This window comes from Rheinheimera faecalis (assembly GCF_021290965.1).
Lineage (GTDB): Bacteria > Pseudomonadota > Gammaproteobacteria > Enterobacterales > Alteromonadaceae > Pararheinheimera > Pararheinheimera faecalis.
The window spans coordinates 459,867-517,537 of the sequence record NZ_JAJOYT010000002.1; the positions used below are offsets into that span (position 1 = coordinate 459,867).

Sequence of the window (57,671 nt, forward strand, 5' to 3'; positions counted from 1 at the left end):
AGCTGCCAAAACCCTCAGCTGCCGTGATCCAAAGTGTAGAAGCCGCGGTCGCCTGGTTTAAAGCCAAACAAATCCACAATACCGAAATGCAACGCAGTGACAGCGGTGTACGTTTTGTTGAAAAATCCGGAGCTAAACCTTTATGGGCCAGGTTTTATGATTTAGAAAAGCAGCAGCCGCTTTTTGTGGACCGAGATGGCCGTGTCGTCAGCAGTATGGCGGCGTTATCAATAGAGCGACAAAAGGGCTATGGCTGGTATCAATCTAATGCTGAAGCTGTACTCAAAGCTTATCCCGGCTGGAGGGCAGGGCTTGGTGTGCAGAACTAAGAAAAACAGCGGCTTTGCTATAGATAGGCAAAACCGCAGATCCTATACCCAAAGTAATAAGTACCAAGGGTATATTACCAAACTGAATATTTATCGCCCGCTCTGGTAAATAACGACACAACATAAGCTGCAGTAAATAAAACAAAGCTGGCGAAAAAGGCATTAGGCTGAAAAGGTGTCAGCAATAAAAAGCCAACACCCAATGCGACAGTGCCTTGTTCAATACGGATATTAAGTTTTCGTTCTGGTATTTTCAGCAAACCCGAGCCAAAAAAGTAACCTCTGAGCCAATACGGCACTTTTTCCCAGTCTTCTGTGGTTTTATCAATCACGGTGATCTCCTGTTCAAGTTGGGCAACATTCACTTCGAACACTGAAGCAAGAGACTTTAATGATTCCAGACTGGCTTTACCTCCAGCCTCAAGGCGTTGCACTGTGCGTACACTTAGCCCGGCCATTTCCGCCAGTTGTTCTTGTGACCAGCGTTTTTGATGGCGTAGTTTTTTCAGGATCATCGTTATCTCTTCTCTTCAATGAATGCCTATAGTGATACCACCATACCAGTGTCGGCCACGAATTGACCCCGACACTATAGCGACAGCAGATTAAAATCGAATGATTGAGTCATAATGAGCTCGCCTGTCTGATCATCGAATCCAAGACAAAACGATGCAATGCAAAGAAATACCCCAGCCAAAAGAAGGCCGGGGTAGGAGGCATTAAACTTTAAAACGTTTGACCATATCCATCAGTCTGGAAGCCATACCTGCCAATTCCTGACTGGCGGCGTTGGTTTGATTTGCGCCAGCCGAGGTCTGTACCGCTAAATCCTTGATAGCAACCAGGCTTCTGTCCACATCACGTGCCACATGAGCTTGCTCTTCTGAGGCTGTTGCTATCAGTAAATTACGCTCATTGATATGACTAACCGAGTGACAGATCTGCTCAAAGGCCTGACCCGCTTTGTTGGCCATTTCTACTGTATTGTCTGCAAGTCCTGTACTGGATTCTATCGACTGAACAGCTTTCGCTGTGCCCTGACGGATATGTGTAATTAACTGTTCAATTTCTTTGGTGGAGTTCTGAGTACGATGAGCCAAAGCCCTCACTTCGTCTGCAACAACAGCAAAACCGCGGCCGGCATCACCAGCTCGGGCTGCTTCTATCGCCGCGTTTAATGCCAGTAAATTAGTTTGTTCTGCCAAAGCCCGGATGACATCCAGCACCTGACCTATGTTGCCAGCCTGTATTGCCAGTTCCTGGACCAGCTCGGCAGAGGTCTTCATTTCCGTTGCCATTTTGCGGGTTTGAGCAATGGTTTGTTTCATCTCTTCAAAGCTGCGACTGGCCAGCTCATTAGATTCTCTTGATGCATCCGACGTGGATAACGCATTTTGCGCTACATCTTCTACTGCCACTGTCATTTCGTTGACTGCTGTCGCTGCTTGCTGCAGTTCAGCATTCTGTAAATCGAGGCCTTCAGTACTTTGTGAGGTGACAATACTCAGTTCTTCAGCTGCTGAGGCTAACTGAGTAGCGGTGTTATTGATTTGACTAATGGTGTCTTTTTGGCTTTGTTGTAAATGCTGCAGACCAGAAAACAGCGCACCAATCTCATTTTTACTCTCGACTTTGATTTGACTGCTTAAATCGCCTTGCGCCATCCGCTGAAAGTGCACTCCTGCCAGTTCCAGCGGTTGGATCAGCATTTTTTTAATTAAATACCAGCTCATGACTAAAGCGGCCAACGAAATAGCCAGAAAGATGGCACAAAGAATAGCGGTTGCGCTGTAGCGATCGGACGCTTCTTGCATAAAACTGCTGTTTTTGGTGCTGGCTTGTTCAACAAACTTTGCTACCATTTCTTGCGCTTTCACATTGGTATCACGAGCTTCCAGGTTTGCTGTCACATAACTTGCGCTGGTGCCTGTTTGCAGTTCTTTTGCTGTTTTTTCGATAGCAGCGAAGTACAAAGTAAAGACGCTTTGCATTTCTTTGACCAGCTCTTTGTTATCGCCTTTAAGTCCGACTTCAGCAAAAGCATTAAATTTATCTACAGCCTCTTTAAGGAATTTTTCACCACGTTGAGCGCTGACCTGAGCCTTATCGTCCTGCCCGCCTTCTTTTTCGATAAAACCACCAGCCAAAGCCAGCCTGCTGCGTAATAACATACCGTAGACATCAGAAATGGGATTCACTTGTAACACAGAGAGCTGGTACAAATCGGCCATACCTTCTTCGCTGGCTTTTGCGCTGTTCCAGGAGTAAAAGCTCAATATGGCCAGGCCGGCACTGAACATCAGAAGAATAGATAAAATTATATTTTTCAAATACATATCTTTGAACATGGTAACTCCTTGTCTCGAGGCTGTGATCAGTCTGTGACTGTTTAAAACTTGTGCGGAAAATAATCTAAAAGGCTTGTGATGAAATAATCCTATGTAATGTTGCATGAACATATGAATCTAACTACTGCTGATACTATAGAACATAATGACCGAAACAGAGATTCAATACAGAGAGATATAACCTGTGTTCGTATTTTGACATCTGCAACTTTATCCGCTAAAAACCTATAAAGCGTCATTTTTTGACAAATACTGAAGACATGAATTTATAAAATCAGCAGCATAGTATTATTTCAGTAGGGCTGTTGGCTGTACTTAAGGCTGTGATTGTTCATCTTGTTGTTTTTAAATGGATTTTATTTTTTATTTGACGGGTGCAGAAATGCTTTGCCCTCTATTCCAACTTTTATTGTATTGCTAACGATATTTTTCTGAAAATGGAGTTCACTTTTTTATAATTGGGGTCGCTTCGTTATTTGTATTCATCGGCAATGGAATTGGGTCAGTTTAAATCGGTATGAAATTTATGCACAGGTTGATGTTGTTAACTATGCTGATCGGATAGTGATACTCAGCAAAAAGTTTCAGTCGCATAAACTGTATATCTATTAGGTTTTGCCTAAGTCCGTTTGGATCATAAGTGCTGAATCTATAAAATAATAATTAAGGGGATGAATTTGAACAAAAGATATTGTGTTGCTCTTGGCTCGCTAATGGTGCTGAGTTCCGGAGCCCAGGCTTTTGAATGGGATGTCTACGGTAAGCTGGATCTGCAGGGGTTGTACGTAGATGAAGGCTTATATCGTTATTCCGATCAGGGGTGGCAAATTGAAGCGCCTTTTACCCGGCTGGGATTTAAGGCCCGACAGGAACTGGTAGATAATCTCGACCTGATCGTGGTTTATGAGTGGCAGGTCAATGGCCTGGACGATGCGAATAAAGGTCATCGCCTTGGTAGCCGCAATACTTATATTGGTTTTGCCGGTAATTGGGGGGAGTTAGTTTTTGGTAAAAACGACACCCGTTTTAAAAAATCCGAAGGCAAAATCGATTTATTTAACGAAACCCTGAACGATATAGCTCAGTTAAGTGCAGGGCAGGACCGACTTGAAAACATTGTGGGTTATCAGAGCCCTGTGATCGAAGGTTTTCAGTTTCAAGCCACCTACCAGACTGGTGCCAGTGATGAAGTCGCCGGTGGGTACGACTGGACTTTGAGTTATGGTGACTCAGGTTTTAAAGCCTACCCTTACTACTTTGCTTACAGTCAGGCGCGTGAGCTAAATAACCTTGATGCCGAACGTATTCTGGCTCATTTTAAGCTGATGGAGCTCTCAGGAGGCCAACTGTCTGCCGGTGTGATGTTGCAACACAGCGAGCATGTCACCCGTAATGTGGATGGTGACGCTGTGATGGCGCAGCTTGCTTATAAGCTTGAGGCTCTGACTTATAAGCTGCAATGGCAACGTGATGACAGTAAACTCCGTCACGCAGAAACCGGAACTTTGTGGAGTATAGGTGCAGACTATGCGCTGAACAGTGAGATGGTGATTTACACTATGTTCTCGACTCTGGACTTCGAGACTGAGCAGGACGAATCTGCAGCTTTAGGCTTTAAATACAACTTCTGATCTCAATCACTGAAGCCAAAAGCAATAGACCCGGCGTGCCGGGTCTATTATTTGTGACTGCAGATTAGAGCAAATCAAAAGTTATCTTTATTACCCGCTTCTTTGGTAATTTTATCCAGATAACCCATGGCAAAAGCCGAAAGCACAAAAGTCATATGGATCAGCAAATACCACATGATTTTGTCATTCGGGATATTTTCAGTATCCATAAACACTTTCAGTAAATGAATCGATGAAATCGCCACAATAGAGGCTGCGACTTTGTTTTTCAGCGAATTAGAATCCAGCTTGCCCAACCAGCCTAATTTGTCACCGTCACCTTCAATATCCAGCCGGGAGACAAAGTTTTCATAGCCGGAAAACATCACCATCACAATTAAACCACCGACTAATGTGATATCAATCAAGGACAGGATCACCAGAATTAAGTCCACTTCTTTCATACTGAAAATGATCGGCAGAATATGAAAGACTTCCTGAAAAAATTTAATGCCAAGTGCCAGCAATGCCAAACTCAGACCAAGGTAAATAGGCGCCATTAGCCAGCGGGTGGCGTACATCGCCTTTTCAATTAGTTGTTCCATTGCTTCTCCTGTCTTTTCAACGACTTCACTTTATGGGGCAAATAGTGCAGAAATTCAAGCCTCTGGCCGTTTTACTTTGCCGTAAAATATCGCACAATGAGCCCCGTTACCCGCAACGGTATCAGCACTGAGCTCTGATGCTGTTAGTTTGTCTGGGCCTTTATGCCAAGGAATTTCCGAATGAAAAAAACTCTGCTTGCGCTGGCTTTGTCCGTCGCCACTTTCGCCCATGCCGATGAAGGTATGTGGCAACCTCATCAGTTACCTGAACTTGAACAACTCCTCAAAGAAAAAGGTTTGGAAATTGATGCCAAAAGTATTGCTCAACTGACGGCGTTCCCTATGAATGCAGTCATCAGCCTGGGCGGATGCACTGCGTCTTTTGTCTCAAATCAGGGCCTGGTGGTGACGAATCATCACTGTGCTTACGGCAGTATTCAGCACAACAGCACAGCGGCTAACAACCTGCTGGCCAAAGGTTTTTTAGCGAAAGAGTTAGATGACGAATTACCTGCTGCTCCTGGTTCTAAAGTTTTTGTCACTCAGGAAGTGACCAATATCACAGCGCAAATTAATCAGGAATTGTCGCCAGCGCTGAAAGGTAAAGAGCGTTTTGAGAAAATTGACGAGCTGCGCAAAGAGCAGGTGGCAGCCTGCGAAACACCTGGTTATCGCTGTGATGTCTATAGCTTTCACGGCGGATTAGAATATTACCTGATCAAACAAATGGAAATCCGTGATGTACGTTTGGTGCATGCGCCAGCTTCAGGTATAGGTAAATTTGGTGGCGATATCGATAACTGGATGTGGCCACGCCATACAGGGGACTATTCGTTTTATCGTGCTTATGTAGGTAAAGACGGTCAGCCTGCTGATTTCAGCGCTGACAATGTACCTTTTACACCACCATCTTATTTAAAAGTGTCAGCTAAGCCACTCAAAGAAAATGACTTTGTAATGGTCATAGGCTATCCGGGCCGCACCAACAGATACAACTCGGCTGCTGAAGTAGAAAATCAGTTCACCCAGGTCTTGCCTTTATCCAAAGCTTATCGTGAAGAAGCTATAGCAGTGATTAAGCAGAATTCCGCCGAAGGCTCAGAAGCGCGTATTAAATACGAAAGTATTCTGGCGTCTTTAGCTAACTATGCAAAAAACTTCGAAGGCATGCTTCACAGCTACAACACTGGTGATATTCAGCAACGTAAAGACCAGTTTGATAAAGGACTAAACCTGTGGATTAAATCCAGCCCGGCACGTCAGGCTAAGTACGCGCCAGCTGTACGTAATCTGCAACAGCTGCTGGTGGAAGAGCAGGAAAACCAGCAACGTGATCTGATTTTAGGTTATTTAAGTTATGGCCAGCTGTTTAACACGGCGAAGCGTTTGTACCGTTTAGCCAATGAGCAGCAAAAACCAGATGCAGAGCGCGAAATGGGTTATCAAGAGCGTGATTTAGAACGTTTTTCTGCCAGTATGAAACGCTTATCCCGCAGCTTTGATGCCAAAGTGGAACAAGAGCTGATGCTGCATTTCCTGCAACATTACGCCAAATTGCCAAAGGATCAGCGTTTAAAATCTTTGGATGGTTATTTTGGGATAGGTTCTGATGAGCTGGATGTTGCAGCGCTTCGCACGAAGTTAGACGCTTTGTATCAGGCTACTAAGTTGTCGGATGAAGTGGAACGTTTAGCCTGGATGGGTAAATCGGTCGAAGATTTTAAAGCCAGTGAAGATCCACTGATCCAATACGCTGTTGCTATGTATGACACTGATATTGCATTGGAAAATGCAGAGAAAGAACATAAAGGCAAGCTGGCAGTGGCTCGTCCTCAGGTCATGGAGGCCATTATTGCCTTTAATAAAGCCAATGGCAAAGCTGTGTACGCCGATGCCAACAGCACCTTACGTGTGACTTATGGTTCTATCAAAGGTTATCAGCCAAAAGATGCGGTGTCTTATCAGCCATTTACCACGGCCGCTGGTATTTTGCAGAAGCAAACGGGTGTCGATCCATTTGATGCACCACCAGCTCAGGTCGAAGCTCTGAAAGAAGGCGATTTTGGCATTTACAAGGATGCGGTCTATAACAATTTGCCGGTCAACTTCTTAAGCACAGTGGATACCACAGGCGGTAACTCAGGTTCACCCACACTAAACGGTAAAGCTGAATTAGTTGGTTTGTTATTTGATGGTGTGATTGAAGGCATCATCGGCAACTGGGACTACGACCCTGCAACCAACCGCTCTATCCATGTCGACAGCCGTTATATGCTGTGGCAAATGGAGAAAGTAGATGGCGCGACTAACCTCCTAAAAGAAATGGAAATAGTAAAATAGCTTTGTAGGGGCGGGGCTTGTCCCCGCCCGTCTCAAATTCCAAACAAATCTTTATCAGGGCTTGTCCCCGCCCGTCTCAAATTCTAAACAAATACTGCTTAGGCTTTATGGTCGTCCTTTTTCAAGGCGTCACAGTAAACTTGATAGCCCCTAATAACTGCCCCGAATCTGTAACCACCCGAATTTTCCATTTACCCACAGCATCTTGTGGAAACTGTTGTTTGCGGGTCCAGGCTCTGTAGCCTTGTTCCCGCCCGCCTGAAATATTTAGCGGAATGCGTTCGACCGATTGGCCATTGTGGATCCATTCATGATAAATCTGTTCTTTCAGGCCCCGTGGTGCCCGCACTGAAGTGTAGGCATAAAGACCTTGCTGCAACTCTGCCAGCGACAACTCTGTAATAGCTGCGCCAGGTAAACGTTGTTCATAATCCATATGTTGGCTCAGCTGAATGTCGTTCAGATTTAACACTGGGGCAGGGATCAGACTGCGGCTAAACCAGATGCTGGTGGTCATGACCACTAACAACAGGGATAACACAGGTAAGCGCCAGCGGCCTGGTTGCGCCAACAAGGGACGGATACTGGGAATACTCAGCAAAGCTGAAATAATAAGTGCCAGACCCAGACTTTGGGTTGTGGTCATAAAAAACAGCAGTGGCAAGACCACCATCAAAACGGCGAATAAAGAAAAGCAGTGATACACCAAAAATAAAGCGCGTCGTTTTGTCAGTAGTCTGTTGTAGGCCGGATCAATCACTGCCACCAAAGCACAACAAACCAACAACACAGTAAACACGGCTTGAGGCTGGTCCCAGTCAGTGGCAGCCAGAAAAAATGGCAAGGCAAAAAACAAACTTTCCTGATGCAGTAACTGGGTGACCAAATGGGTGACGTCTTTTGATAACGAGATGCCAAACTTACGTAATAAACCTTTGCGTAGCCAGTATTCACCCATCAGCCACAGCCAACCAATAACCATCAGAATGGCAAAAAACTGGGCAAATTCTTCACGGCGTTCAACTTGCCATAAACTGAATAAACCAGTGCAAAAACCAAACAAGGCCACCAGGCCGGAATATTTTTTTGTTAACTCAATCAACCAAAAAAAAGCGCTTTGAATTTTCTGCATTCAATCCCCATCATTCATCCCTGTCCGTTTGCGGCGGTTTGAATTCATTCTGCCGCACTATACGCTGTAATGACCTGTGAAAGCTGTTTTGGTTTCAAAATGATGAAGCCTGCAGTTAATTCGTATAATCCACAGTGAAAACTGTCTTTTTCTGCGTCAGCTATTCTTAGTAACCCTGCTTTTGCAGTAAGATACGCCTCATTTCGTGGCCATCAGGGCCTCGACTGCTGAAGTGACAGAAGGGTTAAAGTTAGTGGATCAGAAAGTTCAGGTAAAACTTATCATACGCCGGGTGCCAATGCAGGCTGCTCTGTCATGGCTGACCAAAGCTTGGGAATTATTCCGTCAGGCACCTTCGACACTGATTGCTATGGTGGCTTTTACCACAGTGTTAAGTTTATTGGCCCAGTTGCATCCAGTGCTTGGCGTGATTCTGGTATTGGCGAATCCGTTTTTGACTGCTGGTTTTTATAAAACCATAGTGCTGTTACAACAGCAGCAAGCTGTTAATTTTCAGCTGATTTTTAGTGTGTTTAAAGAAGCACGTTACCGCCGTACTTTTATCAGGCTGGCTGGTGCTAACTTACTAGCGAATATTCCGTTAATGCTGTTGGCTGCGCAGCTGATGGAGCAAACTCAGGCTGGTGTAGTAGATCCTGTCACGATGTTTTTACTGGCTGTTGTATTGAGTCTGGTCTTTATGCTGTTTGCTTATGCGGTTGCTATTGCATATTTCCTTAATGAACAACGGTTACAGGCTATTTTAATGGCTAGCCTAACCGCCTGTTGGCGTAATGTAGGTGCATTAACTTTGTTTGGTATCTTGTCAGTAGCGCTGGGCATGTTGGGCATTGTGACTTTAGGTTTTGCTTTTATCGTGATTATTCCTCTGTTGCAGGTGGCATTCTTTTTATCCTTTAGTGCCTTTTTTGCACTGCAGTTGGATGATTCAGCGCCTGCGGTGCTGGAAGTATAACCATGACAGAGCCTCAGCCTTCGCAAGAACCAAAGCTTCTAACAGAGCAGGAGTTGCGACAATGGCTGTTGGGTTTGCTATCGCGCCGTGAATACAGTGCGCTGGAGCTAAAACAAAAGCTAAAGCAAAAAGGTGCTTCGGCAGAACAAATTACTGCATTGCTGGACTGGGCGCAGCAACGGGATTACCAGAACGAGTTACGTTATGCCCGTATGCAGGTCAATGCAAAGTTGCATAAAGGCTATGGATGGTTTTACATTAGCCAGTTTTGTGCACAGCAGGGCATTAAAAAAGAACTACAACAGCAACTGCTGGAAGAATTAGACATAGATTGGTTTGAGGTCGCGACTTCAGCCTACCGGAAAAAATATGCTGATAAACCTATAACGGATTATCAGGACAAACTTAAACGGATGCGTTACTTACAAAGCCGGGGCTTTGGCAGTGACACTATCCAACTTGTATTTGCAGAGCTTAAAGAAGAGTAAGATATGTATATGACTTCGGCACAACTTCGCCGCGCTTTCCTGGACTTTTTTGCCAGTAAAGGCCACCAAATCGTTAGCAGCAGTTCACTGATCCCAGGCAATGACCCGACTTTACTTTTCACCAACGCAGGTATGGTGCAATTTAAAGATGTGTTTTTAGGCCAGGATAAGCGCAGCTACAACCGCGCTGTGACAGCACAACGTTGTTTACGTGCCGGCGGTAAACACAACGATTTAGAAAACGTAGGTTATACAGCACGTCACCATACCTTCTTTGAAATGTTAGGTAACTTCAGCTTTGGCGATTACTTCAAACAGGATGCTATTAAATACGCCTGGGAATTTTTGACTGAAGTGGTCAAGCTGCCTAAAGAAAAACTCTGGATCACTGTCTACGCTACAGACGACGAAGCTTTTGATATCTGGACCAAAGAGATCGGTGTGCCCGCTGAGCGCGCTATCCGCATTGGTGATAATAAAGGCGCACCTTATGCGTCAGATAACTTCTGGGCTATGGGCGATACAGGTCCTTGTGGCCCTTGTACTGAAATTTTCTACGATCACGGCGATCATATCTGGGGTGGGCCACCGGGTTCACCAGAAGAAGATGGTGACCGTTTTATTGAGATCTGGAACAACGTCTTTATGCAGTTTAACCGTCATGCCGATGGCCGGATGGAACCCCTGCCAAAACCAAGCGTTGATACAGGCATGGGCTTAGAGCGTATTGCAGCTATTTTGCAAAACGTGCACAGCAACTACGAAATTGACACTTTTGCTGCGCTGATTAAAGCCACTGCAGAAATCACAGGCGCGACCGACTTAAACGATAAGTCGTTACGTGTAGTGGCTGACCATATCCGCAGCTGTTCATTTTTAGTGGCTGATGGTGTGATGCCATCCAATGAAGGCCGTGGTTATGTGCTGCGCCGTATTATTCGCCGCGCTATCCGTCATGGCAACAAGCTGGGCGCTAAAGGTGTGTTTTTCAGCAAATTGGTTGGCGCTTTGGCACAACAAATGGGCGAAGCTTACCCAGAGCTTAATGAAAAGCAGGCCGTGATTGAAAAAGTGCTGGCATTAGAAGAAGAGCAGTTTGGTAAAACCCTGGAGCGTGGTCTGGGGATTCTGGAAGAGGCTTTAGCAGATCTTAATGGCAGCACTGTGATCCCAGGCGAAGTGGCCTTTAAGCTGTATGACACTTACGGTTTCCCACTGGATTTAACCAGTGATGTGGCGCGTGAACGTGGTTTAACTGTGGATCAGGCCGGTTTTGAAGCGGCGATGGAAGCGCAGCGTAAACGTGCTCAGCAAGCCTCTAACTTTGGCGCTGATTACAATCAGGCCTTAACTTCTGCACAATGCACTGACTTTACCGGCTACACCCAAATTCAGGGCAAAGCCAAAGTGGTCGAAATTCTGCTGGAAGGTAATGCAGTCAATGCACTGACCGATGGACAGCAGGCCTTGGTGATCCTGGATCAAACCCCATTTTATGCCGAGTCTGGTGGTCAATCCGGTGATGCTGGTGTATTAACGCTGGCCAATGGCGCCGTATTCACTGTGGCAGATACCATTAAAGTGGGTAAAGCTTTTGCCCATAAAGGTAGCTTAAAAGGTGCTTTGGCTATTGGTGATTTAGTGGATGCGGCCATTGATAATGCCCGTCGTGAAGCCATCCGTAAAAACCACTCTGCCACCCACTTATTGCACGCTGCACTGCGCACTGTCTTGGGTGAGCACGTGACTCAAAAAGGCTCTTTAGTAGGTTCAGAGCGTTTACGTTTTGACTTCTCGCATTTTGAAGCGGTAAAAGCGGATGAAATCCGCCGTATCGAACAAATGGTCAACGAGCAAGTGCAACAAAACCACGAGGTACTGACCCGTCTGATGAATGTCGATGAAGCCAAAGCTGCAGGCGCTATGGCGCTCTTTGGTGAAAAATACGATGACGAAGTGCGTGTGCTGAGCATGGGCGACTTCTCGATTGAACTCTGTGGTGGTACTCACGTGTCCCGCACTGGTGATATCGGCTTATTCAAAATTGTGGTCGAAAGCGGTATAGCTGCAGGTATACGTCGTATTGAAGCTGTGACTGGCGAAGGCGCTTTAGCTTTTGTGCATAAGCTGGAACAACAGGCGCAAACTGTGGCTTCGATGCTCAAAGGCGATATCTTCTCTATTGCTGACAAAGTGCAGCAGGCGATGGACAGCCGTAAAGCCTTAGAGAAAGAGCTGGAACAATTAAAAGCCAAACTCGCCAGCGCTGCCGGTGCTTCCTTACTGGAGCAGGTGCAGCTGATTAACGGCGTCAAAGTGCTGATTGCTGAGCTTAAAGGCGCAGATCCAAAAGCCTTCCGCACTATGGTCGATGAGCTGAAAAACAAATTAGGTTCAGGCATTTTGTTATTAGCCACAGCTGCCGAAGGCAAAGTCAGTTTAATTGCTGGCGTGACCTCTGATTTAACTGGCAAAGTTCAGGCTGGGCAGCTGATTGGCTGGGCTGCAGAACAAGTAGGCGGTAAAGGCGGTGGTAAGCCGGACTTAGCTCAGGCTGGTGGCACTGATGTAGCCGCTTTACCTGGCGTGCTGAAAGCTGCTGCCGACTATATTGCGGCTAAGCTGTAAAGCTCAGTGGCTTTATATGTACAAAAATTCGGGGGTACCTCAGTAGGTACCCCCGAACGTATCGAAGCAGTGGCAGAACAGGTCATTCAGACTGTGCATGCTGGTCATAAAGTGGTGGTAGTGGTGTCTGCTATGGCAGGGGAAACCAACAGGCTGCTTGGGCTGGCGCATCAGATTGATAGTCGTCCTTCTACCCGCGAACTGGATATGCTCGCCGCCAGCGGTGAACAGGTCAGTATAGCTCTGCTGGCTATGGCGCTGATTAAACGGGGTCATCCGGCTGTATCACTACTGGCCGATCAGATTGGTATTCTGACCGACAATAAATTCAGTCGTGCCCGTATTTTATCTGTCGGCACTGAACGTTTGTGGCAGGAGCTGGAGCAGGGCCATATTGTGATCGCTGCTGGTTTTCAGGGCCGGGATATTGAAGGCAATATCACCACCTTAGGTCGTGGCGGTTCTGATACTACAGCAGTGGCTTTAGCTGCGGCCTTAAAAGCTGACGAGTGCCAGATATTTACTGATGTCGACGGTATTTACAGCATGGACCCGCGAATTTGTGCGGATGCGTTCCGGCTGCCTCATGTAGATGCATCCAGTATGCTGGAACTGGCCAGTTTAGGCGCGAAAGTATTGCACTCCCGCTCTGTCGAATATGCGGCTATGCATCAGGTGCCGGTTCGGGTGTTATCCAGCTTCAGACCTGATCAGGGAACTTTAGTGTGTTATGAGGACCAGACAATGAGTGTACCAGCGGTGACAGGACTGGCATGCCAGACCGGTGAAGTCTGGTTGGAGCTGAATGAGCTAAGTAGTGAGCTACATATCGCATTACTGAAGGAGTTCGCCCGTTTAGCTATTGAGACCGATATGTTAAAGGTGCAGTATGCGCCGTCAGGTTTAGTACAGATGCAGTTCAGTTTGAACCAAAATGATCTGAATACTGTAGAAGATATTTGTAATGAACTGAAAAAGAAGCAAAATTTCACGCTGCAAAGCAGGAAGTCTTTGGGCAAGTTATCTATAGTAGGGATAGGGCTGAAATCAAATCCTGCCATTACAGCGACAGTATTTGAACAATTGCAGTTATTAGCCGTGCAGGTTGTTGCTGTCAGTTGTGCCGAAATTAAATTATCGATCGTCGTGCCAGAGACTGAATTGAATAAAGTAGCGGTCGCTTTACATACTGCCTTATTGGGTTCAGTTAATTAATTTCAAGGTTTTCATAAATTTGTCAGCTGAGTTATCATACAACTGACAGGTCTGCGCAGTACGATCAAACAAGCGCAACCATTGGAAGCTGGGATCATACAAAAGGAGCAAAGAATGCTTATTTTAACGCGTCGTGTTGGTGAGACACTGATGATTGGTGATGAAGTCACGGTCACAGTTTTAGGCGTCAAAGGAAATCAGGTTCGTATCGGTGTGAATGCACCAAAAGAAGTTTCAGTGCACAGAGAAGAGATTTATATGCGCATTCAGGCTGAAAAAGGCACCCCAGGTGGCTTTAGCGGCGATGACGATCAATAAGTTTTAAGCTTTATCATTTTTAGAAATTGTATATTTTTAACGCTTTGTAGCGAATATTTAGTCGAATTGTTTAAAAGGTCAGCAAACGCGCTTTCCAGCTCCAAAAATTGTTTGACTTATTTTCCTGAGACATTAATATACACGCCGCAACGTAGTGCGGAGAAGTGGCCGAGTGGCTGAAGGCGCACCCCTGCTAAGGGTGTATAGGGGAAACTCTATCGAGGGTTCGAATCCCTCCTTCTCCGCCAGTTGTACTGTTAAGATTGGATGCATAGCTCAGCTGGATAGAGTACTCGGCTACGAACCGAGCGGTCGGAGGTTCGAATCCTCCTGCGTCCACCACTTAACTACAACGACGATGTGAAAAAGAAAGTACCAGATGGATGCATAGCTCAGCTGGATAGAGTACTCGGCTACGAACCGAGCGGTCGGAGGTTCGAATCCTCCTGCGTCCACCACAACTAAACCTGCTAAGTGCAGGTTTTTTTGTGCCTAAAATTCAGTCAAACAGATCAACGATGCGGACGCAGTAGGTGAGAACCTCCTATCTCCTCGCAGAGCTCGTCGTGTTCAATCGGCAAGACGCCAAACTGTTGGCGTCTTGAGATCCCGATTTCACGGTTCGACAAAATCGCCGGGAGCGATTTTCACTCGTACCATCCCTGGTACTCGCCTTCGGCAGCGAAGCTGTGCAAAACGACGTCCTGTCGTTTTGTGGACGCGCTTCGCGCGGTCCCGTAGGGACGTTTGCCAGGACGGCAAACGCAATCCTCCTGCCGCGAAGTTTTCATTTCTGCAATTGCTCCCCAGACCACCAAACCACCAAACCCTAAGCCGCCCGTTCCCCGCCATAACAGTCCCCAAGCGTAGCCTCCAGCGCTCTAACCACCTGGCCTCTATTCAGCACCCCAACCACCACGCCACTCTCAAGCACAGGCAGCTGATGCAAATGCAGGCTGGTAAAGATCACTGCACTATCCACCACGCTGTCAGACGTCAGCACAGTGACCACCTTTTTACTCATCACCTGAGCTATGGTGTTGTGCAGACTGCAGAAGTAGCTGGCGTGTAACATAGCGGTTAAGCAGTCCTGCTCAGACAAATAACCGACCAGGTTATTTTCTTTATCAAACACCGGTGCACCGGTCAGGTTAAACTGTCGCAGTTGCTGCACAGCCTGAACTATCGTATCGTCTTGTTGCAGGCGTGGAAATTCACGCTGGAATATATCTTGTACTTTGCTCATGGTTTTTCTCCTTTGAAGCTATGGAAGCAGCATAAGCCCGATAAATGCTTCGATGAAAACGAATTAATAAGCTCGAGAGTATCGTAATTTACGATTAGAAAACTTTGTAGCAATCAGAGAAGGGGAGTTAAAGGAATGAAACGTATGTTTTATGTGCAGTTAAATCAGTGCAGACAGATTTTTGCTTTACCTTTGAACTCTCTTTTGTATAATGGCGCCTCCAACGCTAGGGGCATAGTTCCAATTGGTAGAACAGCGGTCTCCAAAACCGATGGTTGGGGGTTCGAATCCCTCTGCCCCTGCCACTTCATTCTGATATGAATTCTTTATCGTCTAAGCAGCAACTGCTGCACTTACTCCAGATACAACCACTTGAATTACATCAAGAGTTTTCTGCTATGGCCAAAACGCCTGAAGCTGAAATTGGTGTGCTGGCAGAACCTGTCACAGCTATCAAAGCTGTAGTTGAAGCCGTCGAACCAGCAGTTCCTGTTGATACTGAATCATACACTGAACCTTACCAGGAACCAGACCCGGAACTGACCTTCTGCAAAGACGTCTTTGTGGCGCTTGGCGAGTATCAACCTGATCTGCAGTGGCGGTTAAACCCGGCCAGTACTGAACCTATGTTGCAAAACGGACTCTTAGTAACACCTTCGATTGAATTATTACAGTCAGCCCAGCAGAAAAAGCTGCTCTGGTTGTGCCTCCAGCAAGAGAGCTGATGCATGCCGTTAATACGTAGTGCCACCCCTGCCGATATCCCTGCGATGCTGCAGATAGAACAAAGCGCCAATAGTCATCCATGGTCGGAAGGCACCTTTAATACCTGCTTTAGCGAGCGTTATTTTAATGCAGTGCTAATGGATGATAACGACGCCATCCTGGGTTTTTACATAGGCGAAAAAGTCGCAGTAGAAGCCAGTTTATTTAATATTGGTGTGGCTCCAAAAGCTCAGGGCCAGGGTTATGGCCAGCAACTGATGCAGCACTTTATTGCGCAGGCTCAGGATTTAGAAGCACTGGACTGCTGGCTGGAAGTACGTCAATCCAATGCCAATGCCATTAAGCTGTATGAAAAATGTGGTTTTATTCAAACCGGTTTACGCCCCAGTTATTACCCAACGGCGACAGGCCGTGAAGACGCCATTTTAATGGCTTTGCCCTTAGGCTAAGGTTAAATCGCCTCTCCAGAAAGATAATTTCCAGAGCAAAGTGGCTAAATTCTGTGCCTATGCTCTGCTTGCTGCTATAATCGCGCGAAATTTCCCTTTATACCCAAGTAACCCAAGCCCACTCTGCTTCTTGGCTATGTTGTGGGCTTCGTTTATTGATCAAGTTGGATGGCATGACTACCGAACTGTTTTTAGAAGAAATTAACAAACGCCGCACTTTTGCGATCATCTCTCACCCGGATGCCGGTAAAACCACTATCACTGAAAAAGTGTTGTTGTTTGGACAGTTGATCCAAAAAGCAGGTACGGTCAAAGGTAAAAAGTCTGGACAATACGCCACCTCCGACTGGATGGAAATGGAGAAAGAGCGGGGCATCTCGGTCACGACATCTGTGATGCAGTTCCCTTATGCGGATTGCTTAGTCAACCTGCTTGATACTCCTGGTCACGAAGACTTCTCGGAAGATACCTACCGTACTTTAACGGCGGTGGATTCTTGCTTAATGGTGATCGACGGCGCTAAAGGTGTTGAAGACCGTACCATTAAACTGATGGAAGTCACCCGTTTACGTGACACGCCTATCATCACTTTTATGAACAAAATGGACCGCGATATTCGTGATCCTGTTGATTTATTAGATGAAGTGGAAAGCGTATTAAAAATCGCCTGTGCTCCTATCACCTGGCCAATCGCCTCTGGTAAAGAGTTTAAAGGTGTTTATCATATTTACCGTGACGAAATTATTTTATACAAATCAGGTATGGGCCATACCATCCAGGAACTGGATGTGATTAAAGGCATCAACAACCCTGAACTGGATAAAAGAGTGGGTTATTACGCTGGTCAGTTACGTGAAGAAATGGAACTGGTCAAAGGCGCAAGCCATGAGTTTGATTTAGAGCTGTTCCGTAAAGGTGAATTAACCCCGGTGTTTTTTGGTACTGCCTTAGGTAACTTTGGTGTCGATCATATGCTGGACGGGTTAACCGAATGGGCGCCTGCACCACAACACCGTACTACCACTACTCGTGTTATTGAGCCGTCTGAACCTGCTTTTACTGGTTTTGTCTTTAAAATTCAGGCCAACATGGACCCGAAACACCGTGACCGCGTGGCCTTTTTACGCATCTGTTCAGGTAAATATGAAAAGGGCATGAAAATGCACCATGTGCGTATTGGCAAAGACATGCTGGTACCACAGGCTTTAACCTTTTTAGCGGGCGATCGTGAACATGTGGAAGAAGCTTACCCTGGCGATATCATAGGTTTACATAACCACGGCACTATTCAGATTGGTGATACCTTCACATCAGGTGAGAAATTTAACTTCACTGGTATTCCAAACTTTGCGCCTGAATTATTCCGCCGTATTCGTTTGCGTGACCCACTGAAACAAAAGCAACTGCTCAAAGGTTTAGTGCAGTTGTCAGAAGAGGGCGCTGTACAGGTGTTCCGTCCGCTGGATAACAACGATTTGATCGTTGGCGCTGTGGGTGTGCTGCAGTTTGACGTGGTGGTGCATCGCTTAAAATCTGAATACAGCGTCGATGCGATTTACGAAAGCGTCAACGTGACGACTGCTCGTTGGGTTTATAGCGACGATCACAAAGCCATGACTGAATTAAAGAGCAAAGCCAGTACTAACTTGGCGCTCGACGGTGGCGATAACCTGACGTATCTGGCACCTACTATGGTCAACCTGAACTTGTCGATAGAGCGTTATCCGAAGATCAAATTCCATAAGACCCGTGAACATTAATTCAGGCTCGAGCAAAGGTTTGTTATGAATATCAAAGAATTATTATCCACAAAAACCCAAGCCGCCATGGTGGCTTTGGGTTTGCCTGCCGATACCAATACGGCTGTCACCATCAGCACTAAAGTTGAATTTGGTGATTACCAAATTAACGGTGCTATGGCGGCCGCCAAGTTATTAAAAACCAATCCCCGTGCTTTGGCTGAACAGCTGGTGCAACAACTGGATTTAGCCGATATGGCTGAAAAAGTGGAGATTGCAGGCCCAGGTTTTATTAACGTCACATTACGTAAAGACTGGTTAGCTGCAAAGTTGGTGGGAGCTTCACAAAACCCACGTATAACGCTAAGCGCAAATCAGGCCCCGCAAACTGTTGTCGTGGATTACTCAGCGCCCAACCTGGCTAAAGAGATGCACGTTGGCCATTTGCGCTCCACCATTATTGGCGACGCAGTCGTGCGCTGTCTGGAGTTCTGGGGCGATAAAGTCATTCGTCAGAACCATATGGGCGACTGGGGTACGCAGTTTGGTATGTTGATTGCGCATCTGGAAGACAAGCTTGCAGCTGGTATCGACTTAGAGCAAGTGGCTTTAGCCGATCTGGAAGATTTCTACCGCGAAGCGAAAAAACGTTTTGACGATGAAGCAGGTTTTGCCGATAAGTCGCGTGACTATGTAGTGAAACTACAAAGTGGCGATGCGCACTGCCAGAAGTTATGGCAGCTGTTTATCGACACCTCCATTAAACACAGCGATGAAGTGTATAAAACCTTAAAAGTGACTTTAGGCCATGAGCATATCAAGCCTGAAAGTGCTTATAACTCTATGCTGCAGCCTATAGTAGATAGCTTAAAACAGCAGGGTTTAGCTGTGGAGAGTGAAGGCGCTTTAGTGGTGTTTTTACATGAACTGGCGGATAAAGAAGGTAATCCTTCACCTTTTATTGTGCAAAAAACTGGTGGTGGTTTCCTCTATGCCACTACAGATTTAGCGGCTTGTCAGTACCGTAGCTTTGATTTGGCTGCCGATCGTATCGTGATTTTTACCGATGCCCGTCAGGCGCTGCACTTTAAACAAGTGGAATTAGTGGCCCGTAAAGCTGGCTTGTTAAAAGAACACGTCGCTTATGATCACTGCCCCTTTGGCACCATGATGGGTGAAGACGGTAAGCCGTTTAAAACCCGTACCGGCGGCACTGTTAAACTGGCTGATTTGTTAGAAGAAGCCGTAGTGCGTGCTCAGGCTGTGGTAGAGCAAAAATCCTCTGATTTAAGCGCTGAAGAAATGGCTGAAGTAGCGCGTAAAGTCGGTATAGGTGCAGTGAAGTTTGCTGACTTATCGAAAAACCGCACCAGTGATTACGTCTTTAGCTGGGATGCCATGTTAAGTTTTGAAGGTGCCACAGCACCTTACCTGCAATATGCTTATACCCGTGTCAGCGGAATTTTGCGCCGTGCTGGTATAGATGAGAGCTTTGTTGCTCCGCTGCAACTTCTGGAAGAGCAGGAAAAGCAGTTAGCCGTCAAACTGTTACGCTTAGAAGAAACCTTACAGGCCGTGATGAAAGATGCGGTACCTAACCTGCTGTGTAACTACTTATACGAGTTATCCAGCCAGTTTATGAGTTTCTACGAAGCTTGCCCTATTTTAAAAGAAGGCATTGAACCAGACCTGAAAAACAGCCGTTTAATGCTGAGTATTCTGGTGGCCCGTACCTTAAAACAAGGCTTAGACTTATTAGGTATTGAGGTAATGGAGCGGATGTAATCCGCTCTGCATTTTTAGAACTCATTCGCTGCTAAAGGTAAGACTGATGAAAATTGCTGATATTCGCCGCAGTTACACTATGGACAGACTTGATCTGGATAAGCTGAACGCCGATCCTTTTCTGCAGTTTGAAGGCTGGCTGAAAGATGCAGTAGCTGCTGAATTACCAGACCCAACCGCTATGTGTGTAGCCACGGTGGATGCATCAGGTCAGCCATCACAACGTCTGGTGTTGCTCAAGGATGTCAGTAGCAAAGGTTTTGTGTTTTACACCAACTTAGGCAGCCGCAAGGCCTCTGAGTTGGAACAAAACCCTAAGGTCTGTTTGCATTTTCCATGGCATCCGCTGGAGCGTCAGGTCATTGTTTATGGCACAGCAGAGCGGGTTCCGACCAGTCAGGTGATGAGTTACTTCTTATCCCGTCCTAAAGAAAGTCAGCTGGCGGCATGGGCTTCAGAGCAAAGCCGTCCTGTGTCGACTCGTCAGGTGTTGATGCAGAAGTTTGCTGAAATTAAACATAAATTTGAACAAGGCGAAGTGCCGGTGCCCTCTTTTTGGGGCGGCTTTTTAGTCAAACCCCATCAGATTGAATTCTGGCAAGGGGGCGAGCATCGGCTGCACGACCGCTTTATGTACAAGCAGCAAGCAGATAGCAGCTGGGCTATAGAGCGCTTATGTCCATAATCCCTCCTTTACAGGCCGCCGATACGCGGCCTGTATTATTTGATAGCCACTGCCATCTGGATTTACCAGAGTTATTGCCACAACTTGAGTTGCATCTGGCCAACGCCAAAGCTGTGGGAGTTGAAGGTTTTTTAGTGCCTGCAGTGCAATCTTCAGCCTGGTTGCCTTTGCTGGCATTAAAGCGACATTATGGTTTTTACATCGCTTTGGGTGTACATCCCTGGTGGGCCAGCCAATTACAGTTTGATGCGCTGCAAGGACTTGAGGCTTTAGCCGCTTTACCCGAAGTAAACGCCATAGGCGAAATAGGGCTGGATTTTGCACTGGATGAACAAAGTTTCGCTTTGCAACGACAGTGTTTTGAGCTGCAGTTGCAACTGGCAGCCAAACTGAAAAAGCCTGTGGTTTTGCACCATCGCAAATCACAGAATGAATTACTGCAGGTCATTAAACAGCAGCAGTTTCGCCAAGGTGGCATTTTGCATGCGTTTTCGGGCAGTTTTGCGCAAGGCAAAGCTTTTATTGATATGGGCTTTAAGCTCGGCATTGGCGGTACTATTACCTACGAGCGTGCTGAGAAATCCCGGAAAGCAGTGAAACAGTTTCCGCTCGATGCTTTAGTGCTGGAAACCGATTCCCCTTCGATGCCACTGAATGGTTTTCAGGGCCAAATTAATACTCCAGCCCAGTTGCCTTTGGTACTGAAAGCGCTGGCAGAATTAAGAGGCGAAAATCAGCAGAAAATTGCACAAGTGCTGTTTAATACTACGATTCAGTTGTTCCCAACCTAAAGCAAATTCGCCGCATCCGCTTGTTTGCTGCGACGCCATTTTTGCCACTGATGAGTGATTTTGCTCCAGGTGCCGCGTAGCATAAAAGCCACAACTCCTGCGAGTAACAGCATCCAGAACACCTGCTGCATCAGCTGCTGCCAGGCCTGAGTGACAGGTAATAAGCTGGCATCCAGTTTCATACTGATTTTGATATAGCCAATGACCCGACCTTCCTGAGTAATTTCCTGCACCATGGCAAGCAGCGCTTGTTCATGCTGAGGGGCGTACAACAGCTGAGCTGCTGCTGTGCCTTCTGAGGCGGATAACTTCACGCCATTGGCGTCGTACACCACTACATCCTGTAAATAAGGTGTAGCGGCAATATGGGTGGTCAGCTGCTTTAAGCTTTCCAACTGGTCATTATCAATCAGATAAGCAGCGGTATGGGATAAAGCCACTAGTGTTGAGCGCATCAGTTCAGCACTTTGTTGCTGGAATAAAAGTTCACCTTGCTGGTTACTGTTCCACCACCATTGTGAGAGCACCCAAATACCCAGCAGTGCCAGCAACAGCTGGGCCAGTCTGAAGTATTTTGAGTTTTTGTTGTGCTGATATCCGCTTAATTGCATTAATTTGCCTGATTTTTACACTGACAATGGCTTAAAAATGTCGGTAGAATGCCACGGCAACAGAATGAAGTACAGGTGGCCCTTTGAGCTTTTATTATAAGATTGACCCAAACTCCTTTGCTGACAACAGTTTAATTCAGTGGCTGACTGCGCAAGGTATAGTACAAATGCATGCTTCCGGCTTTTATCAAAGCGAACGTGAAGCTGCTGACTCTGTTTCAGCTCCAGAATTCTGGACCGGATTAGTCACAGGACAAAGCACGGCCAGCCTGCGGATTTTTTCCGGCAGCTTCACGCTATCGCAGCTATTTGTTGTGCTGCAGTTATTGCCTGCAGATACGGCTTATCGGTTAAGTTTGTATCGGCCTCACGCCGATTTAGCCCTGGCTGTGCGTATTGATTTACCTTTCGCCTTAAGCTCAGAGCAAATTCTGGCCTTACGCCACTTGAGTGAGCCTTGGGTAGCTGAATTGGTCTACCTGCCAGCACAGGTGTTTTTGCAGCAACCCGGTGTGCTGGTGATGGATATGGATTCTACTGCCATCCAGATTGAGTGCATTGATGAAATTGCCAAACTGGCTGGTGTTGGTGAGCAAGTAGCTGCTGTGACTGCCCGTGCTATGAATGGCGAATTGGATTTTGCCCAAAGCTTACGCCAGCGTGTCGCCACGCTCAAAGACGCACCGGATAGCATCCTGAAGCAAGTGCTGGATGCCGTGCCATTAATGCCGGGTTTAGAAGCCTTAGTGGCATTCTTACAGCAACATCAATGGCAAGTGGTGATCGCATCCGGTGGTTTTACCTATTTTACCGAAGCCTTAAAGCAGCGTTTACAACTGACGGCCACTTTTGCTAATCAGCTGGAAATCATCGATGGCAAGCTGACAGGCCAGGTGTTGGGTGATGTAGTGGATGCTCAGACCAAAGCTGATGTGGTGCAACAGATTGCCAGTCAATACCAAATTCCGTCCAGTCAGACTGTGGCTATTGGTGATGGCGCCAACGATTTACCTATGCTGGCTGTTGCAGCCCTTGGTGTGGCTTTTCATGCCAAACCTAAGGTACAGGCACAGGCCAAAGCGGCGATACGGCAAGGCTCGTTATTGCAATTGCTGTATTTATTGGAAAGCTGATGCAACACCAGCAAAGCTCAGCCTGGCTCAATGTCGCTGATTATCAGCTGCATTTGCGGCAGTTAACACCGGATCAGCCAGATTGCGCTTATCCAGTGCTGATGCTGCATGGCGCTATTGAAAACAGCCGGATTTTTTACAATGAAAAAGGCCGGGGTTTGGGCTGTTTTCTGGCAGACCGGGGTTTTGATGTCACTTGTGCTGATTTTGCGGGCCGTGGTTTATCCAGTCCTAAAGCAAGCAGAGGTTTTAATCACAGCCAGCAACAACTGATTTGTTTGGATATTCCAGCTTTCATTAATCATTTGTACCAGCAGCATCAGCAGCCTGTTGTAGTGATAGCGCATTCCTGGGCTGGTGTGGTTTTGGCTGCAAGTTTAGCTCGTTTTCCAGAGTTGCTGCCTAAGGTCAAAGCCATCATCACTTTTGGCAGCAAGCGGGTGATTAGCGTAGGCGGCTTTAAAAAACGTCTGCATATTGATTTAGTCTGGAACAGGCTTTCGCCGCTGCTGTGTCTTTTGTATGGTTATTTACCGGCAAAACAGTGGCGTTTTGGTGCGGACAACGAACCTGCTCAGTATTTGCTGGATACCATCGGCTGGATCCGTGGTCAGGCTTTTGTTGATCCGACTGACGGTTTTGATTATGCCGCAGCGTGCACTGATGTGAGCTGGCCAATCAGTTGGCATTTTGCCGCAATCAAAGACCAACTGTTAGGGCATCCGCTGGATGTGCAGGCTTTTCTGGCGGAAACTGGCTTAAATTCAGGGCGTTATACCTTACTCGGTAAAGCGCAGGGGTATCAGCAGGACTATGATCATATTTCTATGCTGACTCATCCAGGCGCTGGTACCGATCATTTCGCAGAACTTGAATTGTGGTTAAAGCAGATTTAGTTTTGCTCTTTTGAAAGAGCTGGTTTTATTCCGGCCACTTTTATTCCGGCAACTTAAGACTTGCCAACAAAGCCAGCCGTTTTTGCTGTTGTGCTGCAATCTGTTCGTTGCTGATGTTATAACGCAATAAAACCTCGTCTGTGATATCCACTACATCACCCACACCCACCACACTCCAAAGTTCTTCTTCCAGCACTTTAGCTTTGTGGATCGCATAGGTACTGACATACCCCAGCTCTTTGGCAATATGCTCGGTATCAGGGCGACCAGTGCGGGATAAAAAGATCTTAAAAGCAAACAGCAAATCGGTGCTGACGACATCATCGACAAAAGCTTTTTTGGCGCTATAAAGTTGAAAGTCAAAATCAAATTTAGTTTCGAAGCTTTGTTCTATGTTGTCCTGTTCAGGTATAAAACGTAAAAACACCTCGTAACTGAAAGGTACTTCCTGACGTTTCATCTTTTTCAGCTGATTAGCAAATTGCAAATTGGTGGCATTGTTTTTCAACAGCGGCAACATAGTGATGGACTCAGGGCCTTCACTAAACTGAGCCAGTAACTTATGCAAAGCGCTGGGTTTAGCGCCCATCGCCACCACATCCAGATTGTAACGAACGCCCTGGCGATGTATGTAAAATGCGAAGGTATCCAAAGCTTTTACATACATATTTCGCAGAGCAGGGCCAAGGCCCGGAAACTTAGGTGTTTCCTCTGCCATCGTCAGCTTACTTCTGTTGTTATTAATCAGCTGCTGGAAGAATATTTTACCTGCATGATCATTGGTCGGGTCTATCACACGCATATTCATAATCAGTTTGTTTTTGCTGACCGCCATCACTTCATAAGCTAAGCCTGAGAGCTGATGTTTGGTGGTGATCTTTTGCAGTTCTGGCAAGCTGATTTTTACCGTATCGCCTTTAGAAAAACTGACAGGTTCAGCGCATTCAAGTTGCAAACCTTTACTGGAAAAATCCCGGCTAAAAGACTGGATATCACCGCCTTTGTCCCTTTCCAGTAGTACTGTGGTTTTGTATAAAAACCGGCTTTCGGAGCGTAAATTGACATACTGCACTGAAGCACTTTCAATAGGAGGGATCTTTTCCAGTTTGGCATGACCAAAGACTTTCAGCTGATTCAATAAAGCGGCATCATAGGTCATGGCTTTATACAGACTGCTGCTTTGGGCTGTACTGATATCGGTCAGTGCCACAATGTAGCGCAAGTTACGGATAAAGTTGGAAATTAAAGGTGTCGGCGGTTGATTCAGCTTTTGCACTTCCTGATCGGCACTATTAGGTAACGACAACGGAATATGGGCATGAGCAGGCACAGTGCGCAGTACTGACATTCGAAAAGCACGGAAGCTGGGTTTGGCTGCGCCAAAACCAAAAAATACCGCTTTTAGTTCAGGGTACTGCATCAGTTCTTCGGTCGTGGCTGAGTAAAAAAACAACCGGCCTTTGGCCGCATGGGTAAAGGTGTAGAGCACAGTACTGTTTTCATTGGCTTCTTTACCCAGACATTGCTTTAAACGTCTTACATGCAGTAACTGCGGCAACACATTCTGCTGACGTTCGTCCTGAAAGTAATGCATCAGATGTCTGTTATTTTCAGTGGTTAACACACAGGCAGGTGAGGCTTTGCCTTCATTAACAGACAGAAACACCGGTAATGAGCTGATGCGCGGCAGGTAAAACTGCTCATAGCCCTTAATAAAGACCGCTTCATAGGTATTATCCAGATTGACCTTGTAGCGTCTTTTATTGCCGTGGATAAAATGATGCAGAAACTCTGAAAAGCCTTTTTCATCAGCCAAAGGTAAACGTTTCAGCCGCACATAGTAGCTTTTATCCGCAACCTCACTGTCAATGACCTGATAAGGGATGCCGTTGTTGATACCTAAGGCAAACTCTTGCTCTAAGCCACGGAAAAATATGGCAACTTTTTGCCCGGCAGTCAGTTCTATCGCCAGTGGTATTTTTATTTTACAGCCAGATACAGACAAGTCACTGGTGGTTGCAGGAAAACGTTCTTCATCCTGCAATACCACTTCGATGTCGATGGAGAAGTTCATCCGTTCTTCACGGCGTACACTGTAGCCGGCAAAGCGGATCAGGTGCGCTGCTTTATAATCATTTGCTGTCGCATCCAGATCAGAGGGAATTGCAGCTAAGTCTCTTGTCTCGGAAACTTCTCCGGATAATACGTCCTGTAATCTTTTATTCGTTTCCTGCTGATGCCGTACTCTGAAGTTGTTATTGGTGTTGGTGACATCTTCAAAAATACCAATAGTGTACTGACCGTATTGTTTCAGCCCTTTTTCGAACGTCTGGATCGCCAGTTCATCCAGGTAATGGGTTTGACCTTTATGATCAAAAGGACGTACATCGCCGTCGACCCTGCCACGTAAATCGATATAATAGCTGCACGGCTGTGCCAACCGCTTTAATTCCATTTTGATCAGGAATTGCTGCGATTTAGCTAAGTCGCCGGTCAATAGCCGAAACTCCTCATCAAACAGCTCTGTGTTAATAAGGGGTTTCAGGCGTTCCAGGACGCTACTATGAGCTTGTAAGTCGTTTGTTGTCATGCTCTCTTAAACACTGACAGGGCTGTGGCGAGCTCTGTATAAATAATTTGGGTTAGAGTAGAACCAGTGCGATGTAAAAGCAATAATCGTGCCTTTTAATAAGAAGAGATAAAAAATGGCTAAAACTAAGAGCGCGTACGTCTGCAATGACTGTGGAGCTGACTTTGTGCGCTGGCAAGGCCAATGCACTGAGTGTGGTACCTGGAATAGTATCAGCGAAGTGCGTTTGCCCAGCGTCACAAAACAGCAACGTTTTGACGGTTATGCCGGCGCCACTGCAGCTAAAGTGATCCGGCTTGACCAGGTTGACTTGCAGGATGTACCACGTTTTAGCTCTGGTTTTGCTGAGTTCGACCGCGTGCTGGGCGGCGGTATAGTGCCTGGCTCCGCCATATTAATTGGTGGCAGCCCGGGTGCTGGTAAAAGCACCTTGCTGCTGCAAATTATGTGTGGACTGGCGGTGACAGATAAAGCTTTGTATGTCACAGGTGAAGAATCGTTGCAGCAAGTGGCGCTTCGGGCGAACAGATTGGGCTTACCGACACAAAACTTAATGATGCTGGCCGAAACTAATGTTGAAACTATTTGCCAACTGGCACAACAGGAAAAGCCACGCATTATGGTCATCGACTCGATTCAGGTGATGCAGATGACGGATATTCAGTCTGCGCCCGGCAGTGTGTCGCAAGTGCGTGAAAGCGCCGCCTATTTAACCCGTTTTGCCAAACAGCACAATGTGGCTGTGATTATGGTCGGCCATGTCACTAAAGATGGCTCCCTGGCTGGTCCCAAAGTACTGGAGCATTGCATCGACTGTTCTATTTTACTGGATGGTGATACCGACAACAGATTCCGCACTTTACGTGGCAACAAAAACCGTTTTGGTGCTGTTAATGAACTGGGCGTCTTTGCGATGACAGGGCAGGGCATGCGTGAGGTGAAAAACCCATCCGCTATATTTTTAAGCCGGGGTAAAGAAGATACGCCAGGCTCTATTGTCATGGTGCTGTGGGAAGGAACCCGGCCTTTGCTGGTAGAAATTCAGGGCTTAGTCGATTATTCGCCATTAAATAATCCACGCCGTGTCACCTTGGGTATGGAGCAAAACCGTATTTCGATGTTGCTCGCTGTATTACACCGTCATGCAGGCATTCAAATGGCCGATCAGGATGTGTTTGTGAACGTGGTAGGTGGCGTCAAGGTCAATGAAACCAGTGCTGACTTAGCTACTTTATTGGCATTAGTCTCAAGTTTTAAAAATAAAGCTTTGCCTAACGAGCTGGTGGTCTTTGGTGAAGTGGGCTTATCCGGTGAAATCCGTCCTGTACCCAGTGGTCAGGAACGCTTAAAAGAAGCAGCGAAACACGGTTTTAAACGCGCCATAGTACCAGTGGCTAATGCGCCGAAAGAAGCTATTCCAGGAATGACGGTAGTCGCAGTCAGTAAGTTGTCTGAAGCATTGGATGCGTTGTAAACGCAAAGTTACGCATAAGCAGACATAAAAAAACGGCCTAAGAGCCGTTTTTTTATGTCTGTCTTTATATCTTAAGTCATAGGATGACGGGATATCAGTTCAGAGCGTTAGGGAAGTTCAGCAACAACACAGCTTTGGCATCATCACGTAATTTCACTAAACCTAATTTGTCGTAACTGTCGACCATGATCACCAGGGCTTGTTCTACCTGTGGCGAATCGCGATAGTACTCAACTATGTATTTACAGCGGTTAGCAGCAGCTAAATGTGCACCACGGCGGGTGTAATAGTCTGCAACCAGCAATTCGTAGCGCACCAGTGTTTCTTTAATGGCAAACATACGCTTTCTGGCGTCGTTTGCATACTTACTGTTCGGGTAAGTGCTGACCAGAATTTTGAAATCTTCAAAACCTTGTTTGGTGCTGGACATGTCGCGGTCTGCACGGTCGATGCCGACAAACTCCTGAAACGCATTTTCGTCGACTTTAATATTGCTTAAACCACGCATGTAATAGGCGTAATCAAGATCCGGATGGTTCGGATTTAACCGGATAAAACGGTCGATGCTGGCTAACGACTGGGTGGTATCGCCGCTTTGGTAATAAGCATAAATCAAATCCAGTTGCACCTGACGGGACAATGGACCAAATGGATAACGGCTTTCCATGGCTCTTAACAGCTCAATAGCTCTGTTATACAGACCGGAATCCAGCACATTTTTGGCTTCGTCATACATTTGTTGAGCAGACTGGTTGGTATTGACCAGTTCTTCTTCAGCATTTTTGTTCCCCGCACAGGCGGTTAGTGTTAAAGCTAGGGCGATTATGGCTAAAAAATTCACTTTCATTTAAAAATCCGCTACTACTTAAACCTATTGGCTATTTAGTCTGGAGTAAAACCGTTAAAATAACCTTTTAAGGCCCGATTCTAACCCAGACAGTTCGGGTATGCACACAGGATAACTGGTTCCGACATGACAAAACAGATAAAACTTGCAGAAATTGTACCTGACCATCTATTTGGTAAGCGCTTAGATCAGGTATTGGCCGAAATGTTCCCGGACTATTCGCGTTCAAGAATAAAAGAATGGATTTTAGCCGATTGGGTTCAAATCAATGGCCAGCTGTGTAACACCCCCAGAGAAAAATTGCTGGGCGGGGAGTCTGTATTGATCCAGGCCGAGTTACCGGATGACGAACGTTTTGAAGCAGAGCCTATCGATCTGAATATCGTTTATGAAGACGAGCACATTATGGTGATCAATAAGCCTGCGGGTTTAGTGGTGCATCCTGGTGCTGGTAACGCTGACGGTACCTTATTAAATGCCTTGTTACACCACTGTCCTTCTATTGCTGAAGTGCCACGTGCCGGCATAGTGCACCGTTTAGATAAAGACACCACGGGTTTAATGGTGATAGCTAAAACTATTCCGGCTCAGACCCATTTAGTGGAAGCGATGCAGGAGCGGGAAATTACCCGTGAATACGAAGCAATTTGTCATGGCACTATGACAGCGGGCGGTACAGTGGATGAGCCAATAGGCCGACACCCTACCAAACGTACTCATATGGCAGTGACCAGTTCAGGTCGTCCTGCAGTGACTCACTACCGTGTGATGGAAAAATTCCGTGCTCATACCCGTTTGCGTTTACGTCTGGAATCTGGCCGTACTCACCAAATTCGTGTGCATATGACCTACATTAACTATCCGCTGGTGGGTGATCCTGTCTACGCAGGTCGTCCACGTCCACCGCGTAAAGCAGATGAAGCCCTGTTAACTGTATTACGTGCTTTTAAACGTCAGGCGCTGCATGCAGCTATGCTGCGTTTAGCTCACCCTATTACCAGTGAAATTATGGAATGGCATGCACCAATTCCTGACGATATGGTCGAGCTGACTCAGGCCTTACGTGAAGACACTGACATTCACGGTCTGGATTTTGCCTGATGTTCAAAGCTGACTGGCCTGCGCCATTGAATGTCAAAACAGCTATTAGTACTCGCGAGGGGGGTGTATCTTTGCCTCCTTACGATGGATTGAATTTAGGCAGTCATGTTGATGACCGGCCTGAAGCTGTGGCGCAGAATCGTCAGCTGTTCAAACAACAGGCGAAGATGCCTGCTGAACCTTTGTGGCTAAACCAGGTGCATGGTAAAGATTGCGTGGTGCTGGAACAGACTGATTTTTCAGTGGGTCCTTTTACCGCCGATGCCAGTACCACCAAAACCAAAGGTTTGGTATCAGCGGTACTGACCGCTGATTGCCTGCCTGTATTGTTTTGTGATGTATCTGGTACTCAGGTCGCAGCTGCTCATGCTGGTTGGCGTGGTTTGGTGGACGGGGTGCTGGAACAAACGCTGGCCCAGTTTCCCGAACCCAACAACGTAATGGCATGGTTAGGCCCTGCTATTGGCCCCACAGCTTTTGAAGTGGGGGATGAAGTACGTCTGGCTTTTATTGAAAAAAATGCCAAAGCTGACGCTGCTTTTGTGGCAGTTCCGAATAAAACAGGTAAATGGCTGGCTGATTTATATCAACTGGCGCTTTTACGTTTGAATGCTTGTGGAGTTTCACAAGTCTACGGTGGCGGTTTTTGCACTTACACCAACTCCCAAGATTTTTATTCCTACCGCCGTGATGGTCAAACAGGCCGGATGGCGTCTTGTATCTGGATTGAATGATCTAAGTCAAATTTTTGACGTTTTATTGCTTGATAATTAGTCGGCTCTCCCCCATCTTAATGCCAACAGCAGTTTGATGTATGCGGAGATGTTATGAGACTCGACAGATTCACCAGTAAATTCCAATTGGCAATAGCCGAAGCTCAGTCTATGGCTTTAGGCCGTGACCATCAGTTTATTGAACCTATTCATTTAATGCATGCTTTGCTGAATCAGGAAGGTGGATCCACCAAAGATCTGTTCAGCAAAATTGGCGTCAATACCAACGAACTGCGTTCCAAACTTTCACAAGCCTTAGAGCGGCTGCCCAAAGTCGATGGCGTAGACGCTAATGTGCAGCTGTCTGCTGCCACTATTAACCTGCTGAATCTATGCGACAAATATGCGCAAAAACGCAAAGACCAGTATATTTCCAGCGAGTTATTTGTCTTGGCCGCCTGTGAGGACAAGTCTGAGTTAGGCCACTTATTGCGCCTGCTGGGTGTAGATAAAGCAGTGGTGGAAAAAGCCATAGAACAAATCCGTGGTGGCCAGAATGTCGACGACCCCAATGCTGAAGATAGCCGTCAGGCTCTAAACAAATATACAGTGGATTTAACGGCGCGGGCTGAGGCAGGCAAGTTGGATCCAGTTATAGGCCGTGATGAAGAAATCCGTCGTTGTATTCAGGTGCTGCAGCGTCGCACTAAAAACAATCCTGTACTGATTGGTGAACCTGGCGTAGGTAAAACCGCCATAGTCGAAGGTTTAGCGCTGCGTATTATCAATAAAGAAGTACCGGAAGGTTTAAAAGACAAAAGAGTTCTGTCTTTGGATATGGGCTCTTTGTTAGCTGGTGCTAAGTATCGCGGTGAATTTGAAGAACGTTTAAAAGCAGTATTGAACGAGCTTTCAAAAGAAGAGGGCAGGGTCATTCTGTTTATCGACGAAATTCATACCATGGTTGGTGCAGGCAAAGCCGATGGTGCTATGGATGCCGGCAATATGCTCAAACCTGCGTTGGCCCGGGGCGAGCTGCATTGTTTAGGCGCGACCACTTTGGATGAGTACCGCAAATACATTGAAAAAGATGCGGCGCTGGAGCGACGTTTCCAGAAAGTGATAGTGGATGAGCCTTCAGTGGAAGACACTATCGCCATTTTGCGTGGCTTAAAAGAACGCTACGAGCTGCACCATGCGGTAGAAATTACCGATCCGGCTATAGTGGCTGCTGCTACTTTGTCGCACCGTTATGTCAGTGATCGGCAACTGCCGGATAAAGCCATAGATTTAATTGACGAAGCAGCGTCCAGTATCCGGATGCAGATGGACTCGAAACCAGAAGAGCTGGACAGATTAGAGCGGCGTATTATTCAGCTGAAACTGGAAGACAATGCGCTGGCCAAAGAAACAGACGACGCCACCAAAAAACGTCGTGACATGATCCAGGAACAAATTCGTGAACTGGATTTGAAATACAACGAGCTGGATGAAGTCTGGTCGTCAGAAAAAGCGGCCTTGCAGGGCACGCAAAATATCAAAGCGGACTTAGAACAAGCCCGGCTGGATATGGAAGTAGCACGTCGTGCCGGTGATTTAAATCGTATGTCGCAGCTGAAATACGAACGTATCCCTGCTTTAGAAAAACGGCTGGATTTAGCCTCTCAGGTGGATATGCACGAAATGAGGCTGCTGCGGAATAAAGTCACCGAGCAGGAAATTGCCGATGTGCTATCCAAAGCCACTGGTATTCCGGTCAGTAAAATGTTGGAAGGCGAACGCGATAAACTGCTTCGTATGGAGCAGGAACTGCAAAAACGTGTGGTAGGTCAGGCCGAAGCGTTGGAAGCTGTGTCTAACTCTATCCGCCGTTCCCGTGCAGGTTTGTCCGATCCGAATAAACCTATAGGGTCGTTCTTGTTTTTAGGCCCGACTGGTGTGGGTAAAACCGAACTGACCAAAGCTTTAGCCCAGTTCTTGTTTGATACCGAAGATGCTTTGATCCGCATTGATATGTCGGAGTTTATGGAAAAACACACTGTATCGCGTTTAGTCGGCGCACCGCCCGGTTATGTCGGCTACGAAGAGGGGGGTTATTTAACTGAAGCTGTACGGCGTAAACCTTATTCTGTAGTGCTATTGGATGAAGTGGAAAAAGCCCATCCAGATGTCTTTAACATTCTGTTGCAGGTGTTGGATGATGGCCGTTTAACAGACGGGCAAGGCCGCACAGTCGACTTTAAAAACACAGTGATTATTATGACCTCGAACTTAGGCTCAGACCTGATTCAGGAGCATTACCAGCATCAGGATTATCAGCAAATGAAAGATATGCTGATGGAAGTGCTGAGCAAACAGTTCAGACCTGAGTTTTTAAACCGTCTTGATGAAACTGTGGTGTTCCACCCGCTGGACAATGCCCATATCCGCCATATTGCTTCTATTCAGCTGCAGCGCCTGCGTTTACGCTTGCAGGATAAAGGCTTTGGTTTGTCGGTAACAGATGCCGCCCTGGATCTGTTGGCCGCAGCGGGTTTTGATGCCGTCTTTGGTGCGCGGCCATTAAAACGGGCTATTCAGCATTATATTGAAAACCCATTGGCTCAAACCTTACTGAAAGGTCAGATTAAACCCAATGCGGTAGTGACAGTCGATGCGCAGGAAGGGCAGTTTGTGATGGGTTCAGCCAGCGCACATTAACCACGGCACTAAAAATGAAAAAGCCCGCTGTTGCGGGCTTTTTTGCAAGTCAGGGTTACTGACTAAAGGTTTTACTTAAGTTCGCAATTTCAGCGGCTTGTTGGTGCAGACGTTTGTTATTGTCGGATACCAGCTGCATATTGTTTAAGTTTTCATCGGCAATATGCTGAATGTTTTGTACATTGTTGGCGACTTCACTTGCAACCTGACCTTGTTGAGTGGCAGCAGTTGCAATTTGTGAAGACAGTTGGTCAATAGTGTTCACCATCGCCACTATGTCTGATAACTGCTCAGTGCTGTGAGTGGTTTGAGTTACACATTCCTCTACCTGCTCACGGCTTTGTGTCATGGTTTTACCCCAGCTCAACAAGGTTTGCTGAATCTCACCAATTGAGCGCTGAATTTGTTCTGTGGCTTTATGAGTACGGGATGATAAAGCCCGGACTTCATCGGCAACGACCGCAAAACCACGGCCATGTTCACCGGCTCGTGCCGCTTCAATGGCTGCGTTTAATGCCAGTAAGTTAGTTTGGTTGGCAATACCCTGAATTTCTGTCATCACAGCGCCAATACGTTCAGCTTCTACTGCTAAATTATCCGCAGTACTGGCGGCGCCTTGTACTTCAACAGCTAATTTTTTTACCGTGTTGGCGGTTAACTGCATCACTTGTTCTGCCTGTTGGCAAATCTGCTGAGCTTCGCCCACTTTCTGGTTGGTTTCGCCAGTACGCTCTGCGATATCAAGCACTGTGCTGCTTAATTGCTGAGTGGCAGTTGCGATAGAGATCAGCTGTTGGCTTTGCTGATGAATACCACGTTCGGTTAAATGCACAGCTTCTTCTAATGTATCGGCAATACTGGTCAGTTTATTGGTGCTGTCTTTGGTGCGTCCCAACACAGTACGCAAACGGGCCTGATGCATCTGATGACGGAAATCCGCTATTGAGAACGCTGTTTTTCCGCTATAGACATAACGGGATACCGAATCAAAGTCTTGCTTAATTTTCTGTAGCTGAGCTGGAATATCCACTAATTCGTCATACATCAACACAAAGAAAATAGCCGGGATAAGTAACGCCAGCCATAAGGCGTGTGACCAGAGTAATGCGCCTGCTGCTATTAAAATAAAACTGCTCAGCAGCGCAATAAGGCGGCGCAGGTTCGTGTTCGCATTCCACTGGCTGACGGCTTTACCTGAATTGATTGCCTGATAGCAGCGATCAGCTCTTTGGATCAGATCCGGACTTGCTTTGACCCGTACTGATTGATAGCCAACCAGTTGCTGTTGTTGATAAATAGGAGTGACAAAAGCATCAACCCAATAATAACGACCGTCTTTACAGCGGTTTTTGACCATACCACGCCAGGATTGGCCTTGTTTTAAGTGAGCCCACAGATCGGTAAAAGCTGCTGCAGGCATATCAGGATGACGCACCAGATTGTGGTTTTTACCCACCAGTTCTTCTTCGGTGTAACCTGCGACCTGGCAAAAGGCCGGGTTCGCATAAGTGATGACACCTCGTGTATCTGTAGTGGAGACTAACTCTTGTCCGGCGTCGTATTGAACTTCCTGATCAACAAGGTTCTGGTTGCGGCGGTTCATGCTTATTTCCTTTTTATTTATCATTCAGTTAATCTGAATCAAAGCGGCGGCATTATTTCAAAGATCTCTCAGATAAGCGAGCTTAGGAGCATTATGCAAGTATCTGCCATTATGACCAGAAAATTGACGATGGTTGACCCGGATATGAGCTTGTCTGCGTTAAAAGACATTTTTAATCAGTCAAAATTTCAGCATGTGCCCGTCATTGATGCGAGCCGACGCCTGGTAGGCATAGTGTCAGTGAAAGATTATTTCAAAGCGCTGGCTCCTGTGATGGATGCTGCGTCGGAGAAAACCTTAGATGTTTTTGTCACCAGCCGTAAAATTAAGCATGTCATGACCAGCCCTGTGATTGCTGTGCCTGAAGATTATCCTGTGGTCAAAGCCGCAGCATTATTGCTCAAACATAATATTGGCTGCCTACCGGTGACAGATCAGGACAACGTGGCTATTGGTATAGTGTCGTGGAAAGACATTATGCGGGTCGTGGTGTTACAGGCGGCCCGTAAAAGCAGATTAGCTTATGGCGCATCATCTGAAGAAGAGTAGAATAACAACGTCAGTTCATGTCAGAGAAACTTAATCTGCGGCCACTCTTGTTTTTTTATTTGAGTTGCCCCATTTCAACGTTTGCTCATTATCAGAATAAGGGATCAGCTTGAGTCATTTCCTCGAACAACGTCTGGCTGCACTTGGCACCACGTCATTTAAAACTGCGATTAAAGGTATCAGACGGGGTATTGAGCGGGAGACATTACGAATTCATCCCGATGGTCAGCTGGCACAAACTGACCATGCTAAAGCTTTAGGTTCGGCTTTAACTCATCCTTTAATTACCACAGATTTCTCTGAGTCTTTGCTTGAGTTTATTACTCCGGCTCAGACTGATATTGATATCACCTTAAAACAGCTGACGGACATTCATAAGTTTGCTTTATCTCATATAGGTGAAGAGCGGCTGTGGGCCGGTTCGATGCCTTGTTATATCAACCATCAGGATGAGATCCGACTGGCGCAGTATGGCAGCTCGAATGTAGGCACTATGAAAACTGTCTACCGTCAGGGCCTTAAAAACCGTTATGGCAGTATGATGCAGGCTATCAGCGGCGTGCATTTTAACTTCTCCATTCCAGAAGCTTTTTGGCAGCAGTATCAGCAGCTGTTAGGGGACACAGGTTCTTTGCAGGACTTTATTTCCGCTCAGTACCTGCACCTTATTCGTAACTACAAAAGATTTGTCTGGCTGGTGGTGTATTTGTTTGGTGCCTCTCCGGCTATGTGCAGCTCGTTTTTACAAGGCCGTGAGCCTAAATACAAGTTTCAGGCGTTGGGCAAAGGCTCTTTGTATTTACCTTATGCCACCTCGTTGCGCATGAGTGATTTGGGGTATACCAACAGTGCACAATCCAGTTTAAATATCAGCTACAACAATTTGCCGGATTATATTAAAGGCTTACGCCAGGCGATTTCGACCCCCTCTGCAGAATATGCTTCTATTGGTACTAAAGTGGATGGTGAATATCAGCAGCTGAACAGCAATATTCTGCAAATCGAAAACGAATTTTATTCGACCATCCGGCCTAAGCGCACCACTCAAAGTGGCGAGCGTCCAACCTGTGCGTTAAAACGCCGTGGTGTAGAGTACATCGAAGTGCGGGCTCTGGATGTGAATCCGTTTAGTGCTGTAGGCATTAACGCTGAACAAATGCGTTTTCTCGATTTGTTTTTAATCTACTGCTTATTGGAAAAAAGCCCGGATTTATCGGCTGAAGAACAAGCTGTGACAGAGCAGAATCTGCGTAAAGTGGTGACCGAAGGTCGCAGACAAAATCTGGATCTGGATGATAATGGCCAACCCCGTTTAATGCTGGACTGGGCTGAGCAGTTGTTTGCTGATCTGATGCCTATTGCCGACTGGATGGATGCAGCTCACGGCGGTGATGCCTACAGAGCCGTGATCAAAGAGTTTTATCTGGGCCTGTTAGACCCAAATCAAACCTACTCAGGCAAGTTGTTAAGCCGTTTAATAGCTCAGCAACAAGACAGCCCTTATCATGCGTTGGCTTTGGCAGAACAGTACCGAAAGCAATTGGCTGCGGCTGATTACCAAATTTACAGTGAAGCAGAATTTGAGCAGATGGCTGAGGTTTCCTTGCTGGAACAGCAGAAGATTGAACAGGCCGATGATGTGAGTTTTGATCAGTATCTCGAACGATATTTCGCTGATTTATAATGATAAAGCCGGATTTTAAATCCGGCTTTTGTTTGAAGCTCCCTTATCTGCCGGATAAAAAAACGGCCAGCAAGCTGGCCGTGAAAACTAAGGATAAGGATAATCCAGGGATGAAAAACAAAAACTTGGTTGAATCCGTTCATTGGGTTAGTCTGAGTTGTGTTTTAAAAAGTTCAGCGTCAGATGAAAAAAATTAAAAAAACTTTACTCTTCTTATCACTAGCCACAGTAATGACAGGTTGCGCTACAGCCCCACCCAAAAACAGTTCTAATTTGTGTGAAATTTTCCGTGAACATGATGACTGGTATGACGCAGCATCTGATATGCGTGACAAATGGGATGTGCCCATTCATGTGCCTATGGCGATGATGTATCAGGAAAGCAGCTTTAAACACGATGCTCAGCCGCCTATGGAATATTGGTTTGGTTTTATTCCTGTCGGCCGCGCCAGCACAGCTTATGGTTATGCTCAGGTGAAAGACGAAACCTGGGAAGATTATGGCCGTGAAACCGGCAGCTATTTTGCAGCCCGTTCCAACTTTGACGATGCGCTGGATTTTATGGGCTGGTATATCAATAAAAGCAGTCGCATCAATAAAGTGTCGAAGTCGGATGCTTATGCTCAGTACCTGAACTACCACGAAGGCTGGGGTGGTTATAAACGTGGCAGCTACTATAAAAAGCGCTGGTTGATGGAGACCTCCCGCAAGGTACAACAACGCGCAACCATGTATCAGAATCAATTACAGAGCTGTGAAGAAGAATTTAAAAGCGGCTGGTTTTTTGGTTTATTTGGTTAACCGTACAGAGCAAGATTAAAAAGGGCGCATGTTAGCGCCCTTTTTAATCCTGTTGTAAGTGTGGCATCAGCCGCACTGTTTTAATCATATTGTCCTGGACTTCGATAATCTCCATAGGGCAACCAGCCAGAGTTAAACCTAAACTGGCTTCCGGAATTTCTTCCAGGTATTCCAATACCAGACCATTTAAGGTTTTAGGACCATCGGTGGGGAAGTTCAGCTGCATATCCCGGTTTAAATCCCGTAAGTTAATACCGCCGTCCACCAGATAACTGCCATCGGCCTGAGGCTGAATTTCATCATTCTGATTATCTGCGATATCTGTAGTGAAGTTACCTACCACTTCTTCGAGTATATCTTCTAAAGTCACCAACCCCTGAATATCACCGTATTCGTCGACCACCAGACCTATACGCTCTTTCGAGCTTTGAAACTTATGCAGTTGGGTGTTCAGTGGGGTGTTTTCCGGAATAAAATAAATTTCCCGCACTGAACGTAATAAAGAGGCTTTATTAAGCTGATCTTTTAATGCCAGACGGGCTAATTCCCGACTGTGAATAAAACCCAAAGCATCGTCAACGCTGTCGCGGTAGAGCAAAATTCGATTGTGTTGGCTGTTAGACAGCTGACGCACTATGTCTTTCCACTCGTCGTTAATATCCACCCCAACCAGTTCGTTACGGGGGATCATAATATCTTCCACTGTGGCTTTTTCTAAATCCAGCACACCCACCAGCATACTTTGGTGATGCTGCGGAATTAAAGCTCCGGCTTCATGCACTACAGTACGCAGTTCTTCAGAGCTTAAGCTGCTGCCGTGATGTTGTTCAGCACTGACACCCAGCCAGCCTAAAAAGGTATTACAAATTTTATTCAGTAACCAGACCACAGGATAAAGCACTTTCATCAGAGGTTTGAGGATCACTGAACTTGGAAAAGCAACTCGCTCAGGGTGCAGGGCAGCCAGTGTTTTTGGTGTGACTTCGCCAAAAATCAGGATGATCACTGTTAAAGCAACTGTGGCAATCGCAATACCATAATCACCATAAAGCCGAAGACCGATCACAGTCGCTATGGCAGAAGCTGCGATATTGACCAGGTTATTACCGACCAGAATTAAGCCAATCAGTCTGTCACGGCGTTCCAGCATAGCTGTTACACGCATCGCTGCTTTATGCTGTTCATTGGCAAGATGTTTAAGCTTGTATGGGTTCACCGACATCATGCCGGTTTCAGAAGCTGAGAAAAATGCGGAACATAACACCAGCAGGCCCAAAACGATAAAGAGGGTGCTGGTTGAGATCTCGTCCAAAAGTAAAGTACCTGTAGGGCTAATCGAAGCTATTTGATATTACGAACGGCCAGTCAAGTCAAGCCTTAATGGCCCAGAGCCTGAAAAAGCTCTTATCCGAGCCGATCCAGTATCACTTCACGGACAAAACGACTGCCAAAATAAGCCAGGGTCAGCAAAATACTGCCAGTAAAGGTTAAAGCAATCGCCAGACGTCCACGCCAGCCTAATTGAGCATGGCCCCATAACAGGACTACAAAAACCAGAAAAGCGATGGAGCTTAATATGTTTTTGTGCAGGTTTTGCGCGGCCAGCCAGTTGTCCGTAAAAGCTGCACCACTGAACAAAGTTAAACCCAGCAATAAAGTACCGAGCAATAACACTCTGAACTGCAGTTGTTCTACTTGAAGCAAAGGAGGTAAAAACTGATTGCCCAGCATAAAATCTTTTTGTTTCAGTTTTTTACTGATGTAGTGCACTTGCAGCGAATGCAAAGTGGCCACTATTAATAAGGTGTACGCAATAAAAGCCACTATGATGTGCACTAGCAAAATAGGATTGTGTTCAAAGTGCTGCATTTGTACTTCTGCAGGCAACACTAAAATGGCCAGTTGAGTCAGCGCCGAAAAACCATAGACGATCGGCAGTAATAATACAGTAGGGGTACGAAGCGCTGTAATGGTAATTGCAGTGCTGATCAACCAGCACACCAATGAAATCACATTCAGCAGGCTAAAATTCTGACCCGAGTCGGCAAAAATGGAGTCAGCCAGAAACAGCATATGACAAACAATGGCCAACAAGGCTGCACTGAACATTAATTTATAGTTAGGGCCTTGTGGATGTACCAAACGGGACAATACCATACCGGTTGCCAGCAGATAACCAACCAATGCCACACCAGGTAACAGCTCAACTAACATAAATCAGATCCTGTTGATTCGTGAAGATTTAACATTCTATTGCAAATTACTCGCATTTGACAGCGCAAGCTTGTGTATTCAGACTGACAGCTTGCGTATTCAGACTGACAGCTTGCGTATTCAGAGTAACAGCTTGCGTATTCAGAGTAACAGCTTGCGCTAAGATGGCGGCTGACTCCTTTAGCCAGCTGGGGTATAATCCGGCCATATTGTATATCAGGTGCTAAGTTATGTTTGAAAACCTGTCGGACCGCCTAACCAAAACGCTGAAGAACATCAGTGGTCGTGGTCGTTTAACTGAAGATAATATCAAAGAAACCTTACGTGAAGTGCGGATGGCGTTATTAGAAGCCGACGTTGCTTTGCCTGTGGTTCGTGACTTTGTTAATCAGGTCAAAGAGCGTTCTGTTGGCATTGAAGTCAGCAAAAGCCTGACGCCTGGTCAGGAATTCCTCAAAATCGTCCGTAAAGCATTAGAAGATGCGATGGGCGAAGCCAACGAAGAGCTGGCGTTAAATGTCCAGCCGCCAGCTGTTGTATTAATGGCGGGTTTACAAGGTGCGGGTAAAACCACTTCTGTGGCTAAGCTGGCCAAGTTCTTAAAAGAGCGGAAGAAGAAAAAAGTATTAGTGGTCTCCGCGGATATCTATCGTCCTGCTGCTATTAAACAGTTAGAGACGCTGGCGAAAGAAGTGGGTGTTGAATTCTTCCCAAGTGATGTTAGTCAGAAGCCTATAGATATAGTGAACGCTGCTATAGCTCATGCCCGCTTACAAATTTTTGATGTGCTGTTAGTCGATACCGCCGGTCGTCTTCATGTTGATGAAGAGATGATGGGCGAAATTAAAGCGCTGCATGCTGCCGTTAAACCTATCGAAACTCTGTTTGTAGTCGATGCCATGACAGGTCAGGATGCTGCCAATACAGCAAAAGCTTTTAATGAAGCTTTGCCTTTGACCGGTGTGATCCTGACCAAAGCCGATGGTGATGCCCGTGGTGGTGCTGCTTTATCTATTCGTCATATCACAGGCAAGCCGATTAAGTTTATCGGTATGGGCGAAAAAACTGACGCCTTGGAGCCATTCCATCCGGATCGTATTGCCTCCCGTATTCTGGGTATGGGCGATGTGATGAGCCTGATTGAGCAAATCGAGCAGAAGGTTGATAAAGAACAAGCCGCTAAAGTCGCTGCCAAAGTGATGAAAGGGCAGGGCTTTAGTTTAGAAGACTTCCGTGACCAGCTCGTGCAGATGCGTAGCATGGGCGGCATGATGTCGATGCTGGATAAATTACCTGGTATGAAAAACCTGCCTGCCGGTGCTATGGATCAGATGGGCAATAAGCAGTTCAATAAAATGGAAGCCATTATTAATTCCATGACGAAAAAAGAGCGCTTGTTTCCTGATTTGATTAAAGGCTCACGCAAAAAACGTATTGCCGCAGGTTCAGGAACTCAAGTGCAGGATGTGAATCAAATGCTGAAGCAATTTACCCAAATGCAGAAAATGATGAAGCAGATGTCGGGTAAAGGTGGCTTGATGAAGATGATGCGCGGTATGGGTGGCAAGTTACCACCTGGACTGTTACCTCCACGTTAAGTCCTGTTCCGGCTATTGCTGTCGGGTTTTGGCAAAAGCTGAAATATGCTGCCAAAGCCCGAAAAACCTTGCAATGCAGGCAAAAATCCGTACAATTCACCGACCCCACGGTCTGACCGCGGGGTTTGTTATTTTTTTAAATCCTGAACGATTATTAGAGGACGGTATGGTAACTATTCGTTTACAACGTGGTGGCGCGAAAAAGCGTCCATTTTACCAAGTTGTGGTAGCGGACAGCCGTTTTGCCCGTGATGGCCGCTTCATTGAGCGCGTGGGTTTTTTCAACCCAATCGCTAGCGGTACTGAAGAGCAAACGCGTATTGACTTAGAGCGTATCAACCACTGGGTATCGCAAGGCGCTTCTTTAAGCGACCGCGTTGCTTCATTGGTGAAAGCTGCTAAGAAAACTGCTGCTTAATAGCTAAAATAAATAAAGGTCGGAGTTTCACCTTGAACGGTAAAGATTTAGTTGTCTTAGGTAAGTTTGGTGCTGTTTACGGCATCAACGGGTGGCTAAAAGTAAACTCCTATACCGATATCCCGGAAGGGATTTTTGATTACACACCCTGGCAAATTCAAGTGCAGGGTAACTGGCGTCAAATGCAAATCTCCGGTAAAAAACGACATGGCAACGGCCTTATCGTAAAACTGGCAGACGTGGCTGACCGCGACCAGGCTCAACTCTACGTAAATGCGGATATCGCAGTAGAGCGTTCTGCATTGCCCCAGCTTGCTGAGGGTGATTTCTATTGGCGTGACCTGATGGGCATGGCAGTAGTGAACGAGGCTGGTTATCACTTAGGTGAAGTGGTCGACATGATGGAAACGGGCTCAAACGACGTTCTCGTTGTGAAAGCCAATAAATCCGATGCATTTGGCAAGACGGAGCGTTTACTCCCTTTCCTGACTGACTCTGTCATTAAGGAAGTGAATAACGCTGAAAGACGTATCTTAGTAGACTGGGATCCGGACTTTTAATGTCGCAGCAAGCTGGTTTGTGGGTTGGGGTTATTACTCTGTTCCCGCAGATGTTTGATGCTATTACAAAGTTTGGTGTAACAAGCCGTGCTGTAAAGCAAGGATTGTTACAGGTAGAGTGTTGGAATCCGCGGGATTATACTTCGGATAAACACAATACCGTCGATGATCGCCCCTTTGGTGGTGGTCCCGGAATGCTGATGATGGTGCAGCCGCTAACCGACGCTATTCGCGCCGCCAAGCAAGCTGCCGGAGGAAATGTACATACGGTGTATTTGTCGCCGCAAGGCCGCAAACTAGACCAAAAAGGTGTACAGGAACTTTCACGTTACCCGAAACTGCTGTTAGTGGCAGGCCGTTACGAAGGCATTGATGAACGCGTAATTGAAACCGAAATTGACGAAGAATGGTCAATTGGGGATTACGTGCTGAGTGGAGGCGAGTTGCCTGCGATGACGCTGATTGATGCGGTATCGCGACTGGTACCAGGCGTACTGGGGCACGAAGAGTCGGCAGAACAGGATTCGTTTGCAACTGGTTTGTTAGACTGCCCACACTACACCAGACCTGCGGTGTTAGCAGACAAAGAGGTTCCACCGGTGTTGCTGAGTGGACACCATGAAAATATACGACGCTGGCGTCTGAAACAGGCTCTTGGTAGAACCTGGTTAAGACGGCCGGATATGTTAAATGCCCTGGCTCTGACTAAGGAGCAACGCAAATTACTGGATGAATTCCAATTGGAACACCAGGCGTTGCAGCAACACGATAGTTAATTCCAGGTAAAGTGAGATTGTTATGAGCAAAGTTAGCCAAAACATTATCAAGCAACTTGAAGACGAACAGTTAAAAACTGACGTGCCAGCATTTGGCCCAGGTGACACTGTAGTTGTTCAGGTTAAAGTGAAAGAAGGTGACAAAACCCGTCTGCAGGCTTACGAAGGCGTAGTTATCGCCAAACGTAACCGTGGTCTGCATTCAGCTTTCACAGTTCGTAAAATTTCCAACGGCGAAGGTGTTGAGCGTGTATTCCAGACGCACAGCCCTATGATTGACAGCATTACGCTGAAACGCCGTGGCGCAGTCCGCCGTGCCAAGCTTTACTACTTACGCGATCGTTCAGGTAAATCAGCGCGTATCCGCGAAAAGCTTAACTAAGCGACTGGAAAGGCTGACCTTGTGTCAGCCTTTTTTTATGTCCATGGAAGGACGGTATGTCGCAACTGTCGGGGTGATAACGGCGAAATGCCAACAGTTTGGCATTTCGCCGTTATCACGCCTTCGCCTCTGGTGAAGGCCGGATGATTGTTGCGACAATGTCGCAGCCATCCTTGGCGCTCACCCTTTGGGCCAATGCTTCGCATTGTTAAAAATTGATCCTGACAATTTTTTGGTCTGTAATGTGACTATGCACACCGAATTGCAAGATGATTTAGTTAACGCACTCGAAGCCTTCCTGTTGTCCAGACAAGGGGAGATCAGCGAGCAGGAATTGCTGCATCAATTAAACGCTTTTTTCCCTGAACCCCGCACTCTCGCTGTTGATTCCTTGTTATTCCAGCAACACTTTATTCTTTATCATCATTTATTTGTGTTGCAGGCGCAGTGGCAGCAGGAGCAAGTAGCCTTATTGCATATTGGTTATGCCAAAGTGATGGTTTATACAGTCACTGCTTTACCTGACAATGCAGTAGCTCTATGGCAAGAGCAGCAGGACAAAGCCGCTTATTATCTGGATTGGCAAAATATGCGTGCTATGACGGATGATAAATTGCAGGCTGTATTGAATGAATTCTGGAAAAAGCTGGCGTTGTATCAGCAAAATAAAGCGCTCGACACCAGCCATTTGCAACAAAAGTGGCAGTTAATCCACCCTTATTCTGTCGCTCAACTTAAAAAAGTCTATCGGCAGCAGGCGTTGCGTTTGCATCCGGATAAAGGGGGGGATGCCGCCGCTTTTCAGCTGTTGCAGCAGGAATACCAGTGGTTGCTGGCAGAGTTATCTTGATAGAAAAGCACAGTAACTTAGCCTTTATCAATCACTTAGCAATATCCTCTTCTATCCATACTTTATAAAGCCCACTACAATAGCTGTATTGTGTTGCAACGCGACAAGGACCCTAAATTGGATTCCGCCAGTTTTATTGAAAAACGCCGTTTTATCGTCAAGCTTGGCAAAATGCTGCATAAGTTTGGTACTCCGGCTTATCGTTTGGAAGCCCATTTGCAGGAAGTGGCAAAACTGCTGCAGATAGGGGGCTCTTTTGCTATTACGCCTACTGTGCTGACTTTTGTGCTTTGGATCCCAGGCGATGAAAATGAATACACTCATATCTCCCGTGTGACCCCAGGAGAACTGGATTTAGGTGCTTTATCTTACACAGATGAGCTGGTGGATGCGCTCGCCAGCAGCAAGCTGACATTGCAGGATGTGAATCAGCGGCTGGATCAAATAGCAGCTGCGCCCAACCCTTATTCACGTTGGGCTACCTTTGCGGCTTTCGGTGCCGCAGGGGGCGCTTTTGCCATGTTAATGCGTGCCAGCTGGCACGACGTATTCTGGGCCACTGTACTGAGCCTTATCGTGTATTTGTTTGTTCTCTGGTCAATGAAGTCACGCCGGGTGGCTCATATGCTGGAGCCGTTAGTGGCTTTAGTGTCTGCTATGCTGGCAACAGCCGTGGCTGTTTATATTGATCCTATGATCAATGTGCCTTTGGTCGTACTGTCCGCCATTATTGTATTTATTCCAGGCCTGGCCTTAACGCTGGGATTAGCAGAGCTGGCAGCCCGTCATTTGGTCTCAGGCACAGCACGGGTGATGGATGCAGTCATGTTGCTGTTTAAGCTGTATTTTGGTGCCTTTTTGGGGGTAGCTTTAGGGCAAGTGTTGTTTGGACAAATTCCGCCGCAAATCGCGCCTTCAGTACCGCAGTGGACCAGCTGGCTGGCTGTAGCTATTTTATGTGGCAGTTTAGTCGTGGTGTTTAAAGCAAGGTTGCGGCATGCGCTTTGGGGTCTGCTCTCTGGTTTTATTGCTTACGCTGCCAGTTTATGGGGCGCATATTACCTGGGATTAGCGTTAGGAGCTTTTGTCGGTGCTTTTGCTGTGGGTTTATACGGTAACTTGTTTAACCGATTGATGAATGCGCCTGCCAGCATAGTCTCTTTGCAGGGCATGATAGTGCTGGTGCCAGGCAGTAAAACCTATATTGGCTTAAATGCTTTTGTTTCAGGCCAGCAGATGGTGTCGACTGAGCAATTAGGTCAGCAAACCTTTCTGATTTTTATGTCGCTTGTGGCAGGCTTTATATTTGCTAACGTGGCTTTACCACCAAGAAAGGCGTTGTAGCAAACTCGATTTTCGTTATACCGAATAATAAAAAGCTGCGATTAACGCAGCTCTTGTAGTAACTTCTCTAAGCGGTCTTTTAAGTCGCTAAATAGCAGTGGTTTTCGCATCAGTTGGACTGTGTCAGGTAAACCGCCTCCAGCTGCAATTTCTGCATCTGTTAAGGCTGTTACAACAATGATTTTCATATTCTCGTGGCGTGAAGATAACTTCAGTTCACGGATCATTTGAAAACCGTCCAGTTCAGGCATCTGCAAATCTGAGATCAGAATTTGTGGTGCCCATTCGCCAATTTTTAATAAACCAGCTATACCGTTGGTGACGGATTGCAAACTGATAGGTAAACCCCAGGATTCAATCTGAAGGCTATAAAGTTGTTTGAGTAGCTCGTCATCTTCCGCCAAGAGAATGCGAACTGAATTATCAACAGGTTGAGTCTGATTTTTCAGCAGAAGGCGTTCGACAGAAGATTGAGTGACACGGCGATGACCACCTGGAGTTTTCCAGGCGTCCAGAGCACCTTTTTCCACCCATAACTGCACGGTGCGTAAAGAAACACCAAGTAAATCAGCAGCTTGTTGAGTCGACAATAAAGGTTCTGTGTGCTTACTTTTGTTCATACGGGGCTAATGGGTATCATATTTTGTATTTTTATCAATTCTAGACGAGAACACAGGTCGCTGTCACTTTATTTTTTGTGATTTTCAACCGCTTTTTTTTCACTTATTGCTCCTGACCCTTTGACCTGAAAGGCAAAATGGTAGCACAGGACTTTTGCTGCGGTTTTGGCGTTGTGCATAACTGCTCTAGGGCATCCTGCATCCGGCTAATTTCTGACAACATCAACTGATAAGCTCTGGTCAGCCGGACCAGTGGGGCTTTATAGCGTAATTGTTCTGACTGTAGCCTGAATAAAGTTTGCTGAATAGCTTTCCTGCCTCTGTCATCACTTTGTGCGTCAATCAATTCCTGATTCAATTTCTTTTGTAATGCATCCAACGCAGCAGGGTCTTGTTTTGCCATGTTAAGTAATTCGTCAAAAGCTGGCAGAGGTGAATAAGTGGATGCAGCCATGAACTAACCTATACAAAGAATGAGTGGTTAAGTCTTAGTGTAGACCATCCCATTCAGGCTGTTGTTCCGGCTGGTACTTAAGGTTTTATCCGCAGAAAATAGCTTGAGATAAGCCAGTCAAAGATAGCTTGGCATTTTGTATTGAAAAGTTTACTTAATTATTTTTTATTTGAATTTCGTGGAATCCTTTGATTGTTTGACTTTAAAGGTTGACTTGTGAGCCTTTGGTTTTTAATATGCGTAAATTCGTAATCAATTAAATACGTGTTGTAAATATAAGTTTACTGGTGTTCTGCTTGCATTTATCAAGTAAAACCGGCGCTTTGGCAACGCATGATGCAAACAGGAGCATTGAAATGAGCAAAATAGTTGACGATTTACGTATAGTTTCGGAGCAGTTATTAAGCCCCCCCGCTGTGTTAAAACAGGCTTTACCTTTATCCAGTACAGGATCTGACTTTATTCAGAAGTCCCGTCAGGAAATCGCCGATATAGTGCATGGCCGTGATCCACGTTTGTTGGTGATCACAGGTCCATGTTCTATTCACGATCCTGTGTCAGCGATGGATTACGCCCGCCGCCTGAAACAGCTGCAACTGCAATACAAAGATACCTTGTACATTGTGATGCGGGTGTACTTTGAAAAACCCCGTACTACGGTCGGTTGGAAAGGCTTTATCAACGATCCACATCTGGATGACTCCTTTGATCTGGAAACAGGTTTAACCAAAGGCCGGCGTTTACTGCTGGATTTAGTGGAGATGGAATTGCCTGCGGCAACCGAAGCGCTTGACCCCATTAGTCCACAGTATTTGTCTGATTTAATCAGCTGGGCAGCTGTAGGTGCTCGTACCGTGGAGTCGCAAACCCACCGTGAAATGGCGAGCGGTTTATCTATGCCGGTTGGCTTTAAAAATGGCACAGATGGTAATTTAAATATCGCACTGAATGCGCTTCAATCAGCTGCCAGCGGTCACAGCTTTATTGGTATTAACCAAAAAGGCCAGGTGTCTTTGGTGCAAACTGCCGGCAACCCGGATGGTCATGTGATTTTACGTGGTGGCACTAAACCTAATTATGACGAAGACAGTGTACAGGCGGCTTTGGCTGCTTTGCGTAAACATGGTTTACCTGAAGGTTTAGTGATTGACTGCAGTCATGGCAATTCCAGCAAAGATCACAACAGACAAGGCATTGTGGCTCAGTCTGTGATTGAGCAGCGTATCAAAGGCAATAAAGCTATTATAGGCATTATGCTGGAAAGCCATATTCATGCGGGTCGTCAGGATTTAGTAGATGGCAAAGCAGAGCTCTATGGTGTATCTGTCACTGATGCTTGTATTGACTGGGCTAGTACAGCTGGCTTATTGGCTGAACTGGATCAACAGCTCTCGTCACAAGAAACTTCACAACAAGCTTCGCGTGAAGTTGCAGCCTGAGACTTAGGTATGAATGAAGTGGTAAACACACAGGACCCAATGGCAGCTCTGCTGCCGTTGCGTCAGCAAATCGATCTGTTGGATAGCCAACTGGTTGAGTTATTGGCCAAAAGAGCCTCGGTCACGGCAGAAGTAGGGCGGGTAAAGCAGCAGTATGCTTTGCCTTTGTATGTGCCTGAACGTGAACAGGCATTGATTAAAGCCCGTCGTCAGCAGGCTGAAGACGCAGGTGTCTCAGCTGATTTAATTGAAGATGTATTACGTCGTGTCATGCGTGAGTCTTACCAGACTCAGGAAGCAGGTTTTGTCTGCTGTCGAAAATCAGGCGATAAAGTTGTGGTAGTGGGTGGTGCCGGTGCTTTAGGCCAACGTTTTGTCAGCTTATTCCAGCGCTCTGGTTATCTGGTTGAAGTGCTGGAGCAAGACAACTGGCATCAGGCAAAAGATATGGTGCAAGGCGCTGCTTTAGTGCTGATTGCAGTGCCCATCGCAGTGACTGAACAGGTGATAACGCAATTACCTGAATTGGATGCCGATACTGTACTTGCCGATTTAACCAGTACCAAAACCGGGCCTCTGGGCGCTATGTTGGCGAAACACAGTGCTGCTGTGGTGGGGTTACATCCTATGTTTGGCCCTGACATCAGCAATATAGCCAAGCAAGTCGTGGTGGTCAGTCATGGCCGTGATGCTGAAAAGTATCAGTGGCTGATACAGCAATTCAAAGTCTGGGGCGCCGTCCTGACAGAAAAATCTGCGCAGCAGCATGATGAACTGATGCAGCTTATTCAGGCAATGCGTCATTTCAGTTCTTTAGTCTACGGTGTGCATTTGGCAGAAGAGCAGGCAGATTTGCAGCAGTTGCTGGAATTGAGCTCACCTATTTACCGACTAGAACTGGCGATGGTAGGCAGACTCTTTGCACAAAATGCGGAGCTTTACGCTGACATTATGTTGTCCTCCAGTGCAGTCACGGGTTTATTGCAACGTTATCAGCACAGGTTTAATCAACTATCGCACTTGCTCGCTGCGCGTGATAAAGCTGGTTTAATGGCAGAATTTGCCAAGGGCCAGCAGTTTTTTGGACCTTTGGCTGATCAGTTTTTGCAAGAAAGTCGCCGCCTGTTACAAAAAGCCTCGGATGAACGCAGTTAAAGTGTATTTCCTCAAGTGTTTTCGGTTATATACCCAAAGCAATTGGAGTTGCAGTGCGGCGGCAAGTGTTCGAGACCCCATGAGCATAGATACACTATGCGATTGGGGCGAGTAGCGCAGCCAACAATGCTGCGGCTTCAAGTGTGAAGGGTATACAGCAACTAAAGCTGGCTCATTTCTCTATCGCGCTTTACACTAAAATCTGACGAACACTTTTATCTAATCGGGAAAGTCATTGATTTCACTTTGGTTTCATAAGCTACTAAGCATTATAAAATACCTGGCTATTTTGGCTTTAAGCCTGGTGCTGCTGTTTGCTTTTGTACCAGTGCCTGTCACTGGCGTGATGATTGAGCGGCAAATTCAGGCGCTGTGGAATAATCACAAAAGTTATGAATTGCAGCATGACTGGGTGCCTTTTGAACACATTTCCGCCGCCATGAAACAAGCTGTAGTTGCGGCTGAAGATCAGAAGTTTCCTGATCACTATGGCTTTGATACGGTCGCTATCGAAAAAGCACTGGAGTACAACAGCAGAGGCCAGAAAGTGCGTGGCGCTTCTACTATCAGTCAACAAACGGCAAAAAATGTATTTTTATGGACGGGCCGCAGCTGGTTTCGCAAAGGGCTGGAGCTGGTCTTTACCGGCTTGATTGAGCTGACCTGGGGCAAGGAACGCATTTTAGAAGTCTATTTAAACAGTGTGGAGTTTGGACCTGGTGTTTTTGGGGTTGAAGCTGCTGCCCAGAAGTTTTTTAAGCGTCCTGCCAGCACCTTGAGTCGTCATCAGGCTGCGCTCTTAGCCGCTGTTTTACCTAATCCATTACGTTTTAAAGTGCAAAGTCCCTCGCCTTATGTCTACAAACGCCAGCAATGGATTTTAAAGCAAATGAGGCAATTAGCCCCAATAGAGCAGCGGTTTGCTGATAATTAAATCTAGTATGACTTTTTCATGACTTTAGTGTGACTCTTCGATGAAGATTTCTGATTTTTAACGCTTTTTCGATGCAAACTTTGTTCAGGCTGTTTAGGATCTGCCGCAACTGAAGAGTTGAAGCGGAGTTTAATCATGGGCAAAAGAACATCTGAATTTATGCGCTCTGTGCATATAAAAACTATCCAGGCAGATTTGCAGCAAGGTAAAAGCACGGAAGAAGCTATGCAGCATCTGAGGTTTGTCGGCGTCTGTGAGGATGAGTTGATGGATTTACTGCTTGAGGCGGGTTATAGCGCTGAACAACACTCAGTGGCTGGCTCAGAATACTCCAGCATCTGAGCTTCAGATCTTTTTTACAAAGATAAAAATGCAAAAAAGCAGGGACTGCATGCAGTCCCTGAATCGCTAGGTGTATACCCAAGTGACTTGAAGATGCAGGGAGGCGACAAGCCAGTGAGACCCCAGGAGCATAGTTGGCCTATGTGACTGGGGCGAGATGGCGAAGTCAACAAAGCTGCAGTTTCAAAGGCGGCGGGTATAGAACAGGAATAGAGCTGCGTCTTACTGCAGCCATAGCTAAGATGCTCAAAAACTGTGTCAGTTCTGTGACACCCAGCGCTTCTGCTCTGGTGAATACGTATTCAACTGATATTTTTAACTGATTTGGGTAATTTCTGATTTTTATGCAGGAAAAACAGGTCGGATTAGAGGAATTTTCTGCAAAATAAAGTATCCTTTGCGCACTTTTAACCGGCTTGGGGTACTCCATGCGTTTTTACTTTCCTCTGATCATCATTGATGAAGATTTCAGAACCGAAAATACCAGTGGTTCAGGTATTCGTGAACTGGCTGCAGCCATTGAAGCCGAAGGCATGGATGTAGTGGGTTATACCAGTTATGGTGACCTGACCTCTTTTGCTCAACAACAAAGCCGGGCCGCTGGTTTTATTTTGTCTATTGATGACGAAGAATTTGGTGGTGGGTCCGACGAAGACACTCATTCCGTATTGGCAAACCTGAAAGGTTTTGTTGATAAGATCCGTCATCGCAATCCGGATATTCCAATTTATCTGTACGGTGAAACCCGTACTTCACGCCATATCCCCAATGCCATTTTGCGTGAACTGCATGGTTTTATTCATATGCACGAAGACACGCCAGAGTTTGTGGCGCGGCATATTATCCGTGAAGCGAAAAGCTATTTAGATACATTGGCTCCACCGTTTTTCCGTGCTTTAACCAACTATGCACAGGATGGTTCGTATTCCTGGCACTGCCCTGGACACTCAGGTGGCGTGGCGTTTTTGAAATCGCCAGTAGGTCAGATGTTCCACCAGTTTTTTGGTGAAAACATGTTACGTGCAGACGTCTGTAACGCGGTCGATGAATTAGGTCAGTTGCTGGATCACACAGGTCCTGTAGCTGCTTCAGAGCGCAATGCGGCGCGTATTTTTAACGCTGACCATTTGTTTTTTGTCACTAACGGCACTTCAACCTCGAACAAAATCGTCTGGAACTCCACTGTAGCTCCGGGTGATATAGTTGTGGTTGACCGTAACTGCCATAAATCTATTTTGCACGCTATTATGATGACGGGCGCTGTGCCAGTATTCTTAATGCCAACGCGCAACCATTACGGCATCATTGGTCCTATTCCTCGTAGTGAGTTTGAACCTGCAACTATCCGTAAAAAAATGATGGCAAACCCATTCTGCCGTGAAAAACTGGAACAAAATCCAGATGTGAAGCCACGGGTTTTGACTATTACTCAGTCGACTTATGATGGCGTCTTGTATAACGTCGAAGAAATTAAGTCGATGCTTGATGGCGAAATCGAAACTCTGCACTTTGATGAAGCCTGGTTACCTCATGCTGCTTTCCATGATTTTTATGGTGACTACCATGCGATAGGTGAAGGTCGTCCGCGTTGTGAAACCTCTATGGTGTTCTCGACTCAGTCAACGCACAAACTGCTGGCCGGTATTTCACAGGCATCACAAATTCTGGTGCAGGATGCCAAGCAGAACAAGCTGGATCAGCATTTGTTTAACGAAGCCTACCTGATGCATACCTCAACCAGTCCACAGTACGCCATTATTGCCTCCTGTGACGTGGCTGCTGCCATGATGGAAGCGCCAGGTGGTACAGCCTTAGTGGAAGAGTCTCTGGACGAAGCTTTAGAATTCCGTCGTGCTATGCGTAAAGTCGACGACGAATACGGTGATGACTGGTGGTTTAAAGTCTGGGGTCCGGATGATTTAACAGACGAAGGTCTGGATCACCGAGATGCCTGGATGTTAAAAGCAGGCGAAAGCTGGCATGGTTTCGGTGATATTGCCGAAGGTTTTAACCTGCTCGACCCAATTAAAGCGACCATTTTAACGCCTGGTTTAAACGTAGACGGCGACTTTGATAATTCAGGTATTCCTGCTGCTATTGTGGCTAAGTACCTGTCTGAACACGGTGTTGTCATTGAAAAAACTGGTCTGTACTCGTTCTTCATTATGTTCACCATCGGCATTACTAAAGGCCGCTGGAATACTATGGTGACAGCGCTGCAGCAGTTTAAAGACGATTATGATAAGAACGCCCCACTGTGGCGGGTATTACCTGAATTTATCGCCAAGTACCCTCAGTATGAGCGTATTGGCTTAAAAGACTTATGTGATCAAATTCACCAGATCTACCGTGAAAACAACGTCGCGAAGATGACCACTGAGATGTATTTGTCTGAGCTGGTACCAGCAATGAAACCATCCAAAGCTTTTGCTGCTATGGCGCATAAAGAGCTGGATCGGGTGCCACTGGATGATCTGATAGGCCGTATTACCGCTGTGATGTTAACGCCTTACCCACCAGGTATCCCACTGTTGGTGCCGGGTGAAGTCTTTAATACCATCATTGTGGATTACCTGAAATTCGCCCGCGAATTTAATGGTTCTTTCCCTGGCTTCGAGACCTATATTCATGGTCTGGTTTGTGAAGAGCGTAACGGTAAAAAAGAATACTTTGTTGACTGCGTAAAAGCTCAATAAGCTGCAGGGTCGGAGCCTTGGCTCTGACCCTCATATTGAATTCTGAGACCTGATTTGCGGGTCAGAGCTGATAGCTCTGACCCCTAGCTATAACTGATAACAATGGCAAATCGCTTGCCAGGCTTGTTCCGGTGTATCGACAAACTGGATCAGCTGCATATCTTCCGCTCTAATCAATCCTTCCTCGACCAGCAGGTCAAAGTTAATCAAACGGGTCCAAAAGTTTTTGTCATACAGGATCACTGGCACTGTATTGGCTTTGCCGGTTTGCAATAAAGTCAGGGTTTCAAACAGCTCATCCAAAGTACCAAAACCACCAGGGAAGGCGACTAAAGCCCGCGCACGTTGTAAAAAGTGCATTTTGCGAATGGCAAAATAATGGAACCGAAAACAAAATTGCGGCGTGATATAAGGGTTGGGCTTTTGCTCATGCGGCAGCACTATATTTAAGCCAATACTTTGCCCACCCGCCTGATAGGCGCCTTTGTTCGCTGCTTCCATCACACCAGGTCCACCACCGCTGATAATCATCAAAGAGGTATCTGGGCAGCTTTGACTATGCTCTGTCACAATACGTGAAAACTCCGCCGCCGCCTCATAATAGGCACTGTTTTTCAGCTGACGCTCCGCCACTTTCAGCTTTTGCTGCAGCTCCAAAGCTTCAGGGTATTGTGTCAATTGAGTCCTGGCTTCGGCCACCATTTGCTCTGCTTGCTGACGCGAAACAAAACGGGCGCTGCCAAAGACTACCACTGTGGCTTTGATCTGATTTTGCTCGAGGATCAGTTGGGGTTTTAAATACTCCAGTTGTAAACGCACATGCCGTAATTCGTCCTGCATTAAAAAGTCATTGTCCGCAAAGGCGAGTCTATAGGACGGATGCTCAAGTAAATCCTGACTTTGCTGTTCTGTCGCTTCTCGGGCAGAACTCAGATGGCGTTGATACAGGGGGATGTCACCAGACATAAAGAGGCTCCATAAAAGGGAAGGCGGAATAAACTAATGCTTTGTTTGATATAGACTAATCTTTTAACACTTCAGTTCAGTTATAACATGGACTTAGCACCACAACCGGAGTGTACCCAATGCCATTAGATGCCAGTTTAACCTTTTTAGGGGCCGCAGAGCAGGTCACAGGCTCTTGTTATCTGCTGAAGTTACAAGACAAACAAATTTTGCTCGATTGCGGCATGACGCAGGGTGAAAACCAAATCACCGAATGGAATAAATTCCGTTTTGCCTTTCGCCCCAAAGATATCGACTACGTGATTTTGTCACACGCTCATATAGACCATAGTGGTTTATTGCCTTTGCTGGTGGCGAAGGGTTTTCAGGGCAAAATTTATTGTACTCAGGGCACGGCCTTATTGTTGGGTGTGTTATTAAAAGATTCAGTGCATCTGTATTTAAAAGATCTGGAGTGGCAAAACAAGCAGTTGGCCCGACAAGGTAAAAAGCTGCTGGACCCCGTGATGGCGGTGCAGGATGTAGAGCTGGTGCTGGATTGCTGTCATCCGGTCGGGTACAAGCAAAAAGTAACAGTCTGTGAAGGGTTGGAGCTGGAGTTTCTCGACGCCGGTCATATTCTTGGTTCTGCCATAGTGCAGCTTGCCGTCAAGCAAGGCAAAGCGATGCGGCAGTTGGTGTTTTCCGGTGATTTGGGCAATCCAGCTACAGTGCTGATGCCAGATCCAAGCCCGGTGAAAACGGCTGATCTGGTGCTGATGGAAAGTACCTATGGCGATCGCAACCACCAGCCCTTACAAAATACCTTGGAAGAGTTTGCTACTGCGCTGGAAGAAGCGCACAAAGCAGGTGGCAATGTATTTATTCCTGCTTTTGCTTTAGGTCGTAGTCAGGAAATTTTGTATTACCTTGGGCTTTTGTACCATCAGGGCCGATTGAAACAAAAAATGGTGGTGCTCGACAGCCCAATGGCGATAGAGATCACCAAAATCTACAGCGAGCTGATGGCTGAGTTTGATCGCAAAGACACTAAAGTGCTGCAGGGTTATGGTGCCCGTGATTTGCAATCCTTTTTGCCTGTGTTACGACTGGCGTCCAGCATGGAAGAATCGATGGCGTTAAACCGGGTCAGTGGTGGTGCTATTGTCATTGCAGGTTCCGGCATGTGTAACGGTGGCCGGATAGTGCATCACTTAAAACACAACTTATGGAAAAGCAGCAATCATCTGATTTTTGTCGGTTTTCAGGCCAAAGGGACTTTAGGTCGCCGCTTGGTGGACGGCGAAAAACGCGTGAAGTTGTTTGGCCAGAATATAGCAGTCAAAGCCACTGTGCATACCATAGGTGGTTTTTCTGCCCACGCTGGTCAGGATGAACTACTAGGCTGGGCCAGAATGATTGGCGGTCAACCACGGTTTTATCTGGTGCACGGAGAGCCTAAAGCTCAGCAGGCGCTGCAGAGCCGTATGATGGACTACGGTCTGCATTGCCAGATTGCCGAAAAAGGTCAGCAAATTAAACTATAGGGGGGCGTCCACCTCTGTTTTTTGCTGAAAAAGGTCAGCAAATTAAACTATGAAACATCCACACTCACTACAGTTGGGCTGATATCTTCACTTGGATAACAGCCCAAGACTTTAACAAAACGGGTGATGCGGTTCAGTTCATCCAAAGCGCGGGTCATGGCGTAATCGCCTAAATTGGCAAATACATCCACATAAAACATCTCTTCCCATGGATTGCCAGGAATAGGGCGGGATTCCAGTTTGCCCATGCTGATGCCATGTTGTTTCAGCACAGTTAAAGCATCAACCAAAGCGCCAGGCTGCTGGCCTGTGTACATAATAAAAGTGGTTTTGGCTGGTATGGCTTTCGCCACATTGATCGCTTTACGCGCCACCACAATAAAACGGCTGGCGTTGTCTTTTTGGTTGGCTAAACCGCGGCCTAATACTTCTAAACCATAAAGTTTGCCGCCTTCTTCACCACCAATAGCCACTACAGATTTGTCCTGAGCTTTGCGCACCCGCTCAAAGGCGTCAGAGGAAGCGTCGCAGTATTCAATTTTAACGTTGGATAAGCCTTGTAGATAATTACTGCACTGGGCTATGACCTGAGGGTGAGCACAAATCTGCCGGATTTTACTCAGTTCCGTGCCTTCGACACCCAATAAACAGTGTTCGATAGGGTGGGTCAATTCACCGACTATCGACAAGCGGGTGTGCTGCAATAAGTCGTAGACTTCGTTGATACTGCCGGATGAGGTGTTTTCAATAGGCAGCACTGCATAGTCGGCATGGCCTGTTTCTACTGCCTGCACTATTTCGTTAAAACTGTCACAGCCAATTTCAATCAGCTTTTCAGCGCGGCGCGTGAAGTACTTTTGGGTGGCCCAGTAGCTGTATGAACCCTGACGACCTAAAAAGGCGACCCGGCAGACAGGACCATTATCACCATTCAGTTGGCCTTGCACTTTGGCTTGTTGCTGCAGCACTGAGTCTTCAATAATCACATGGTAAATTTTAGTGACGTACTGAGCGTCCAGCCCTAATGTTTTGCCGCGTTCAATCAGTGACACCAGTAACTCTTCTTCCCGTTTCTGATCGCGAATCGGTTTGTTTTGTGCCAGTTTGGCGTCGGCTACGCTTAAGGCGAGCTGGCGTCGGTTGGCCAACAATTGCAGCAAGTCTTTATCTGTGCTGCTGATCTGCTGGCGAATGTGGTCTAAATCTATGCTCATAAAAGCGTCCTTTAAGCTAAAAAAAAACCTCCCGATGGTGGGAGGTTTTTTGGTTTATCACGCGCGCGCGA

At 46.4% G+C, this 57,671-nt stretch carries 52 protein-coding genes and 4 tRNA genes (1 of these 56 only partly in view); 41 read left to right on the top strand and 15 right to left on the bottom strand.

Going from position 1 to position 57,671, the window contains the following annotated elements:
* Positions 1 to 329: the 3' end of a pectate lyase gene (pelA, locus tag LSG34_RS05660; protein WP_233007859.1), read on the top strand. 877 nt of this gene lie to the left of the window's left edge; only the last 329 of its 1,206 coding nucleotides appear in the window; the start codon falls outside the window, past its left edge; it ends in the stop codon at positions 327 to 329.
* A 74-nt stretch (positions 330 to 403) separates the two neighbouring features.
* Here the strand turns inward: pelA and LSG34_RS05665 are convergent, their stop codons facing one another.
* Both LSG34_RS05665 and LSG34_RS05670 read right to left on the bottom strand, forming a co-directional pair.
* Positions 404 to 844 (bottom strand): helix-turn-helix domain-containing protein, encoded by a 441-nt coding sequence (locus LSG34_RS05665; protein ID WP_233007860.1) that lies wholly within the window; start codon positions 842 to 844, stop codon positions 404 to 406.
* Between the two features lie 204 nt (positions 845 to 1,048).
* Positions 1,049 to 2,677 carry a methyl-accepting chemotaxis protein gene (locus tag LSG34_RS05670; protein ID WP_233007861.1) on the bottom strand — a complete coding sequence of 543 codons (1,629 nt, stop codon included), beginning with the start codon at positions 2,675 to 2,677 and terminating at the stop codon, positions 1,049 to 1,051.
* A 677-nt stretch (positions 2,678 to 3,354) separates the two neighbouring features.
* Between LSG34_RS05670 and LSG34_RS05675 the strand changes: the two genes are divergently transcribed.
* Positions 3,355 to 4,308, top strand: a complete 954-nt coding sequence (locus LSG34_RS05675) for a porin (RefSeq protein ID WP_233007862.1) — start codon at positions 3,355 to 3,357, stop codon at positions 4,306 to 4,308.
* 74 nt (positions 4,309 to 4,382) lie between these two features.
* Here LSG34_RS05675 and LSG34_RS05680 read toward each other — a convergent pair whose 3' ends face one another.
* Entirely contained in the window at positions 4,383 to 4,892 is a 510-nt protein-coding gene (locus tag LSG34_RS05680; RefSeq protein WP_233007863.1) for a TIGR00645 family protein, read from the bottom strand.
* Positions 4,893 to 5,072: 180 nt separating this feature from the next.
* On the opposite strand from LSG34_RS05680, the gene LSG34_RS05685 reads away from it, so the two are divergent.
* Positions 5,073 to 7,232, top strand: a complete 2,160-nt coding sequence (locus LSG34_RS05685) for a S46 family peptidase (RefSeq protein ID WP_233007864.1) — start codon at positions 5,073 to 5,075, stop codon at positions 7,230 to 7,232.
* A 121-nt stretch (positions 7,233 to 7,353) separates the two neighbouring features.
* On the opposite strand, the gene LSG34_RS05690 is transcribed toward LSG34_RS05685, so the two are convergent.
* Complete coding sequence (locus LSG34_RS05690) at positions 7,354 to 8,364, bottom strand: DUF5924 family protein (RefSeq protein ID WP_233007865.1); 1,011 nt, start codon at positions 8,362 to 8,364, stop codon at positions 7,354 to 7,356.
* Between the two features lie 253 nt (positions 8,365 to 8,617).
* Between LSG34_RS05690 and LSG34_RS05695 the strand changes: the two genes are divergently transcribed.
* The 8 genes from LSG34_RS05695 to LSG34_RS05730 all read left to right on the top strand — a co-directional run bounded on the left by LSG34_RS05695 (position 8,618) and on the right by LSG34_RS05730 (position 14,447).
* Positions 8,618 to 9,340, top strand: a complete 723-nt coding sequence (locus tag LSG34_RS05695; protein ID WP_233007866.1) for a DUF2189 domain-containing protein — start codon at positions 8,618 to 8,620, stop codon at positions 9,338 to 9,340.
* 2 nt (positions 9,341 to 9,342) lie between these two features.
* Positions 9,343 to 9,828, top strand: a complete 486-nt coding sequence (locus LSG34_RS05700) for a regulatory protein RecX (protein ID WP_233007867.1) — start codon at positions 9,343 to 9,345, stop codon at positions 9,826 to 9,828.
* A 9-nt stretch (positions 9,829 to 9,837) separates the two neighbouring features.
* Positions 9,838 to 12,456 carry an alanine--tRNA ligase gene (gene alaS, locus LSG34_RS05705; RefSeq protein ID WP_408636159.1) on the top strand — a complete coding sequence of 873 codons (2,619 nt, stop codon included), beginning with the start codon at positions 9,838 to 9,840 and terminating at the stop codon, positions 12,454 to 12,456.
* A gap of 6 nt (positions 12,457 to 12,462) precedes the next feature.
* A complete protein-coding gene (locus LSG34_RS05710) occupies positions 12,463 to 13,671 on the top strand; it encodes an aspartate kinase (protein WP_233007869.1) in 1,209 nt (402 codons plus the stop codon).
* A 114-nt stretch (positions 13,672 to 13,785) separates the two neighbouring features.
* Entirely contained in the window at positions 13,786 to 13,989 is a 204-nt protein-coding gene (gene csrA, locus LSG34_RS05715; protein WP_008897327.1) for a carbon storage regulator CsrA, read from the top strand.
* Between the two features lie 158 nt (positions 13,990 to 14,147).
* Positions 14,148 to 14,237: transfer RNA gene (locus LSG34_RS05720), tRNA-Ser, on the top strand.
* Between the two features lie 17 nt (positions 14,238 to 14,254).
* A tRNA-Arg gene (locus LSG34_RS05725) sits at positions 14,255 to 14,331 on the top strand.
* Positions 14,332 to 14,370: 39 nt separating this feature from the next.
* Positions 14,371 to 14,447, top strand: a tRNA-Arg gene (locus LSG34_RS05730).
* 371 nt (positions 14,448 to 14,818) lie between these two features.
* Here LSG34_RS05730 and LSG34_RS05735 read toward each other — a convergent pair.
* On the bottom strand, positions 14,819 to 15,235 hold the full coding sequence (locus LSG34_RS05735; RefSeq protein WP_233007870.1) for a CBS domain-containing protein: 417 nt from the start codon (positions 15,233 to 15,235) through the stop codon (positions 14,819 to 14,821).
* Positions 15,236 to 15,463: 228 nt separating this feature from the next.
* Here LSG34_RS05735 and LSG34_RS05740 point away from each other — a divergent pair.
* From LSG34_RS05740 to LSG34_RS05770, 7 genes are all read left to right on the top strand, one after another.
* Positions 15,464 to 15,540 (top strand) — tRNA-Trp (locus LSG34_RS05740).
* 93 nt (positions 15,541 to 15,633) lie between these two features.
* Complete coding sequence (locus LSG34_RS05745) at positions 15,634 to 15,960, top strand: hypothetical protein (RefSeq protein ID WP_233007871.1); 327 nt, start codon at positions 15,634 to 15,636, stop codon at positions 15,958 to 15,960.
* Between the two features lie 3 nt (positions 15,961 to 15,963).
* Positions 15,964 to 16,410: a ribosomal protein S18-alanine N-acetyltransferase gene (gene rimI / locus LSG34_RS05750; RefSeq protein WP_233007872.1), complete on the top strand. Its 447-nt coding sequence runs from the start codon at positions 15,964 to 15,966 to the stop codon at positions 16,408 to 16,410.
* Between the two features lie 173 nt (positions 16,411 to 16,583).
* Entirely contained in the window at positions 16,584 to 18,170 is a 1,587-nt protein-coding gene (prfC, locus tag LSG34_RS05755; protein ID WP_233007873.1) for a peptide chain release factor 3, read from the top strand.
* A 24-nt stretch (positions 18,171 to 18,194) separates the two neighbouring features.
* A complete protein-coding gene (gene argS, locus LSG34_RS05760) occupies positions 18,195 to 19,934 on the top strand; it encodes an arginine--tRNA ligase (RefSeq protein WP_233007874.1) in 1,740 nt (579 codons plus the stop codon).
* A gap of 46 nt (positions 19,935 to 19,980) precedes the next feature.
* Positions 19,981 to 20,619: a pyridoxamine 5'-phosphate oxidase gene (gene pdxH, locus LSG34_RS05765; RefSeq protein WP_233007875.1), complete on the top strand. Its 639-nt coding sequence runs from the start codon at positions 19,981 to 19,983 to the stop codon at positions 20,617 to 20,619.
* Positions 20,610 to 21,410, top strand: coding sequence for a TatD family hydrolase (locus LSG34_RS05770; RefSeq protein ID WP_233007876.1), 801 nt, complete (start codon positions 20,610 to 20,612; stop codon positions 21,408 to 21,410). The genes pdxH and LSG34_RS05770 overlap by 10 nt, the downstream gene beginning before the upstream one ends.
* Here the strand turns inward: LSG34_RS05770 and LSG34_RS05775 are convergent.
* Positions 21,407 to 22,021, bottom strand: coding sequence for a hypothetical protein (locus LSG34_RS05775; protein ID WP_233007877.1), 615 nt, complete (start codon positions 22,019 to 22,021; stop codon positions 21,407 to 21,409). The two genes, LSG34_RS05770 and LSG34_RS05775, sit on opposite strands and share 4 nt — an antisense overlap.
* Before the next feature lie 83 nt (positions 22,022 to 22,104).
* Between LSG34_RS05775 and serB the strand changes: the two genes are divergently transcribed.
* Both serB and LSG34_RS05785 read left to right on the top strand, forming a co-directional pair.
* Entirely contained in the window at positions 22,105 to 23,154 is a 1,050-nt protein-coding gene (gene serB, locus LSG34_RS05780; protein WP_233007878.1) for a phosphoserine phosphatase SerB, read from the top strand.
* Positions 23,154 to 24,050 carry an alpha/beta hydrolase family protein gene (locus tag LSG34_RS05785; RefSeq protein ID WP_233007879.1) on the top strand — a complete coding sequence of 299 codons (897 nt, stop codon included), beginning with the start codon at positions 23,154 to 23,156 and terminating at the stop codon, positions 24,048 to 24,050. The genes serB and LSG34_RS05785 overlap by 1 nt, the downstream gene beginning before the upstream one ends.
* Positions 24,051 to 24,090: 40 nt before the next feature.
* Here LSG34_RS05785 and LSG34_RS05790 read toward each other — a convergent pair whose 3' ends face one another.
* On the bottom strand, positions 24,091 to 26,640 hold the full coding sequence (locus LSG34_RS05790) for a PilZ domain-containing protein (RefSeq protein ID WP_233007880.1): 2,550 nt from the start codon (positions 26,638 to 26,640) through the stop codon (positions 24,091 to 24,093).
* A gap of 115 nt (positions 26,641 to 26,755) precedes the next feature.
* Between LSG34_RS05790 and radA the strand changes: the two genes are divergently transcribed.
* Positions 26,756 to 28,114, top strand: coding sequence for a DNA repair protein RadA (gene radA, locus LSG34_RS05795; protein ID WP_233007881.1), 1,359 nt, complete (start codon positions 26,756 to 26,758; stop codon positions 28,112 to 28,114).
* Between the two features lie 94 nt (positions 28,115 to 28,208).
* Here the strand turns inward: radA and LSG34_RS05800 are convergent, their stop codons facing one another.
* The gene (locus LSG34_RS05800) at positions 28,209 to 28,961 is read right to left on the bottom strand and encodes an outer membrane protein assembly factor BamD (protein WP_233007882.1); all 753 of its coding nucleotides are present in this window, start codon (positions 28,959 to 28,961) and stop codon (positions 28,209 to 28,211) included.
* 126 nt (positions 28,962 to 29,087) lie between these two features.
* On the opposite strand from LSG34_RS05800, the gene rluD reads away from it, so the two are divergent.
* From rluD to clpB, 3 genes are all read left to right on the top strand, one after another.
* A complete protein-coding gene (gene rluD / locus LSG34_RS05805) occupies positions 29,088 to 30,062 on the top strand; it encodes a 23S rRNA pseudouridine(1911/1915/1917) synthase RluD (RefSeq protein ID WP_233007883.1) in 975 nt (324 codons plus the stop codon).
* Entirely contained in the window at positions 30,062 to 30,796 is a 735-nt protein-coding gene (gene pgeF, locus LSG34_RS05810; protein ID WP_233007884.1) for a peptidoglycan editing factor PgeF, read from the top strand. The genes rluD and pgeF overlap by 1 nt, the downstream gene beginning before the upstream one ends.
* A 93-nt stretch (positions 30,797 to 30,889) precedes the next feature.
* Entirely contained in the window at positions 30,890 to 33,475 is a 2,586-nt protein-coding gene (gene clpB, locus LSG34_RS05815; RefSeq protein ID WP_233007885.1) for an ATP-dependent chaperone ClpB, read from the top strand.
* 55 nt (positions 33,476 to 33,530) lie between these two features.
* Here the strand turns inward: clpB and LSG34_RS05820 are convergent, their stop codons facing one another.
* Entirely contained in the window at positions 33,531 to 35,078 is a 1,548-nt protein-coding gene (locus LSG34_RS05820; protein ID WP_233007886.1) for a methyl-accepting chemotaxis protein, read from the bottom strand.
* Positions 35,079 to 35,171: 93 nt separating this feature from the next.
* On the opposite strand from LSG34_RS05820, the gene LSG34_RS05825 reads away from it, so the two are divergent.
* The 4 genes from LSG34_RS05825 (at position 35,172) to LSG34_RS05840 (ending at position 38,112) form a co-directional block, all read left to right on the top strand.
* A complete protein-coding gene (locus LSG34_RS05825; RefSeq protein ID WP_233007887.1) occupies positions 35,172 to 35,627 on the top strand; it encodes a CBS domain-containing protein in 456 nt (151 codons plus the stop codon).
* Between the two features lie 109 nt (positions 35,628 to 35,736).
* Positions 35,737 to 37,311: a glutamate--cysteine ligase gene (gene gshA / locus LSG34_RS05830; protein ID WP_233007888.1), complete on the top strand. Its 1,575-nt coding sequence runs from the start codon at positions 35,737 to 35,739 to the stop codon at positions 37,309 to 37,311.
* Positions 37,311 to 37,508: a hypothetical protein gene (locus LSG34_RS05835; RefSeq protein ID WP_233007889.1), complete on the top strand. Its 198-nt coding sequence runs from the start codon at positions 37,311 to 37,313 to the stop codon at positions 37,506 to 37,508. The genes gshA and LSG34_RS05835 overlap by 1 nt, the downstream gene beginning before the upstream one ends.
* The gene (locus LSG34_RS05840) at positions 37,495 to 38,112 is read left to right on the top strand and encodes a transglycosylase SLT domain-containing protein (protein WP_233007890.1); all 618 of its coding nucleotides are present in this window, start codon (positions 37,495 to 37,497) and stop codon (positions 38,110 to 38,112) included. The genes LSG34_RS05835 and LSG34_RS05840 overlap by 14 nt, the downstream gene beginning before the upstream one ends.
* Positions 38,113 to 38,155: 43 nt before the next feature.
* Here LSG34_RS05840 and LSG34_RS05845 read toward each other — a convergent pair whose 3' ends face one another.
* Both LSG34_RS05845 and LSG34_RS05850 read right to left on the bottom strand, forming a co-directional pair.
* Positions 38,156 to 39,424: an HlyC/CorC family transporter gene (locus LSG34_RS05845; protein ID WP_233007891.1), complete on the bottom strand. Its 1,269-nt coding sequence runs from the start codon at positions 39,422 to 39,424 to the stop codon at positions 38,156 to 38,158.
* Positions 39,425 to 39,516: 92 nt separating this feature from the next.
* Positions 39,517 to 40,326, bottom strand: coding sequence for a cytochrome C assembly family protein (locus tag LSG34_RS05850; protein WP_233007892.1), 810 nt, complete (start codon positions 40,324 to 40,326; stop codon positions 39,517 to 39,519).
* A gap of 230 nt (positions 40,327 to 40,556) precedes the next feature.
* Here LSG34_RS05850 and ffh point away from each other — a divergent pair, with 230 nt between their 5' ends.
* The 7 genes from ffh (at position 40,557) to LSG34_RS05885 (ending at position 46,254) form a co-directional block, all read left to right on the top strand.
* On the top strand, positions 40,557 to 41,924 hold the full coding sequence (gene ffh / locus LSG34_RS05855) for a signal recognition particle protein (protein ID WP_233007893.1): 1,368 nt from the start codon (positions 40,557 to 40,559) through the stop codon (positions 41,922 to 41,924).
* Between the two features lie 166 nt (positions 41,925 to 42,090).
* On the top strand, positions 42,091 to 42,342 hold the full coding sequence (rpsP, locus tag LSG34_RS05860) for a 30S ribosomal protein S16 (protein ID WP_008898077.1): 252 nt from the start codon (positions 42,091 to 42,093) through the stop codon (positions 42,340 to 42,342).
* A gap of 32 nt (positions 42,343 to 42,374) precedes the next feature.
* Positions 42,375 to 42,902: a ribosome maturation factor RimM gene (gene rimM / locus LSG34_RS05865; RefSeq protein ID WP_053423261.1), complete on the top strand. Its 528-nt coding sequence runs from the start codon at positions 42,375 to 42,377 to the stop codon at positions 42,900 to 42,902.
* Positions 42,902 to 43,678 (top strand): tRNA (guanosine(37)-N1)-methyltransferase TrmD, encoded by a 777-nt coding sequence (trmD, locus tag LSG34_RS05870; RefSeq protein WP_008898079.1) that lies wholly within the window; start codon positions 42,902 to 42,904, stop codon positions 43,676 to 43,678. The genes rimM and trmD overlap by 1 nt, the downstream gene beginning before the upstream one ends.
* A 22-nt stretch (positions 43,679 to 43,700) precedes the next feature.
* Positions 43,701 to 44,060: a 50S ribosomal protein L19 gene (gene rplS / locus LSG34_RS05875; protein ID WP_008898080.1), complete on the top strand. Its 360-nt coding sequence runs from the start codon at positions 43,701 to 43,703 to the stop codon at positions 44,058 to 44,060.
* A 250-nt stretch (positions 44,061 to 44,310) separates the two neighbouring features.
* A complete protein-coding gene (locus LSG34_RS05880) occupies positions 44,311 to 44,910 on the top strand; it encodes a DNA-J related domain-containing protein (protein ID WP_233007894.1) in 600 nt (199 codons plus the stop codon).
* A gap of 117 nt (positions 44,911 to 45,027) precedes the next feature.
* Complete coding sequence (locus tag LSG34_RS05885; RefSeq protein ID WP_233007895.1) at positions 45,028 to 46,254, top strand: threonine/serine exporter family protein; 1,227 nt, start codon at positions 45,028 to 45,030, stop codon at positions 46,252 to 46,254.
* Between the two features lie 41 nt (positions 46,255 to 46,295).
* Here LSG34_RS05885 and LSG34_RS05890 read toward each other — a convergent pair whose 3' ends face one another.
* Both LSG34_RS05890 and LSG34_RS05895 read right to left on the bottom strand, forming a co-directional pair.
* Positions 46,296 to 46,874, bottom strand: a complete 579-nt coding sequence (locus LSG34_RS05890) for a response regulator (RefSeq protein ID WP_233007896.1) — start codon at positions 46,872 to 46,874, stop codon at positions 46,296 to 46,298.
* A gap of 103 nt (positions 46,875 to 46,977) precedes the next feature.
* Positions 46,978 to 47,328 carry a DUF3135 domain-containing protein gene (locus LSG34_RS05895; RefSeq protein ID WP_233007897.1) on the bottom strand — a complete coding sequence of 117 codons (351 nt, stop codon included), beginning with the start codon at positions 47,326 to 47,328 and terminating at the stop codon, positions 46,978 to 46,980.
* A gap of 356 nt (positions 47,329 to 47,684) precedes the next feature.
* Between LSG34_RS05895 and LSG34_RS05900 the strand changes: the two genes are divergently transcribed.
* The 5 genes from LSG34_RS05900 (at position 47,685) to LSG34_RS05920 (ending at position 53,894) form a co-directional block, all read left to right on the top strand.
* Positions 47,685 to 48,767, top strand: a complete 1,083-nt coding sequence (locus LSG34_RS05900) for a 3-deoxy-7-phosphoheptulonate synthase (protein WP_233007898.1) — start codon at positions 47,685 to 47,687, stop codon at positions 48,765 to 48,767.
* 9 nt (positions 48,768 to 48,776) lie between these two features.
* Positions 48,777 to 49,922 carry a bifunctional chorismate mutase/prephenate dehydrogenase gene (gene tyrA, locus LSG34_RS05905; protein ID WP_233007899.1) on the top strand — a complete coding sequence of 382 codons (1,146 nt, stop codon included), beginning with the start codon at positions 48,777 to 48,779 and terminating at the stop codon, positions 49,920 to 49,922.
* 235 nt (positions 49,923 to 50,157) lie between these two features.
* On the top strand, positions 50,158 to 50,856 hold the full coding sequence (gene mtgA / locus LSG34_RS05910) for a monofunctional biosynthetic peptidoglycan transglycosylase (RefSeq protein ID WP_233007900.1): 699 nt from the start codon (positions 50,158 to 50,160) through the stop codon (positions 50,854 to 50,856).
* Between the two features lie 135 nt (positions 50,857 to 50,991).
* Positions 50,992 to 51,198, top strand: a complete 207-nt coding sequence (locus LSG34_RS05915; protein ID WP_233007901.1) for a polysaccharide deacetylase family protein — start codon at positions 50,992 to 50,994, stop codon at positions 51,196 to 51,198.
* Between the two features lie 428 nt (positions 51,199 to 51,626).
* A complete protein-coding gene (locus tag LSG34_RS05920) occupies positions 51,627 to 53,894 on the top strand; it encodes an arginine/lysine/ornithine decarboxylase (RefSeq protein ID WP_233007902.1) in 2,268 nt (755 codons plus the stop codon).
* A gap of 87 nt (positions 53,895 to 53,981) precedes the next feature.
* On the opposite strand, the gene LSG34_RS05925 is transcribed toward LSG34_RS05920, so the two are convergent.
* Positions 53,982 to 54,860 carry an LOG family protein gene (locus tag LSG34_RS05925; RefSeq protein ID WP_233007903.1) on the bottom strand — a complete coding sequence of 293 codons (879 nt, stop codon included), beginning with the start codon at positions 54,858 to 54,860 and terminating at the stop codon, positions 53,982 to 53,984.
* Positions 54,861 to 54,979: 119 nt separating this feature from the next.
* On the opposite strand from LSG34_RS05925, the gene LSG34_RS05930 reads away from it, so the two are divergent.
* Positions 54,980 to 56,386 (top strand): MBL fold metallo-hydrolase RNA specificity domain-containing protein, encoded by a 1,407-nt coding sequence (locus LSG34_RS05930; protein WP_233007904.1) that lies wholly within the window; start codon positions 54,980 to 54,982, stop codon positions 56,384 to 56,386.
* A gap of 47 nt (positions 56,387 to 56,433) precedes the next feature.
* On the opposite strand, the gene LSG34_RS05935 is transcribed toward LSG34_RS05930, so the two are convergent.
* Positions 56,434 to 57,600: a chorismate mutase gene (locus LSG34_RS05935; RefSeq protein ID WP_233007905.1), complete on the bottom strand. Its 1,167-nt coding sequence runs from the start codon at positions 57,598 to 57,600 to the stop codon at positions 56,434 to 56,436.
* Positions 57,601 to 57,671 lie beyond the last annotated feature (71 nt).

Bases quoted from the DNA above. Each gene is read 5' to 3' on its own strand.
- LSG34_RS05665 (WP_233007860.1), bottom strand. From the start codon at position 844: ATGATCCTGAAAAAACTACGCCATCAAAAACGCTGGTCACAAGAACAA.
- LSG34_RS05670 (WP_233007861.1), bottom strand. From the start codon at position 2,677: ATGTTCAAAGATATGTATTTGAAAAATATAATTTTATCTATTCTTCTG.
- LSG34_RS05680 (WP_233007863.1), bottom strand. From the start codon at position 4,892: ATGGAACAACTAATTGAAAAGGCGATGTACGCCACCCGCTGGCTAATG.
- LSG34_RS05685 (WP_233007864.1), top strand. From the start codon at position 5,073: ATGAAAAAAACTCTGCTTGCGCTGGCTTTGTCCGTCGCCACTTTCGCC.
- LSG34_RS05690 (WP_233007865.1), bottom strand. From the start codon at position 8,364: ATGCAGAAAATTCAAAGCGCTTTTTTTTGGTTGATTGAGTTAACAAAA.
- LSG34_RS05700 (WP_233007867.1), top strand. From the start codon at position 9,343: ATGACAGAGCCTCAGCCTTCGCAAGAACCAAAGCTTCTAACAGAGCAG.
- alaS (WP_408636159.1), top strand. From the start codon at position 9,838: ATGACTTCGGCACAACTTCGCCGCGCTTTCCTGGACTTTTTTGCCAGT.
- csrA (WP_008897327.1), top strand. From the start codon at position 13,786: ATGCTTATTTTAACGCGTCGTGTTGGTGAGACACTGATGATTGGTGAT.
- LSG34_RS05735 (WP_233007870.1), bottom strand. From the start codon at position 15,235: ATGAGCAAAGTACAAGATATATTCCAGCGTGAATTTCCACGCCTGCAA.
- LSG34_RS05745 (WP_233007871.1), top strand. From the start codon at position 15,634: ATGGCCAAAACGCCTGAAGCTGAAATTGGTGTGCTGGCAGAACCTGTC.
- rimI (WP_233007872.1), top strand. From the start codon at position 15,964: ATGCCGTTAATACGTAGTGCCACCCCTGCCGATATCCCTGCGATGCTG.
- prfC (WP_233007873.1), top strand. From the start codon at position 16,584: ATGACTACCGAACTGTTTTTAGAAGAAATTAACAAACGCCGCACTTTT.
- argS (WP_233007874.1), top strand. From the start codon at position 18,195: ATGAATATCAAAGAATTATTATCCACAAAAACCCAAGCCGCCATGGTG.
- pdxH (WP_233007875.1), top strand. From the start codon at position 19,981: ATGAAAATTGCTGATATTCGCCGCAGTTACACTATGGACAGACTTGAT.
- LSG34_RS05770 (WP_233007876.1), top strand. From the start codon at position 20,610: ATGTCCATAATCCCTCCTTTACAGGCCGCCGATACGCGGCCTGTATTA.
- LSG34_RS05775 (WP_233007877.1), bottom strand. From the start codon at position 22,021: ATGCAATTAAGCGGATATCAGCACAACAAAAACTCAAAATACTTCAGA.
- LSG34_RS05785 (WP_233007879.1), top strand. From the start codon at position 23,154: ATGCAACACCAGCAAAGCTCAGCCTGGCTCAATGTCGCTGATTATCAG.
- LSG34_RS05790 (WP_233007880.1), bottom strand. From the start codon at position 26,640: ATGACAACAAACGACTTACAAGCTCATAGTAGCGTCCTGGAACGCCTG.
- radA (WP_233007881.1), top strand. From the start codon at position 26,756: ATGGCTAAAACTAAGAGCGCGTACGTCTGCAATGACTGTGGAGCTGAC.
- LSG34_RS05800 (WP_233007882.1), bottom strand. From the start codon at position 28,961: ATGAAAGTGAATTTTTTAGCCATAATCGCCCTAGCTTTAACACTAACC.
- rluD (WP_233007883.1), top strand. From the start codon at position 29,088: ATGACAAAACAGATAAAACTTGCAGAAATTGTACCTGACCATCTATTT.
- pgeF (WP_233007884.1), top strand. From the start codon at position 30,062: ATGTTCAAAGCTGACTGGCCTGCGCCATTGAATGTCAAAACAGCTATT.
- clpB (WP_233007885.1), top strand. From the start codon at position 30,890: ATGAGACTCGACAGATTCACCAGTAAATTCCAATTGGCAATAGCCGAA.
- LSG34_RS05820 (WP_233007886.1), bottom strand. From the start codon at position 35,078: ATGAACCGCCGCAACCAGAACCTTGTTGATCAGGAAGTTCAATACGAC.
- LSG34_RS05825 (WP_233007887.1), top strand. From the start codon at position 35,172: ATGCAAGTATCTGCCATTATGACCAGAAAATTGACGATGGTTGACCCG.
- LSG34_RS05835 (WP_233007889.1), top strand. From the start codon at position 37,311: ATGATAAAGCCGGATTTTAAATCCGGCTTTTGTTTGAAGCTCCCTTAT.
- LSG34_RS05840 (WP_233007890.1), top strand. From the start codon at position 37,495: ATGAAAAAAATTAAAAAAACTTTACTCTTCTTATCACTAGCCACAGTA.
- LSG34_RS05850 (WP_233007892.1), bottom strand. From the start codon at position 40,326: ATGTTAGTTGAGCTGTTACCTGGTGTGGCATTGGTTGGTTATCTGCTG.
- ffh (WP_233007893.1), top strand. From the start codon at position 40,557: ATGTTTGAAAACCTGTCGGACCGCCTAACCAAAACGCTGAAGAACATC.
- rpsP (WP_008898077.1), top strand. From the start codon at position 42,091: ATGGTAACTATTCGTTTACAACGTGGTGGCGCGAAAAAGCGTCCATTT.
- trmD (WP_008898079.1), top strand. From the start codon at position 42,902: ATGTCGCAGCAAGCTGGTTTGTGGGTTGGGGTTATTACTCTGTTCCCG.
- rplS (WP_008898080.1), top strand. From the start codon at position 43,701: ATGAGCAAAGTTAGCCAAAACATTATCAAGCAACTTGAAGACGAACAG.
- LSG34_RS05880 (WP_233007894.1), top strand. From the start codon at position 44,311: ATGCACACCGAATTGCAAGATGATTTAGTTAACGCACTCGAAGCCTTC.
- LSG34_RS05890 (WP_233007896.1), bottom strand. From the start codon at position 46,874: ATGAACAAAAGTAAGCACACAGAACCTTTATTGTCGACTCAACAAGCT.
- LSG34_RS05895 (WP_233007897.1), bottom strand. From the start codon at position 47,328: ATGGCTGCATCCACTTATTCACCTCTGCCAGCTTTTGACGAATTACTT.
- LSG34_RS05900 (WP_233007898.1), top strand. From the start codon at position 47,685: ATGAGCAAAATAGTTGACGATTTACGTATAGTTTCGGAGCAGTTATTA.
- tyrA (WP_233007899.1), top strand. From the start codon at position 48,777: ATGAATGAAGTGGTAAACACACAGGACCCAATGGCAGCTCTGCTGCCG.
- LSG34_RS05915 (WP_233007901.1), top strand. From the start codon at position 50,992: ATGGGCAAAAGAACATCTGAATTTATGCGCTCTGTGCATATAAAAACT.
- LSG34_RS05920 (WP_233007902.1), top strand. From the start codon at position 51,627: ATGCGTTTTTACTTTCCTCTGATCATCATTGATGAAGATTTCAGAACC.
- LSG34_RS05925 (WP_233007903.1), bottom strand. From the start codon at position 54,860: ATGTCTGGTGACATCCCCCTGTATCAACGCCATCTGAGTTCTGCCCGA.
- LSG34_RS05930 (WP_233007904.1), top strand. From the start codon at position 54,980: ATGCCATTAGATGCCAGTTTAACCTTTTTAGGGGCCGCAGAGCAGGTC.
- LSG34_RS05935 (WP_233007905.1), bottom strand. From the start codon at position 57,600: ATGAGCATAGATTTAGACCACATTCGCCAGCAGATCAGCAGCACAGAT.